59 protein-coding genes (1 of these 59 cut by a window edge) are annotated in these 53,541 nt (G+C 64.1%); 31 read left to right on the forward strand and 28 right to left on the reverse strand.

The window, feature by feature from the left end; genetic code table 11:
* The 7 genes from AC0L2F_RS05520 to AC0L2F_RS05550 all read left to right on the forward strand — a co-directional run.
* Positions 1–514 carry the end of an MFS transporter gene (locus AC0L2F_RS05520; RefSeq protein ID WP_473247760.1) on the forward strand. 698 nt of this gene lie to the left of the window's left edge, so the window shows 514 of its 1,212 coding nt (coding positions 699–1,212); its start codon lies beyond the left edge, outside the window; the stop codon is at positions 512–514.
* 16 nt (positions 515–530) lie between these two features.
* The gene (crcB, locus tag AC0L2F_RS05525) at positions 531–920 is read left to right on the forward strand and encodes a fluoride efflux transporter CrcB (protein ID WP_007607393.1); all 390 of its coding nucleotides are present in this window, start codon (positions 531–533) and stop codon (positions 918–920) included.
* A 6-nt stretch (positions 921–926) separates the two neighbouring features.
* On the forward strand, positions 927–1,355 hold the full coding sequence (gene crcB, locus AC0L2F_RS05530; protein WP_007607392.1) for a fluoride efflux transporter CrcB: 429 nt from the start codon (positions 927–929) through the stop codon (positions 1,353–1,355).
* 4 nt (positions 1,356–1,359) lie between these two features.
* Complete coding sequence (locus AC0L2F_RS05535; protein WP_063993368.1) at positions 1,360–1,701, forward strand: DUF190 domain-containing protein; 342 nt, start codon at positions 1,360–1,362, stop codon at positions 1,699–1,701.
* Positions 1,702–1,744: 43 nt separating this feature from the next.
* Positions 1,745–2,050, forward strand: coding sequence for an ATP-dependent Clp protease adapter ClpS (gene clpS / locus AC0L2F_RS05540; RefSeq protein ID WP_007594672.1), 306 nt, complete (start codon positions 1,745–1,747; stop codon positions 2,048–2,050).
* A 547-nt stretch (positions 2,051–2,597) separates the two neighbouring features.
* Positions 2,598–2,849 (forward strand): hypothetical protein, encoded by a 252-nt coding sequence (locus AC0L2F_RS05545; RefSeq protein ID WP_007607389.1) that lies wholly within the window; start codon positions 2,598–2,600, stop codon positions 2,847–2,849.
* Positions 2,850–2,909: 60 nt separating this feature from the next.
* Complete coding sequence (locus AC0L2F_RS05550; RefSeq protein WP_473247761.1) at positions 2,910–4,079, forward strand: sensor histidine kinase; 1,170 nt, start codon at positions 2,910–2,912, stop codon at positions 4,077–4,079.
* 44 nt (positions 4,080–4,123) lie between these two features.
* Here AC0L2F_RS05550 and AC0L2F_RS05555 read toward each other — a convergent pair whose 3' ends face one another.
* The 4 genes from AC0L2F_RS05555 to fabI all read right to left on the reverse strand — a co-directional run bounded on the left by AC0L2F_RS05555 (position 4,124) and on the right by fabI (position 8,083).
* Complete coding sequence (locus AC0L2F_RS05555) at positions 4,124–5,314, reverse strand: adenylate/guanylate cyclase domain-containing protein (protein ID WP_473247762.1); 1,191 nt, start codon at positions 5,312–5,314, stop codon at positions 4,124–4,126.
* A gap of 80 nt (positions 5,315–5,394) precedes the next feature.
* Positions 5,395–6,483 carry a chorismate synthase gene (gene aroC / locus AC0L2F_RS05560; RefSeq protein ID WP_473247808.1) on the reverse strand — a complete coding sequence of 363 codons (1,089 nt, stop codon included), beginning with the start codon at positions 6,481–6,483 and terminating at the stop codon, positions 5,395–5,397.
* Between the two features lie 170 nt (positions 6,484–6,653).
* Positions 6,654–7,253 (reverse strand): histidine phosphatase family protein, encoded by a 600-nt coding sequence (locus tag AC0L2F_RS05565; protein ID WP_473247763.1) that lies wholly within the window; start codon positions 7,251–7,253, stop codon positions 6,654–6,656.
* Positions 7,254–7,267: 14 nt separating this feature from the next.
* A complete protein-coding gene (gene fabI / locus AC0L2F_RS05570; protein WP_027568710.1) occupies positions 7,268–8,083 on the reverse strand; it encodes an enoyl-ACP reductase FabI in 816 nt (271 codons plus the stop codon).
* A 172-nt stretch (positions 8,084–8,255) separates the two neighbouring features.
* Between fabI and AC0L2F_RS05575 the strand changes: the two genes are divergently transcribed.
* Both AC0L2F_RS05575 and AC0L2F_RS05580 read left to right on the forward strand, forming a co-directional pair.
* Positions 8,256–8,744 carry a sigma-70 family RNA polymerase sigma factor gene (locus AC0L2F_RS05575; RefSeq protein WP_007594679.1) on the forward strand — a complete coding sequence of 163 codons (489 nt, stop codon included), beginning with the start codon at positions 8,256–8,258 and terminating at the stop codon, positions 8,742–8,744.
* Between the two features lie 106 nt (positions 8,745–8,850).
* Positions 8,851–9,621 (forward strand): anti-sigma factor family protein, encoded by a 771-nt coding sequence (locus AC0L2F_RS05580; protein WP_473247764.1) that lies wholly within the window; start codon positions 8,851–8,853, stop codon positions 9,619–9,621.
* 408 nt (positions 9,622–10,029) lie between these two features.
* Here the strand turns inward: AC0L2F_RS05580 and AC0L2F_RS05585 are convergent, their stop codons facing one another.
* Together AC0L2F_RS05585 and AC0L2F_RS05590 are read right to left on the reverse strand one after the other, a co-directional pair.
* A complete protein-coding gene (locus AC0L2F_RS05585) occupies positions 10,030–10,992 on the reverse strand; it encodes a DnaJ C-terminal domain-containing protein (protein WP_007607378.1) in 963 nt (320 codons plus the stop codon).
* Positions 10,993–11,100: 108 nt separating this feature from the next.
* Positions 11,101–11,508: an RT0821/Lpp0805 family surface protein gene (locus tag AC0L2F_RS05590; RefSeq protein ID WP_035974878.1), complete on the reverse strand. Its 408-nt coding sequence runs from the start codon at positions 11,506–11,508 to the stop codon at positions 11,101–11,103.
* A 113-nt stretch (positions 11,509–11,621) separates the two neighbouring features.
* On the opposite strand from AC0L2F_RS05590, the gene pdxH reads away from it, so the two are divergent.
* Positions 11,622–12,263: a pyridoxamine 5'-phosphate oxidase gene (gene pdxH / locus AC0L2F_RS05595; RefSeq protein WP_007607376.1), complete on the forward strand. Its 642-nt coding sequence runs from the start codon at positions 11,622–11,624 to the stop codon at positions 12,261–12,263.
* A gap of 97 nt (positions 12,264–12,360) precedes the next feature.
* Complete coding sequence (locus AC0L2F_RS05600) at positions 12,361–13,113, forward strand: SDR family NAD(P)-dependent oxidoreductase (RefSeq protein WP_007607375.1); 753 nt, start codon at positions 12,361–12,363, stop codon at positions 13,111–13,113.
* A gap of 114 nt (positions 13,114–13,227) precedes the next feature.
* On the opposite strand, the gene AC0L2F_RS05605 is transcribed toward AC0L2F_RS05600, so the two are convergent.
* Both AC0L2F_RS05605 and AC0L2F_RS05610 read right to left on the reverse strand, forming a co-directional pair.
* Positions 13,228–13,446, reverse strand: coding sequence for a hypothetical protein (locus AC0L2F_RS05605; protein ID WP_007607374.1), 219 nt, complete (start codon positions 13,444–13,446; stop codon positions 13,228–13,230).
* A 186-nt stretch (positions 13,447–13,632) separates the two neighbouring features.
* On the reverse strand, positions 13,633–14,610 hold the full coding sequence (locus tag AC0L2F_RS05610) for a magnesium transporter CorA family protein (protein WP_473247765.1): 978 nt from the start codon (positions 14,608–14,610) through the stop codon (positions 13,633–13,635).
* A gap of 334 nt (positions 14,611–14,944) precedes the next feature.
* Here AC0L2F_RS05610 and AC0L2F_RS05615 point away from each other — a divergent pair, with 334 nt between their 5' ends.
* Positions 14,945–15,628, forward strand: a complete 684-nt coding sequence (locus tag AC0L2F_RS05615; protein WP_007607367.1) for a L,D-transpeptidase — start codon at positions 14,945–14,947, stop codon at positions 15,626–15,628.
* A 37-nt stretch (positions 15,629–15,665) separates the two neighbouring features.
* Here AC0L2F_RS05615 and AC0L2F_RS05620 read toward each other — a convergent pair whose 3' ends face one another.
* A complete protein-coding gene (locus tag AC0L2F_RS05620; protein ID WP_473247766.1) occupies positions 15,666–16,787 on the reverse strand; it encodes an extensin family protein in 1,122 nt (373 codons plus the stop codon).
* A gap of 65 nt (positions 16,788–16,852) precedes the next feature.
* On the opposite strand from AC0L2F_RS05620, the gene AC0L2F_RS05625 reads away from it, so the two are divergent.
* On the forward strand, positions 16,853–18,481 hold the full coding sequence (locus tag AC0L2F_RS05625; RefSeq protein WP_473247767.1) for a fatty-acid--CoA ligase: 1,629 nt from the start codon (positions 16,853–16,855) through the stop codon (positions 18,479–18,481).
* A 173-nt stretch (positions 18,482–18,654) separates the two neighbouring features.
* The gene (locus AC0L2F_RS05630; RefSeq protein WP_473247768.1) at positions 18,655–19,509 is read left to right on the forward strand and encodes a DUF1499 domain-containing protein; all 855 of its coding nucleotides are present in this window, start codon (positions 18,655–18,657) and stop codon (positions 19,507–19,509) included.
* A 115-nt stretch (positions 19,510–19,624) separates the two neighbouring features.
* On the opposite strand, the gene AC0L2F_RS05635 is transcribed toward AC0L2F_RS05630, so the two are convergent.
* The 4 genes from AC0L2F_RS05635 to AC0L2F_RS05650 form a co-directional block, all read right to left on the reverse strand.
* Positions 19,625–20,545, reverse strand: coding sequence for an MBL fold metallo-hydrolase (locus AC0L2F_RS05635; protein WP_473247769.1), 921 nt, complete (start codon positions 20,543–20,545; stop codon positions 19,625–19,627).
* A gap of 111 nt (positions 20,546–20,656) precedes the next feature.
* Entirely contained in the window at positions 20,657–21,871 is a 1,215-nt protein-coding gene (locus AC0L2F_RS05640; protein WP_007594720.1) for an acyl-CoA dehydrogenase, read from the reverse strand.
* A gap of 158 nt (positions 21,872–22,029) precedes the next feature.
* Positions 22,030–23,106, reverse strand: a complete 1,077-nt coding sequence (gene ribB, locus AC0L2F_RS05645; RefSeq protein ID WP_007607359.1) for a 3,4-dihydroxy-2-butanone-4-phosphate synthase — start codon at positions 23,104–23,106, stop codon at positions 22,030–22,032.
* A 175-nt stretch (positions 23,107–23,281) separates the two neighbouring features.
* Positions 23,282–25,009, reverse strand: coding sequence for a cation:proton antiporter (locus AC0L2F_RS05650; RefSeq protein ID WP_007607358.1), 1,728 nt, complete (start codon positions 25,007–25,009; stop codon positions 23,282–23,284).
* A 67-nt stretch (positions 25,010–25,076) separates the two neighbouring features.
* Between AC0L2F_RS05650 and AC0L2F_RS05655 the strand changes: the two genes are divergently transcribed.
* Together AC0L2F_RS05655 and AC0L2F_RS05660 are read left to right on the forward strand one after the other, a co-directional pair.
* Complete coding sequence (locus tag AC0L2F_RS05655; protein WP_007607357.1) at positions 25,077–25,604, forward strand: DUF3124 domain-containing protein; 528 nt, start codon at positions 25,077–25,079, stop codon at positions 25,602–25,604.
* 69 nt (positions 25,605–25,673) lie between these two features.
* Positions 25,674–26,909, forward strand: coding sequence for an aminotransferase-like domain-containing protein (locus tag AC0L2F_RS05660; protein ID WP_007607356.1), 1,236 nt, complete (start codon positions 25,674–25,676; stop codon positions 26,907–26,909).
* A 10-nt stretch (positions 26,910–26,919) separates the two neighbouring features.
* On the opposite strand, the gene hpaD is transcribed toward AC0L2F_RS05660, so the two are convergent.
* Positions 26,920–27,774, reverse strand: coding sequence for a 3,4-dihydroxyphenylacetate 2,3-dioxygenase (gene hpaD / locus AC0L2F_RS05665; RefSeq protein ID WP_007607355.1), 855 nt, complete (start codon positions 27,772–27,774; stop codon positions 26,920–26,922).
* Positions 27,775–27,791: 17 nt separating this feature from the next.
* A complete protein-coding gene (locus AC0L2F_RS05670) occupies positions 27,792–28,064 on the reverse strand; it encodes a helix-turn-helix domain-containing protein (protein ID WP_007607351.1) in 273 nt (90 codons plus the stop codon).
* 158 nt (positions 28,065–28,222) lie between these two features.
* Here AC0L2F_RS05670 and AC0L2F_RS05675 point away from each other — a divergent pair, with 158 nt between their 5' ends.
* On the forward strand, positions 28,223–28,675 hold the full coding sequence (locus tag AC0L2F_RS05675; RefSeq protein WP_007607349.1) for a hypothetical protein: 453 nt from the start codon (positions 28,223–28,225) through the stop codon (positions 28,673–28,675).
* A 96-nt stretch (positions 28,676–28,771) separates the two neighbouring features.
* Entirely contained in the window at positions 28,772–28,999 is a 228-nt protein-coding gene (locus AC0L2F_RS05680) for a hypothetical protein (protein ID WP_007607347.1), read from the forward strand.
* 69 nt (positions 29,000–29,068) lie between these two features.
* Here AC0L2F_RS05680 and AC0L2F_RS05685 read toward each other — a convergent pair whose 3' ends face one another.
* The 7 genes from AC0L2F_RS05685 to AC0L2F_RS05715 form a co-directional block, all read right to left on the reverse strand.
* Complete coding sequence (locus tag AC0L2F_RS05685) at positions 29,069–29,887, reverse strand: aldo/keto reductase (RefSeq protein ID WP_007607345.1); 819 nt, start codon at positions 29,885–29,887, stop codon at positions 29,069–29,071.
* 147 nt (positions 29,888–30,034) lie between these two features.
* Positions 30,035–31,600 (reverse strand): alkaline phosphatase D family protein, encoded by a 1,566-nt coding sequence (locus AC0L2F_RS05690; protein WP_473247770.1) that lies wholly within the window; start codon positions 31,598–31,600, stop codon positions 30,035–30,037.
* 118 nt (positions 31,601–31,718) lie between these two features.
* Positions 31,719–32,111, reverse strand: coding sequence for a hypothetical protein (locus AC0L2F_RS05695; RefSeq protein WP_371258311.1), 393 nt, complete (start codon positions 32,109–32,111; stop codon positions 31,719–31,721).
* 134 nt (positions 32,112–32,245) lie between these two features.
* Entirely contained in the window at positions 32,246–33,247 is a 1,002-nt protein-coding gene (locus AC0L2F_RS05700; protein WP_007607341.1) for an NAD(P)H-dependent flavin oxidoreductase, read from the reverse strand.
* 95 nt (positions 33,248–33,342) lie between these two features.
* Positions 33,343–34,962, reverse strand: coding sequence for a DHA2 family efflux MFS transporter permease subunit (locus AC0L2F_RS05705; protein ID WP_473247771.1), 1,620 nt, complete (start codon positions 34,960–34,962; stop codon positions 33,343–33,345).
* The gene (locus AC0L2F_RS05710; RefSeq protein ID WP_473247772.1) at positions 34,959–36,113 is read right to left on the reverse strand and encodes an HlyD family secretion protein; all 1,155 of its coding nucleotides are present in this window, start codon (positions 36,111–36,113) and stop codon (positions 34,959–34,961) included. Before AC0L2F_RS05710 ends, AC0L2F_RS05705 begins: the two co-directional genes overlap by 4 nt.
* A 196-nt stretch (positions 36,114–36,309) precedes the next feature.
* Positions 36,310–36,684: a PRC-barrel domain-containing protein gene (locus AC0L2F_RS05715; RefSeq protein WP_473247773.1), complete on the reverse strand. Its 375-nt coding sequence runs from the start codon at positions 36,682–36,684 to the stop codon at positions 36,310–36,312.
* A 138-nt stretch (positions 36,685–36,822) separates the two neighbouring features.
* On the opposite strand from AC0L2F_RS05715, the gene AC0L2F_RS05720 reads away from it, so the two are divergent.
* The 7 genes from AC0L2F_RS05720 to AC0L2F_RS05750 all read left to right on the forward strand — a co-directional run bounded on the left by AC0L2F_RS05720 (position 36,823) and on the right by AC0L2F_RS05750 (position 42,103).
* Entirely contained in the window at positions 36,823–38,610 is a 1,788-nt protein-coding gene (locus AC0L2F_RS05720; protein ID WP_473247774.1) for a thiamine pyrophosphate-requiring protein, read from the forward strand.
* Between the two features lie 8 nt (positions 38,611–38,618).
* Entirely contained in the window at positions 38,619–38,846 is a 228-nt protein-coding gene (locus AC0L2F_RS05725) for a hypothetical protein (protein ID WP_473247775.1), read from the forward strand.
* Between the two features lie 89 nt (positions 38,847–38,935).
* Complete coding sequence (locus tag AC0L2F_RS05730) at positions 38,936–39,490, forward strand: DUF4142 domain-containing protein (protein WP_473247776.1); 555 nt, start codon at positions 38,936–38,938, stop codon at positions 39,488–39,490.
* 206 nt (positions 39,491–39,696) lie between these two features.
* Positions 39,697–40,587, forward strand: a complete 891-nt coding sequence (locus tag AC0L2F_RS05735; protein ID WP_473247777.1) for an SDR family oxidoreductase — start codon at positions 39,697–39,699, stop codon at positions 40,585–40,587.
* A 99-nt stretch (positions 40,588–40,686) separates the two neighbouring features.
* Positions 40,687–41,271, forward strand: a complete 585-nt coding sequence (locus AC0L2F_RS05740; RefSeq protein WP_007607315.1) for a phosphatase PAP2 family protein — start codon at positions 40,687–40,689, stop codon at positions 41,269–41,271.
* Entirely contained in the window at positions 41,268–41,615 is a 348-nt protein-coding gene (locus AC0L2F_RS05745; protein WP_007607314.1) for a DUF3147 family protein, read from the forward strand. The genes AC0L2F_RS05740 and AC0L2F_RS05745 overlap by 4 nt, the downstream gene beginning before the upstream one ends.
* Complete coding sequence (locus AC0L2F_RS05750; RefSeq protein WP_007607313.1) at positions 41,615–42,103, forward strand: hypothetical protein; 489 nt, start codon at positions 41,615–41,617, stop codon at positions 42,101–42,103. Before AC0L2F_RS05745 ends, AC0L2F_RS05750 begins: the two co-directional genes overlap by 1 nt.
* Here the strand turns inward: AC0L2F_RS05750 and AC0L2F_RS05755 are convergent.
* Positions 42,100–42,267, reverse strand: coding sequence for a hypothetical protein (locus AC0L2F_RS05755; RefSeq protein ID WP_007607312.1), 168 nt, complete (start codon positions 42,265–42,267; stop codon positions 42,100–42,102). The genes AC0L2F_RS05750 and AC0L2F_RS05755 overlap by 4 nt on opposite strands.
* Before the next feature lie 175 nt (positions 42,268–42,442).
* Between AC0L2F_RS05755 and AC0L2F_RS05760 the strand changes: the two genes are divergently transcribed.
* Positions 42,443–42,691, forward strand: coding sequence for a hypothetical protein (locus AC0L2F_RS05760; protein WP_473247778.1), 249 nt, complete (start codon positions 42,443–42,445; stop codon positions 42,689–42,691).
* A 138-nt stretch (positions 42,692–42,829) separates the two neighbouring features.
* On the opposite strand, the gene AC0L2F_RS05765 is transcribed toward AC0L2F_RS05760, so the two are convergent.
* From AC0L2F_RS05765 to AC0L2F_RS05775, 3 genes are all read right to left on the reverse strand, one after another.
* Positions 42,830–43,036, reverse strand: a complete 207-nt coding sequence (locus AC0L2F_RS05765) for a hypothetical protein (protein ID WP_106942847.1) — start codon at positions 43,034–43,036, stop codon at positions 42,830–42,832.
* Positions 43,037–43,114: 78 nt separating this feature from the next.
* Positions 43,115–43,246 (reverse strand): hypothetical protein, encoded by a 132-nt coding sequence (locus AC0L2F_RS05770; RefSeq protein WP_473247779.1) that lies wholly within the window; start codon positions 43,244–43,246, stop codon positions 43,115–43,117.
* 105 nt (positions 43,247–43,351) lie between these two features.
* On the reverse strand, positions 43,352–43,546 hold the full coding sequence (locus tag AC0L2F_RS05775) for a hypothetical protein (RefSeq protein ID WP_035974876.1): 195 nt from the start codon (positions 43,544–43,546) through the stop codon (positions 43,352–43,354).
* 96 nt (positions 43,547–43,642) lie between these two features.
* On the opposite strand from AC0L2F_RS05775, the gene AC0L2F_RS05780 reads away from it, so the two are divergent.
* On the forward strand, positions 43,643–44,155 hold the full coding sequence (locus AC0L2F_RS05780) for a DUF4142 domain-containing protein (RefSeq protein WP_473247781.1): 513 nt from the start codon (positions 43,643–43,645) through the stop codon (positions 44,153–44,155).
* A gap of 17 nt (positions 44,156–44,172) precedes the next feature.
* On the opposite strand, the gene AC0L2F_RS05785 is transcribed toward AC0L2F_RS05780, so the two are convergent.
* Positions 44,173–44,451, reverse strand: a complete 279-nt coding sequence (locus AC0L2F_RS05785) for a hypothetical protein (protein ID WP_007607301.1) — start codon at positions 44,449–44,451, stop codon at positions 44,173–44,175.
* A gap of 278 nt (positions 44,452–44,729) precedes the next feature.
* Here AC0L2F_RS05785 and AC0L2F_RS05790 point away from each other — a divergent pair, with 278 nt between their 5' ends.
* Together AC0L2F_RS05790 and AC0L2F_RS05795 are read left to right on the forward strand one after the other, a co-directional pair.
* Positions 44,730–51,017: a HAMP domain-containing protein gene (locus tag AC0L2F_RS05790; protein ID WP_063993386.1), complete on the forward strand. Its 6,288-nt coding sequence runs from the start codon at positions 44,730–44,732 to the stop codon at positions 51,015–51,017.
* A gap of 13 nt (positions 51,018–51,030) precedes the next feature.
* Positions 51,031–52,521: an HWE histidine kinase domain-containing protein gene (locus AC0L2F_RS05795; RefSeq protein ID WP_473247782.1), complete on the forward strand. Its 1,491-nt coding sequence runs from the start codon at positions 51,031–51,033 to the stop codon at positions 52,519–52,521.
* Here AC0L2F_RS05795 and AC0L2F_RS05800 read toward each other — a convergent pair.
* Positions 52,518–52,739 carry a hypothetical protein gene (locus tag AC0L2F_RS05800; RefSeq protein WP_007607293.1) on the reverse strand — a complete coding sequence of 74 codons (222 nt, stop codon included), beginning with the start codon at positions 52,737–52,739 and terminating at the stop codon, positions 52,518–52,520. The two genes, AC0L2F_RS05795 and AC0L2F_RS05800, sit on opposite strands and share 4 nt — an antisense overlap.
* Positions 52,740–52,877: 138 nt before the next feature.
* On the opposite strand from AC0L2F_RS05800, the gene AC0L2F_RS05805 reads away from it, so the two are divergent.
* Positions 52,878–53,135, forward strand: coding sequence for a hypothetical protein (locus AC0L2F_RS05805; RefSeq protein WP_473247783.1), 258 nt, complete (start codon positions 52,878–52,880; stop codon positions 53,133–53,135).
* Positions 53,136–53,230: 95 nt separating this feature from the next.
* Positions 53,231–53,476, forward strand: coding sequence for a hypothetical protein (locus AC0L2F_RS05810; RefSeq protein ID WP_007607286.1), 246 nt, complete (start codon positions 53,231–53,233; stop codon positions 53,474–53,476).
* The last annotated feature ends 65 nt before the right edge of the window (positions 53,477–53,541 follow it).

Here is a 53,541-nt window from a genome sequence, read left to right on the forward strand (position 1 = left end):
GCTGGCGCGTTTCAGCGAAGCCTTTCTGATCCTGCGCGCGCAGAACATCGGGCTCAATGCGATGTGGGTGCCGGCCGTGCTGGTGCTGATGAACATCGTCTATGCATTATCGGCCTATCCGGCCGGCGCGCTCTCGGACCGCATCAACCGCACCGGCCTGCTCGCGCTCGGCCTCGTCTTCCTTGCCGGCGCCGATCTCGCGCTCGCGCTGCTGCCGAACCTTGGGGGCCTCGCCCTCGGCGTCGCGCTGTGGGGACTGCATATGGGATTGACGCAAGGCCTGCTCTCGGCCCTCGTCGCCGACACAGCGCCACCGAGCCTGCGCGGCACCGCGTTCGGCTATTTCAACCTGTTCACCGGCCTTGCCTTGCTGGCCGCAAGCGTGATCGCCGGCGCACTGTGGGATGCCTATGGTCCGGCCGGCACGTTCCTGGCGGGGCTCGGCTTCGCCCTGGTCGCGCTGATGGGGCTGTTCGCCGTCGGCAACGGGCTGGCAATGGAGGAGAAACGATGACGGGGGGCTGTTCGCCGTGCTGAGCGGAGTGCTTGCGATCATGATCGGCAGCGTGCTCGGCGGCTGCGCGCGCTATTTCATCTCCGGCGCGATCGCCCGGCGGCTGGGCGAGACGTTTCCGTGGGGCACCGTGACCATCAACGTCACCGGCGCCTTTCTGATCGGCATTTTTGGCGCATTGGCGACCCATCCCGGCTCGGCCTTCGCCGCGCCCGATCCATGGCTGTTCGCGGTCACCGGCTTTCTTGGCTGCTACACCACGGTCTCCTCGTTCAGCTTGCAAACGCTGACGCTGGCGCGCAACGGCGAGGCGATGCACGCGCTCGGAAATGTCGCGGTCTCGGTCGTGCTCTGCCTCGCGGCAGTCAGTTGCGGCTTCCTCCTCGCGGACACTCTGGGAGGCTAGAGGCAGATGAAGTCCTCCTCCTCTGCCGATCGCTGGCGCACCGCGACGCTCTATGCCTGGATTGCCGCCGGCAGCATGGTCGGCGGGCTGACGCGCTATCTGGTTGGGCTTGCGCTCGACACCGGCCCCGGCTTCCCCGTCGCGACGCTGTTCATCAACGCCACGGGCTCGCTGATCATCGGCTTCTACGCGACGCTGACCGGCCCCGACGGCCGGGTGCTGGCGCGGCCCGAGCACCGGCAGTTCGTCATGACCGGGTTCTGCGGCGGCTACACGACCTTTTCAACCTTCAGCCTCGAGACCTTCCGCCTGTTCCACGGCGGCATGAAATACACGGCGCTCGCCTATATCGCGGCGTCCGTCATTTGCTGGCTGGTGTCGGTATGGGCAGGCCATATGATGGCCAGCGGCACCAACCGCTTGCGAAGGAGCTGACACCATGCAAATCCCCAATCAGGCAGTTTCGCTCCGGATCTTCATTGGCGAGAGCGACCATTTCGACGGCAAGCCGCTCTATGAAGCGATCGTGTTGACGGCGCGCGAGCGGCATCTGGCCGGCGCCACCGTGCTGCGCGGCCCGATGGGCTTCGGCAAGTCGAGCCGGCTCCACACGTCCAAAATCCTGCGACTCTCGGAAGACCTGCCGCTGCTGGTCGAGATCGTCGACAGCGAGGACAACATCAATGCATTCCTGCCCATCCTGGATGGCATGATGTCGAGCGGCCTGATCACCTTGGAGAAGGTGCAGGTCCTGCAATATGGTGAGAAGGCCGCGCGCTGAGCGCGCCGGCAGGAACCGGAGCCCGCCATATCCGGGAGGCGGAATGAACGATACCGTTGCCAAACCGAAAACCAGGACGAAGACCAAGGTCGAGCGGCCGAAGCTTCATAAGGTCATCCTGATCAACGACGACTTTACGCCCCGCGAGTTCGTCACGATGATCCTCAAGGCCGAGTTTCGGATGACCGAGGATCAGGCCTACAAGGTGATGATCACCGCCCACAAGCTCGGCGCCTGCGTGGTCGCGGTTTTCACCAAGGACGTCGCCGAGACCAAGGCTACCCGCGCAACGGATGCCGGCCGCACCAAGGGCTATCCCCTGCTGTTCACCACGGAGCCGGAGGAATAGTGGCACCGGTCCGGCTTTGCTTTGGCGCCCCCTTCGATTTCGGCGCCTAATCTGTTCTGCCGAATAATGTATCTATTGGCCGTCAACAGGCGCATGGTAACCCATCACCGGCCCGCCACGGCATCCATCGGTGACTGAGAGAGTCTTTGCGCTCCCGCCCAATGCGGAGCGTCCTGTGCAAGACACCACCAAGAGAACCATCCCGCTGAGCAATCGCCTTGCCCAATTGGCAGCTGAGGCTCGCCGTCGCGCAGAGATTACCCCGCCCGGCGTGCAGCGGGAATCGCTGCTTAGAGCGGCGCGATTGAGTGAAACGGCCTCGCACATTCACGACTGGATAAGCCTGCCTGGTCCCAAAACACCGAGGTAGCGGCAAGCCAACCTGGCCGGCGGCCTGTTCACGTCGAGTGACGATCCGGGCCAAGGGCGGCATCCGCCTGCAAATCACACCTCAAATATAAGTTGTATGAAATGAACTATATCTCATTTTGGTTGTTGTAACAACGTCCCAAACGAAACGGGGCGGTCAACAGCCAAAGCAGCCCCCATGATGAAATCTCTTATTGCGTTCGCGATGTTCGCGCTCCTCGGAGTGTCCGTAATGGTGTTGCCCGGTTTTGCTCCGCAAGTAAAAGCGCGCGAAACCGTTGCTTTGGCGAAGGCGGACCGGCTGGCGAGCCATCCGGTGGCCAGCAATTGCCTGGGCCAGGTCTGGCCGGACTTCGAAGCATCATGTCTGCGCCGAGGTGAATCCGATGTCAGGATTCATGAAGCTCGTTTGGTCACCGCGCGCCGTTAGACCACAATCGCAAAGCGCCGGCCGAGCTTGTCGGATGATCCAGGAAAGTGTCGTGCACAGATGTCAATGCCCCCAACCTCCTTGCCGAACGTTCTCGTCGTCGAAGACGAGATGATCCTGCGCATGCGCGCAGTCGATATCGTGGAGGATGCAGGCTTCTGCCCTGTGCAGGCCGTCAACGCCGACGAAGCCATCGCGATCCTCGAGTCGCGGTCGGACATCTCGCTTCTGTTCAGCGACATCCAGATGCCCGGGACCATGGACGGCTTGAAGCTGGCCCACGCGGTGCACGATCGCTGGCCTGCCATCAAGATCGTGCTGGTTTCCGGTCAGGTAAAGCCGTCTGAAAACGAAACGCCGGCGGACAGCCGCTTCTTTCGCAAGCCGCTCGCCGTCGACGAAATGATCTCGCAGTTGCAGACGATGATCGGAGCGGGCGCGCTAAAAATCCTTCCGACCACAACGACTGATCCCGGGGAAAATCTTGAGGTTAGTCGTTCGCCACAGGAATCGGTTCTGGCCGCGGAAAACGACAATTTGCGCCTGTTGCTGGAACAGGCGGACACCGACGCCAAGGTCCTGCTCGCTCAAGCCGGCATCGAAGCCCACGAGCGCGACGCTGCCGACAAATTGCAAAAGCTGATCCTCGGAGAGCTGCATCATCGCATCAAGAATACGCTTGCAACGGTGAGCGCTATTGCGGCCCAGAGCTTCCGGACGGCGATCAGTCTGGAGCACGGGCAAAAGGCCATGGATGGCCGCTTGCTGGCGTTAGGACGTGCCCACGACCTGTTGATACAGGTCAGCTGGTCAAATGCGAGCCTCACTCATACCCTGAGCGGCGCCACCGATCCCTATGACAGTCAGGGGGGCCGACGATTCCATTTCAATGGCCCGGACCTCCGGATCACGTCCGGTGCCGTGATAGCGCTCGCAATGACGTTCAACGAGCTCTGCACCAACACGACGAAGTTCGGCGCGCTGTCCAGTTCCTCCGGGCATGTCGAGATCGCATGGACGGTCGACGAGATCGAGCAAAGGCTGCGCCTGAAGTGGAGCGAAAGCGGCGGCCCTGCGGTGGCGCCGCCAACACGACGGAGCTACGGCACCCGGATGATCGAGTCGCTCGGCCAGCAACTGAACGGGCAGGTGCGGCTGGCCTACGAACCGTCCGGATTTGTCTATCAGCTGGATGTCCCGCTGAGGTCGGTGATGGCGTCGAACGCCTGAATTCTGCTCACCGGGTTGATGGCGGCGGACGTCCGAGGACGACCTCAGGCCATCACCATTGGCGTCTCCTCCGTCAGCCCGTATACGCGCTGCGCCTTTGAAAAGCCCGCGATCGGGAATTCGCCGAGCTCGTGCCAGTCGTGGCGGCAGACATTGGCGAACATTTCCGAGGCGACGACGGTCCGCCCCAGGCGACCCGTGATCTTCTCGAGCCTGGCGGCAAGGTTCACGGCGGGGCCGATGCAGGTGAAGTCGAGGCGGTTGCCGCCACCGATATTGCCGTAAAGGATGTTGCCGACGTGGAGCGCCACGCCGAAGCGGAAGCGCTCGATGACGTCGCCGACCGGATACGCGAGCGCCTCGACGCTGGCGCGGGATTCGCGTGCCGCCTCCAGCACGCGCGTGCAGACATGCGCGGTATCGCCGACATATTCGTCGATGGGGAATACCGCGAGCAGGCCGTCGCCCATGAATTTCAGCACCTCGCCGCCATGGCCGCGGATCGCGGCGACTTGGCAGTCGAAATAATGGTTGAGGATCTCGACCACGGTCTCGGCCGGCAGCCGGTCCGACAGTGCGGTGAAGCCGCGCAGATCGGAGAGCCAGATCGCAGCCTGCATGGTGTCGTTGTGGCCGCGGCGGATCTGACCGCCAAGGATGCGCGCGCCGGCACGATTGCCGACATAGGTGTCGAGCAGCATCTCGGCGGTGCGGCGCAGGCTGATGATCTCGGTGATGCGCGCGAGCGGTTTGAGGATGGCGTGAATCGCCGCGATGTGGTCATCAGTGAAGCCGCCTGGATGGCGCGTGGTCCAGCTCGTCGCGTGGACCGAGCCGTCGAGAAACTGCATTGGCGTCGCGACGTAGTCGGTTACGCCTTCGGCTCGCATATCGTCGAAAAAAGGGAAATGCTTGCTGCCGGGATCGTCCATGCGTCCCCGCACCTCAAGTCCCTGCTCGAACACGACCCGCAGCGGACTTCTGGCGAATTCCGGCGTCTCCAGGATCTCGAAATCGACCGTGCCGATCTCGACCTCCTCGCCCTCCCGCCAGATGAAGTTGCGACCGAAAATTTCGGGATGCAGCGTGCGGATGAAGATGCCGAACCGCCATAGCGGAAGACCGGCTGCGACCATCCGTTCGCAGGCTTCCGCCGTCATCTCGGCCGGGGCCTTCGACGACCAGGCGCCGTCGATCAGCCAGTTGGTGATGCGTTGGAGTTCGGAGCTTTCCATGTCGGCATTTGCGGACGAAGTTGTGGGATCGTCAAGCTGCGCGGTGGGCTAGTGGCGCGATACAAGCGCCTCGCGCAACGCTAGCGCCCGACCTGGCCGCGGTCGCGCAGGAAATGATCCGCCAGCACGCAGGCCATCATGGCTTCGCCGACGGGGACGGCGCGGATGCCGACGCAGGGATCGTGGCGGCCCTTGGTCATGATCTCGGTGTCGGCGCCGTTGCGATCGACGGTGAGACGCGGCTGCAGGATCGACGAGGTCGGCTTCACCGCAAAGCGCACCACCACCGGCTGTCCGGTGGAGATACCGCCCAGCACGCCGCCAGCGTGGTTGGACAGAAAACGCGTGCCGTCATTGCCGGTGCGCATCTCGTCGGCGTTCTCTTCGCCGGTCAGTTCGGCCGCGGCAAAGCCGGCGCCGATCTCGACGCCCTTTACCGCATTGATGCTCATCATTGCGGAGGCGAGCTCGGCGTCGAGCTTGGCGTAGATCGGAGCGCCAAGGCCAGCCGGCACACCTTCGGCGACGACCTCGATCACCGCGCCGATCGAGGAGCCGCTCTTGCGGATGCCGTCGAGATAGGTCTCGAAGAACGCGGCCTTGTCCTTGTCGGGACAGAAGAACGGATTCTTCGCGATCTCGTCCCAGTCCCACTTCGCCCGGTCGATCTTGTGCGGCCCCATCTGCACCAGCGCGCCGCGCACCTTCACATCGGGCAGCACCTTTCGCGCGATCGCGCCGGCGGCAACGCGCGTCGCGGTCTCGCGCGCCGAGGAGCGGCCGCCGCCGCGATAGTCGCGCAGGCCGTACTTCGCTTCATAGGTGAAGTCGGCATGGCCAGGGCGAAACTTGTCCTTGATCTCGGAATAGTCCTTCGAGCGCTGGTCGGTGTTCTCGATCAGCAGCCCGATCGGCGTGCCCGTCGTCACCTGCACGCCGGTCTCCGGATGCGCCATCACGCCGGAAAGAATCTTGACCTGGTCCGCCTCCTGACGCTGGGTCGTGAAGCGCGACTGGCCGGGCCGGCGGCGATCAAGGTCGCCCTGGATGTCGGCCTCGACGAGCGGGATCATGGGCGGGCAGCCGTCGACCACGCAGCCGATCGCCACCCCATGGCTCTCGCCGAAGGTCGTGACGCGGAACATGTGGCCGAAGGTGTTGAAGGACATCGCGAACTGCCGCTTGGCGTTGACGTTTTGCACGGACGTTGGTCAACGTCGTAGCGCCGAGGAGCATTGGGTTCAACCCTAGTTCCGTCATTCCGGGGCGATGCAAAGCATCGAACCCGGAATCTCGAGATTCCGGGTTCGCCCTTCGGGCGCCCCGGAATGACAGTTGCTTAACTAAACTTTTCCAGCCGCCCGTCCCGGAACACGTAGACGGCGCCCTGCTCGATATAGAGTTCGGCCGCGCTCGCCGGCGTCTCAAGGCCGAGTGAAACCATCAGGGCCCGGCAGGTCCCACCATGGGCGACCGCGACGGTGTCGGTACGGAGCTGGTCGTACCAGGCGCGCACGCGGACCTGCACATCGGCGTAAGTCTCCCCGCCCGCGGGGCCCACCGTCCATTTGTCAGCGAGGCGCCGGGCGTAGATCTCGGGATCGGAGGCCTCGCTCTCGGCCAGCGTCAGTCCTTCCCAGGTGCCGTAGCCGATCTCACGCAGGCGATCGTCGAGCGTATAGTCCGCAGTCGGCAGTTCGAGCTTGCTCCGCGCCAGTTCCATGGTCTCTCGCGCGCGGCCAAGCGGACTCGACACGTAGGGTAATGCGGCCTTGTCGCGGCCCTCGCGCTTGAAGAGATCGGCGAGAATGCCGCCGGCCTGCACGGCCTGATCGCGACCGCGCGCGTTCAGCGGAATGTCCTTGATGCCCTGAAGCCTCCCGAGCGCATTCCACTCGGTCTCGCCGTGGCGAAGGTAATAGATCGTGGGCACGGGCATTGCTGGGTGAAAAGTTAGTCCTTCCCGCCGAACGAAATGTCCGGCGCGTCCGGGCGCTTCATGCCGAGCACGTGATAGCCGGAATCGACGTGGTGCACCTCGCCGGTGACGCCGCGCGAGAGGTCGGATAGGAAATACAGCGCGCTGCCGCCGACGTCTTCCGTGGAGACGTTGCGCCGCAGCGGCGCGTTGGCCTCGTTCCACTTCAGGATATATCTGAAATCGCCGATGCCGGACGCCGCGAGCGTCTTGATCGGCCCCGCGGAGATCGCGTTGACGCGGATGTTCTTCTCGCCGAGGTCGGCGGCGAGGTAACGCACGCTCGCTTCGAGCGCCGCTTTCGCAACACCCATGACGTTGTAATGCGGCATCCACTTCTCGGCGCCGTAATAGCTGAGCGTGATGAGCGAGCCGCCGTCGGTCATCAGCTTCTCGGCGCGCTGCGCCACGGCTGTGAACGAATAGCAGGAGATCAGCAGCGACTTCGAAAAATTCTCCTGCGTGGTGTCGACGTAGCGGCCGTCGAGCTGCTCGCCATAGGCGATCGCATGCACCAGGAAGTCGATCTTTCCCCACTTCTCCTTCAGCACCGCGAAGGCGGCATCGATGGTCGCGGCATCGGTGACGTCGCAGTGGCCGAGCACGAGCCCGCCGATCTCGGCGGCGAGCGGCTCGACGCGCTTCTTCAGCGCATCGCCCTGATAGGTGAAGGCGAGCTCGGCGCCGGCCGCGTGGCATGCCTTGGCAATGCCCCAGGCGATCGAGCGGTTGTTGGCAACGCCGAGGACCACGCCCCGCTTGCCTTGCATCAGACCTGAATTCTGCGCCATTTTGCTAACGTCCCGTCGAGCTCCCGGTGAGGTTTGGAGGTACACCAGCCCTCCGTTGCGGTACAGTCCTAATACGCGGCGTTAACGCTGTTTCAAGCGCCGGAATAGCCGTTCCGGTCGGGTGTTATGAACGTTGTGGCGCTCGCGCCGACATCAGGACGTCAAGACCGCAATGAGTGCGTTTCGCCAGAGTGTTGAAGCCATGATCCCGGCGTTGCGCCGCTACGCCCGCGCGCTCACGCGCGAGGCGGATGCGGCCGACGATCTGGTGCAGGATACGCTGGTGCGGGCGCTGCGTTCGGAGCGCCTCTTCCTCGGGGGCGACGTCAGGAGCTGGCTCTATACGATCCTGACCAACCTCAACAAGAACCGGCGGCGCTCGCTGGCACGACGGCCGCAATTTATGCAGCTGACGGAGAACAACCCGGATGCCAGCGGGACCGAAGCCGAAGGGCGCGATATCGAGAGGGCGCTGGCGACGCTCGTCGAGGAGCAACGCTCGGTGCTGCTCCTGGTGATGCTGGAGGGCATGAGCTACCGCGAGGTCGCCGACATCCAGGGCGTGCCGATCGGCACCGTGATGTCGCGCCTGGCACGCGCCCGCGCCCACGTTAAAGCCTCGCTGGAGGGTGAGCGCCCGGCGCTCAGGCGGGTGAAATGATGGCAGGATTGATGCATTGCGCCGGTCGTTTCTCCTGCATGGCATGGGAAGCGGCGCAATTGAACCACGAAGAACATTTTGGGCCGCAGAGCCAGAGACGATCGATATGAACGACCGCAAGATCCCAGTGACCGAGGACGAACTGCACGCCTATGTCGACGGCGAGCTGCCGGCCGAGCGCCGCGCCGACGTCGAGACCTGGCTTGCCGCGCAGCCTGAGGATGGCGAGCGCGTGCAGTCCTGGCGCGCCATGGCCGAGATGCTGCACGCCCGCTACGATTCCGTCGCCCAGGAGCCGGTGCCGGCGCGGCTCGAGCTCGAACGGCTGGAGCGCCGCCCGCGGCACTGGCTCTATGGCGCCGCCGCGGCCGTGCTGGTTGCCTTCGTCGCCGGCGGCACCGCCGGCTGGCTGGCGCATGGTGCCGCCAACGCGCCCTCGACCTTCCAGAGCTTTACGACTGACGCACTCGACGCCCACCGCCTCTATGTCGTCGAGGTTCGCCATCCCGTCGAGGTCGGCGGCAACGAGCGCGACCACCTCCAGGCCTGGCTGACCAGACGCTGCGGCTGGACCGTGTTTGCACCGAACCTGGAGGCGAGTGGACTGAAGCTCGTCGGTGGCCGGCTCTTGCCGGGGCCGAATGGGCCGGCGTCGTTCCTGATGTATGAGGGCGCCTCGGGCGAGCGGTACACGATCTACACCGCCAAGACCGAGAATGGCGCGACGCAGATGCGCTACGCCAGAACGGACAAGGACGAGGCGCTGTTCTGGGCCGAGCGCGGCGTCGGCTACGTCGTCAGCGGTGGCAGCGACCGCGATCGGCTGACCAAAGTGGCGCAGGCGGTCTACGACCAAGCAGAGAAAAACGGCACCTAGACAACCACGCAAACGCGGTGCCTCGATTCCGACATTGAAAATTTGGAATGAAGACATCGGCGCGTCTCATTATCGCACCGGATGATCACGCGAAAATGAGCAGCGTTCGATCCGCCGATCGACGCGGGCGGCCTCGATTGGGGTTTTTGGTACCGCGCTGGTCCCCCTCTCGAGGCCGCACCTTTTTATCGGCTGCCCCGCCGGACAGCCGACACGTCGAGCACGTGAGCCAAGAAGGGCTAGCACGCCTCGGGCATATGATGAGCATCATCTCGATGGACGACGCTCTCAGTCTTTAGGAGAACCCCTTCAGCTGCCGATCTCGCCCAAAGCGCGATCAATCGCGCTTCAGCTCTTGTTTGCACATGACTTTCCGGAAAACCGCTACACGCTTTTCCGGATCATGCGTTAGCCAAGCCCGCTACGTGGATTGTAGGGGTGCTGGTCCCGCCACTTCTCCATCAATGCTTCAAGCTCGGCGTCGTTCCCGTCCGGTAGCATAATCCTGACAGTGACAAAGAGATCCCCGGTTCCGCCAGCTTTCGGCAATCCCTTGCCCTTAAGGCGGAAGGTCCGGCCACTGGAGGTGTTTTGCGGGACCGAAAGCTCCACGGCATTGCCGAGGGTGGGCACGCGGACCTTGCCGCCGAGCACCGCCTCGTAAAGCGTGACCGGCAGGTCGATCCTGAGATCGGCGCCCTCGATCTTGAAGAACGGATGCGGTGCGATGCCGATCGTGATCAGGAGATCCCCCGGCGGATGGCCCTGCGCGCTCTCGCCCTGTCCCCGCAACCGGATCTGCTGACCCTCGGTCACGCCGGCCGGAATCTTGACGTTGAGTTCCTTGCCATTCGGCAGCCGGACGCGCTTCTCGCCGCCCTTGACCGCCTCTTCCAGCGAGACGGTCATGGCGACAGTGACGTCGAGATCGAGCCCGATCCCGCCGGTGTCGAACTCGAATTGGGCACCGCCGCCGGCCCCGGGGCGCGGACGCTGCCCACCGCCGAACATGCTGTTGAGAATGTCCTCGAACGCGCCGCCGCCCGGACCAGGGCCCGCGCCGCCACCGCGGAACGTATAGCTCTCGAACCCACCAGGACCGGCGCGACCGCGCGGCCCGCCGCCGCCCGGAAAGCCCTGGAAGCGCGGCTTGCCGTCGGCGTCGATCTCGCCGCGATCGAATTGCTTGCGTTTGTCCTCGTCGCCGAGGATCTCGTTGGCCGTATTGAGCTCAGCAAAGCGCTCGGCCGCCTTCGGGTCGTTCTTGTTGCTGTCGGGATGGTGCTTCTTGGCAAGCTTGCGATAGGCGCTCTTGATCGCGGCAGCGTTGGCGCTCCGCGGCACCCCCAAGACCTCATAGGGGTCGCGCATCCGTCACGTCTCCTTCAAGAATCGAATTGTTCAAAGGGCTCCCCGCCCCACCTGCGTCTCATGTGGGGGGCGAGTGGTATTTTTGCAACTAGCCTGGTGAAGCGATTCCTAGCTCCGCCACGGCTTTAGCGTATGAATCTCCCAACTGCCACGGCTGCTTTGGCAGCCGGCGCCCTGGAGCCAGCTTTCGGTGCTGCCGTTGACGTAGCTCGCCAGGAAGTCGCGGCACCTGCGGCCGTCCTCGGCGGCATAGGCTTGCGCGATCGGCGTGACCGAACCGCGCGCCCCGGTTTCCGGATTCTCCCAATGCTGGCTGGAATCCTTGTCGTTCTTGCTGAGGACGTCGGAGGCGGCGTTGCGGGCGAAGGCGAGATCGGTCTCGGTCGGTGCCGCCACTCTGGCCGGCATTGCGATCGAGCCGGTGAGATCGCTGTCGTCGGCCTTGGCGTAGGCACTCTTTTCATTGCGGGAAAAGCTGCAACCGCCGGTGCCGAGCCCGATCAGAATGATCGTCATGACGAAGCCGGACGGCCGGATCGCCGATAGGCCAACGCGTCCCCATACCCTATATAGGGCGGTAGCAGACAGCAGCGCGTTTTGGACCGCAGGACGCAACTCGGACCTCAGACATGACCGACACGACCTCGATGAAACACCAGACACCCTTAACATCCGGTGATTTCACCGCCGCCGACGAGCCGTTTGCGCTCTTCGAGGCCTGGCTGAACGAAGCCATCAAGAGCGAGCCGAACGATCCGAACGCCATGGCGCTCGCCACCGTCGACCCCGACGGCCTGCCGGACGTGCGCATGGTGCTGATGAAGGGCTTCGATATCGATGGTTTCGTCTTCTACAGCCACATCGCCAGCCAGAAGGGCCGCGAACTCGCCGCAAATCCTAAGGCGGCGTTACTTTTTCACTGGAAGTCGCTGCGCCGTCAGGTCCGCATCCGCGGCAACGTGACGCCGGTGACCGAGGCCGAGGCCGATGCCTATTTCGCCACTCGCCCGAAGCAGGCGCAGATCGGCGCCTGGGCGAGCAAGCAGTCGCAGGAGCTGGAGAGCCGCTTCGCGTTCGAGCAGGCGATCGCCAAGGTCGCCGCCAAGCACATGATCGGCGAGGTGCCACGGCCGCCGGGCTGGAGCGGCTGGCGTATCACGCCGTCGCGTATCGAGTTCTGGCATGATCGCCCATTCCGTCTGCACGACCGCATCGAATTTCGCCGTGACGCGGCCGGCCAGAAATGGTCCAAGACGCGGATGTATCCCTAGTGTTTTGTTCGAGCATGATCCTTTCGTAAAGCCGCTGCACGTTTTGCGCTAACGCGGCCCTCCGGATCCAGATCATGCTCCAACCTGAAAGACCTTCATGCCGCAGCCTTCCAACGCGCCGCGCCGTACGCTGCTCCTGACCGGGGCGAGCCGCGGCATCGGCCATGCCACCGTGATCCGTTTCTCCTCGGCCGGCTGGCGCGTCATCACCTGCTCGCGACATCCGTTCCCGGAGGATTGTCCCTGGGATGCGGGCCCTGAGGACCATATCCAGGTCGACCTCGCCACCCCCGCCGATACCACCCGCGCGATCTCCGACATCCGCGACCGTCTCGAAGGCGGGATGCTGCATGCGCTGGTCAACAACGCCGCGATCTCACCGAAGGGCGCCGGCGGCTCCAGGCTCGGCTCGATCGACACCGACCTCGACACCTGGACGCATGTGTTCAACGTCAACTTCTTCGCGCCGATCATGATGGCGCGCGGGCTGATCGAGGAACTGAAGACGGCCAAGGGCTCTGTCGTGAACGTCACCTCGATCGCGGGCTCGCGCGTGCATCCCTTCGCAGGCGCCGCCTACGCAACCTCGAAGGCCGCGCTGGCATCCCTGACCCGCGAGATGGCCTCCGATTTCGGCCGCGTCGGCGTGCGCGTCAACGCGATCGCGCCGGGCGAGATCGACACCTCGATCCTGTCGCCGGGTACCGAGAAGATCGTCGACCAGCAGATCCCGATGCACCGGCTCGGCACGCCCGACGAGGTCGCCAAGATCATCTACGTGCTGTGCACGGACACCTCGTCCTACGTCAACGGCGCCGAGATCCACATCAACGGCGGTCAGCACGTGTAGGTCATTGCGAGCGCAAGCGCTCCTCGCAATGAGATGTTGGAAACAACGCCGGGGGAAGCAAGGCGATCCAGACAACGCCGCCGCAAGACCTGGATCGCCCTTAGCTTCCGTTCCTCAATCGAGTCGAATCCGACGTGACCTCTCGCGTGGCTGCGGAGCGGCCGTGCTGATTGCGGTCGAGCAATCGTCGTCGTTCTCACCGTCGAGCAGCGGAGCACCACAGTGCCGGCACATGCGTGCCGACATCGACGACGCCTTGCCGCTCGCCACGACGTGGCGATAGCTCGCCAGATCGATGACGTTGGGGGGCGTCGTTATGTGTTTTTCAACCATGGTTGTTCCTCGCGGCTTACCTGCTCCTTATCGCAGACAAGCTTCGCGTAAACGTTCAGCCCACTGCTCAAATTTTACCGGAGGAATTGGGGCGGCGAGCACACATCGCCGTGCGGCCGCAATCCCGCTCTATTCTGCGACACCAGGCACCAGGTCTCTGCGTCGGGCGTAAGGTCTCGGTAGCTATTACAGCCACTTCTTCCACTTGAAAATCCAGTACGGAACGATCGCCGCGATCAGCATCAAGACCAGCGCGAACGGATAACCGTGCGCCCATTCGAGTTCCGGCATCGACTTGAAGTTCATGCCGTAGATCGAGGCGATCAGCGTCGGCGGCATCAGGACAACCGCCATGACCGAAAACAGCTTGATGATGTTGTTCTGCTCGAGATTGACGACACCGAGCATGGCGTCGAGCACGAAGGTGATCTTGCTGGAGAGGTAGGAGGCGTGATCGGTCAGCGAGACCACGTCGCGCTGCATGGTCTTGAGCTGCTCGCGCATGTCCTTCGACCATTTCACGCCCTCCACCACCGCCGACAGGAAGGCGACGACGCGGCCGATCGAGACCAGGCTCTCGCGAACCTTGGAGGTCAGATCGCCCTTGCGGCCGATCGAGATCAGGATTTGCGAATATTGCTTGGCGTGACCGTGGCGCTCGCTCTCCGGCTCGAAGATGTCATGCGAGACCTGGTCGATCTCGGCGCCGCAGCGCTCCAGGATGTCGGCGCAGCGGTCGATCACGGCATCGAGCAGCTCCATCAGCACCATCTCGCCGGTGATGGCCGGCGCGCAGGACCGGGCCAGCTTGGCCTCGACCAGCGCAAAGGGCTTGGGCTGGTCATAGCGCACCGTCACCAGGCGGTGGTCGCCGAGAATGAACGTCACCGCCGTGGTCCGGGGCATATCGGTATCGGAGTGGCACATCAGCGTCGCGGTCATGTAGCGCGCGCCGTTCTCCATATAGAGGCGGCTCGAGATCTCGATCTCCTGCATGTCCTCCCGGGTCGGGATTGCGATCCCCGAGAGCTTCTCGACGGCTTTGTCCTCGGCCGCGGTCGGGTTGACCAGGTCGATCCAGACCGCATGCTCCGGGACTGCCGCGAGATCCTCGACGACGGCCTTCTTGAGAGAGGACTCGGAGGGAACGAACACAGAAAACATGCACAACTCCAGCAGGGGCCTGCGACAGCTGACAGCCCTTAGCGCGATTCTGACAAGTTGATGATGACAAGCACATTAACGGAGCGTTTGCATTTGTGGCGACGCCGTGGCCCAACTGTGGCACGGAATCGACACATCCCCCGTTTTGCCCAGAAACCGACCCTGACCCGTAAAACTTGCGGCAGAAAAGCCACAGGTAAGGTCTTGCAGCGCGGGAGAAGCTTCGTAAGGCTGGAATTGTGGCAGATTTCAACGATAATGGAGCCAACGGAATCGTGGAATTGGGCTGGTTCAAGCCCCACGAAAGCTTGTTGTTGTCGATTGGAACCAAATCATGTCGTCGCTGAAAGTTACGCTGGGTATTTTGGCCGCTGGCCTGATGCTGTCGGGTTGCATGCAGGCCACGCATTTTGAAGCGACCGACACCAAGGCCTTCAAGCCGAAGGACAAGGAACTCCTTGCCAAGGTTCGGTACGAGAACACCCCGGTCGCAGAGCCGTTCCGCCGCGCCATCGTCGAGTACCACCGCAAGGAATCGCCGGGCTCGATCGTGGTCGATTCCGACAACCATTACCTCTACTACGTCCTGGATGGCGGCAAGGCGATCCGCTACGGCATCACCGTCGGTGAAGAAGCCATGGCATGGTCCGGCATTGCCAAGGTCGGCAGCATGACCGAATGGCCGGCCTGGCACCCGACCCCCGGCGAGATTTCGCGCCTGGGCGTGCCCACCTTCGTCGCCCCCGGTCCGGACAATCCGATGGGCTCGCGCGCGATGTATCTTTATTCGGGCGGCAAGGACACATTGTTCCGCATTCACGGCACCAATCAGCCTGAATATATCGGCGCCTCGATCTCGTCGGGCTGCATCCGCCTGACCAACGAGGACGCGATCGACCTCTATGGCCGCGTCAAGGTCGGCACCATCGTCGTGGTGCTCGAACCGAAGCATGGCGATTCGCCCTACAATTCGCGCCTCGCACTCGGCGGCAGCCAACCCGGCCAGGCGAACTACTGATCAGGTACCTGATCTCAGACATTCAAAAGCGCCGGTTTCACCGGCGCTTTTTTGTTGCCGGCTTGTGCGGCTGGGCTTTGTGGCCGTCGGCCGCCGGCTTGTCCGCAGGCGCAGGCGATTTCTCCGCCGCCTCGTCGTCAACTCCTTGCGTCGTCTCGGGCCTGGTCTCGGGCTTCGCTTCAGGTTTGGCCGCGACCTCACGCGGCGGCGCCTCCTCGGGCCGTTCCGCCGGCAGGAGCGGGGCAACATGCGGCAGGGGATCCCAGACGTTCCACTGGCAGATCCGGTAGTCGTTGCGCCGCTGCGCGAGATCGAGATGGATATGGTCCTCGTGGTACCAATCCGAGCCGGGGCCGAGGACGGTCGAAAAACGCGAGCAGACCGAATGCAGCACGCGCTCGCGCACCTCGCGCGACATGGTGCGGTCGGTGAGGCCGAGCGATTGTCCGTTAGCGAGCTTGATGGCACGCACATCGATCGCGTTGGCCTTGCCGTGCTCGGACAGCAGGGCGCCGACAACGCGGTTGCGGCCGCGGCACTCGAAGCTGTCGAAATTGTCGAGATCGCTGATGGTCGAGCCGAGGCTCGCGGCCAGCGGCACCACGTCCTTGCGCACCCAATCGGCGATTGCGGACGCCATGGTGCAGCGGAGGATCGCCGCCGGCTTGACCGCCACCTTGCGCTTGTCCGGCAGCACGATGGCTTCGAGCCGCACCAGATCCTCGCCGCCGCAGGCGCCAGGGCCGCGGATATCCGGGATCGAGGGCGCGATCGCAATCTCCTCGGTCAGCGCGAGGCGGCACGCCGAGGCCTGCTTCTCGGGCGGCGGCGCCGCCTCGGCGGGCTTGGTGGCGCCAGGTTTGTCCGCGGAAGGCTTGCCGTCGGTCTCCGCAGGAGCCTCGTCCGACGCCTTGGCCGGCGCCTTGGGGGCCTCCTCGGGGCGGGGCCTTGGGAGCGGGATCTTGCCAGACGTATTGGCAGAATGAACCGTCGCGCGCGGCCGTGGTGCAGCAATACCAAAGATATCCAGCGGGGCCCCATATTTGCGCGCCTCTGCCCGATCCGCGAGCCCGAGCGCGACGGTAACCATCGCCGCGCCGACGGACATATAGCCGCGACAAGACCATTTGCGGCGAAAGGCGGGCAGGTTAAAACTCATGACAATTCTTTGGCCCAACGCTGAGAGCGACAATCCGCCCAGCGGCTTCTCGGAGGAACGACGGAATGCTTGGTTTGATGCAAGACTGGCCCCTGCTCTGCCACAGGATCATCGAACACGCTGCCAAGATTCATGGCAAGCAGGAGGTCGTGACGCGCTCGGTCGAGGGACCGATCCATCGCACCACCTACGTCGACATCCACAAGCGCGCGCTCAAGGTCTCGCAGATGCTGGAGCGCGACGGCATCAAGCTCGGCGACCGTGTCGCAACGATCGCCTGGAACACCTGGCGTCATCTCGAGGTCTGGTACGGCATCATGGGGATCGGCGCTATCTGCCATACCGTCAATCCCCGCCTTTTCCCCGAGCAGATCGCCTGGATCATCAACCATGCGCAGGACCGCATCGTGATGACCGACATCACGTTCATTCCGGTCCTGGAGAAGATCGCCGACAAACTGACAAGCGTGGAACGCTACGTCGTGCTCACCGACAAGGCGCACATGCCGCAGACGACGCTGAAGAACGTGGTCGCCTACGAGGACTGGATTGCGGAGGCCGACGGCAGGTTTAAATGGAAGGACTTTGACGAGAACACGGCGGCCGCGATGTGCTACACGTCGGGCACCACCGGCGACCCAAAGGGCGTGCTGTATTCGCATCGTTCCAACGTGCTGCACGCGCTGATGGCCAACAATGTCGACGCGCTCGGGACCAGCGCCTCCGAGACCATGCTTCCCGTGGTGCCGCTCTTCCACGCCAACAGCTGGGGCATCGCCTTCTCCGCGCCCTCGCAGGGCACCAAGCTCGTCATGCCCGGCGCCAAGCTCGACGGCGCCTCGGTCTATGAGCTGCTCTCGACCGAGAGGGTGACGCATACCGCCGGCGTGCCCACGGTCTGGCTGATGCTGCTCCAGCACATGACTGCCAACAATCTCAAGCTGCCGGACCTGAAGATGGTGATCTGCGGCGGCTCGGCGATGCCGCGCTCGATGATCAAGGCCTTCCTCGACATGGGCTCGAATGTCCGCCACGCTTGGGGCATGACCGAGATGAGCCCGATCGGCAGCGTCGCGGCGCTGAAGCCGCCGTTCCAGAATGCAACCGGCGAGGCGCGGCTCGACGTGCTCCAGATGCAGGGCTACGCGCCGTTCGCCGTCGAGATGAAGATCACCGACGATGCCGGCAAGGAACTGCCGTGGGACGGCACGACCTTCGGCCGCCTCAAGGTCGCCGGCCCGGCCGTCGCCAAGGCCTATTACCGGGTCGACACTGACATCCTCGACGAGGACGGCTTCTTCGACACCGGCGACGTCGCGACCATCGACGAAGCCGGCTACATGCGGATCACCGACCGTTCCAAGGACGTGATCAAGTCCGGCGGCGAGTGGATCTCCTCGATCGAGCTGGAGAACCTCGCAGTCGGCCATCCCGCTGTGGCGGAAGCCGCCGTGATCGGCGTGTTTCATCCCAAATGGGACGAGCGTCCGCTGCTGATCGTGCAGCTGAAGCAGGGCCAGCAGGCCAGCCGCGAGGACATCCTGAAGTTCATGGACGGCAAGATCGCCAAATGGTGGATGCCCGACGACATTGCCTTCGTCGACGGCATCCCGCATACGGCGACGGGCAAGATCCTGAAGACCGCGCTGCGCGACCAGTTCAAGGAATACCGCTTCCCGAACGCGGCGGCGTAGGCGGCCAAACCAAACACCGTCATTCCGGGCGATGCCAATGGCATCGAACCCGGAATGACAGGCCGTAACATCCCGGGAACACTTGAATTTGCCTCGGGGCCGTGGTCTCAACGGGCCCCATAGTCGTGCCAGATCGGCCGGCAGCGTCCCCGAGACCCGGCAGAGCTCACCCGATGGCCCGCAGGTTTTCCGCTCCCTATCAGTCGGAGCCCGTGTCCAGCCTCGCGAGCTGGGCGCGCAATCTGGCCGTGTTCGCCGTGGTGGCGGTGGTGGTCTCGACCATCATCGTCCGGTTCGGCTTCCTGGAGATGAAGCCTGCACTCGCGACCTTCTTCGGCGGGCTTGGGATTGCGGCGCTCTCGATCCTGTTCGGGCTCGCCGGCTTCGCCGCGATCTGGCAGAACGGCTCGCGCGGCATGGCGCGCATCCTGCTTGCGTTCCTGATCGACGGCGCGATCCTCGCCTATCCCGCTTATCTCGGCCTGCAATACCGCAAGCTGCCGGCGATCCACGATATCACCACCGACCCGATCGACCCGCCGCGCTTCGACGCACTGGCCCGCTTGCGCACCGGCGATGGTGCCAACACCGCTGTGTATGCCGGCCTCTATTCGGCCGAGCAGCAGCGACATTTCTATCCCGATATCGAGCCGATCGAGCTCGAGATTTCAGTCGACCGCGCCTATGCGATCGCGCTTCAGCTGGTCAACAAGCGCAAATGGTTGATCATCGACGAGCGCGCGCCGCAGCCCCCGCGCCGCATCGGCCGCATCGAGGCGGTCGCGCGCTCGCCGATCATGGGGTTCCGCGAGGACGTCGCGATCCGCGTCGTGCCCGACGGCGAGGATTCCCGCGTCGATATCCGATCTGCCTCGCGCTATTTCGAGAGCGACCTCGGCAGCAACGCCGCGCGCGTGAAGAAATTCATCGACGACCTCAACACCGCCGCCGATGCCGACGCACTCAAGCCGGTGAAGAAGACCCCGGTGGCGCCGCCGAAGGCGCCGGCGAAGACGGTGAAGAAGTAGGGTTCTGTCATTCCGGGGGGACGCGAAGCGGCGAACCCGGAATCCATCGGCCGCAGCATCCGCGGATAAATGGATTCTGGGTTCGCGCTAACGCGCGCCCCGGAATGACGAGAGACTAGCCCGCCATCCGATAGGTCCCGCCAATCACGGGATCGCCGTCCGTCGCCACCATGCCGCGGGCGACCAGGTCTTCCAGATGCGCCAGCACGGAGTAGCCCGCCGCGGTGGTGAGCCTCGGATCGATGCCGATATAGATCGCCCGGACCATGGTCGGAATGTCGGTCTCGCCCTTGGCAAGGCGGTGCAGGATGGAGGCCTCGCGCGCCTTGCGGTGACGGATCAGGAAGCGCACGAAGCGCGGACCGTCCGGAATTTCAGGGCCGTGGCCGGAGAAATACACATCCTCCTCGCGCGCGGCGAGACGATCCAGCGATTCCATATAGTCGATCATCGAGCCGTCGGGTGGCGCCACGATCGAGGTCGACCACCCCATCACGTGATCGCCGACGAAGTTGAATTTCCGCTCGGGCCAGGCAAAGGCGAGGTGATTGGCGGTATGACCGGGTGTCGCCACGGCCTCGAACCGCCAGCCGTCTCCTTCGACCACGTCGCCATGGGCGATCCTGATATCGGGCGCGAAGTCGCGGTCGGCGCCGGATTCCGGGTTGTGCTTCTCGCTCTCGAAGCGCGGGCGCGAGGCGCGGTGCGGGCCTTCGGCGTATACAGGCGCGCCGGTCGCCCGCTTGATCCGCGCGGTGTTCGGCGAATGGTCGCGGTGGGTGTGGGTCACGAAGATATGGCTCACCGTCTCGCCGCTGACGGCATCGAGCAGCGCCGCCGCATGCGCCTCGTCGTCCGGACCGGGATCGATGATCGCGACGTTGCCTCGGCCCACGATGTAGCTGACCGTGCCGGTGAAAGTGAACGGGCTCGGATTGTTACAGAGCACGCGCCGCACGCCCGGGCGGACTTCCTCGACGATGCCGGGCTTCAGCGGAAAGTCGCGGTTGAACGGGACGTCGTCATTGTCGGACATGGCTTGTTCTTTGTTCTTTGACGTCATTCCGGGGCGCCCGAAGGGCGAACCCGGAATCTCGAGATTCCGGGTTCGATGCTTCGCATCGCCCCGGAATGACGGAGAACGTAATCAGAAAAACGCCTGAATGCCCGTGATCGCGCGGCCCAGGATCAGGGCGTGGACGTCGTGGGTGCCCTCGTAGGTGTTGACGGTCTCGAGGTTATGGACGTGGCGCATCACGTGATACTCGATCGAGATGCCGTTGCCGCCGTGCATGTCGCGCGCGACGCGGGCGATGTCGAGCGCCTTGCCGCAATTGTTGCGCTTCATGATCGAGATCATCTCGGGCGCGAACTTGCCCTCGTCCATCAGGCGGCCGACGCGCAGCGAGCCCTGAAGGCCCAGCGCGATCTCGGTCTGCATGTCCGCGAGCTTCTTCTGCACGAGCTGGGTCGCAGCGAGCGGCTTGCCGAACTGCTTGCGGTCGAGCGTGTACTGGCGGGCCCGGTGCATGCAGTCCTCGGCGGCGCCGAGCACACCCCATGAAATGCCGTAGCGGGCGCGGTTGAGGCAGCCGAACGGGCCCTTCAGGCCGGAGACGTTGGGCAGCAGCGCGTCTTCCGGAACCACGACGCCGTCCATCACGACCTCGCCGGTGATGGAGGCGCGAAGCGACAGCTTGCCGCCGATCTTCGGTGCCGACAGGCCCTTCATGCCCTTCTCCAGCACGAAGCCGCGGATCTGGTTGTCGTGCGCGGCCGACTTGGCCCAGACCACGAACACGTCGGCGATCGGCGCGTTCGAGATCCACATCTTGCTGCCGGTCAGGCGATAGCCGTCCGACACCTTCTCGGCGCGGGTTTTCATGCCGGCCGGATCGGAGCCGGCGTCAGGCTCGGTCAACCCGAAGCAGCCGACCCACTCGCCGCTGGCGAGCTTCGGCAGGTACTTCTTGCGCTGGTTTTCGTCGCCATAGGCGTAGATCGGATACATCACCAGCGAGGACTGCACCGAGTTCATCGAGCGGTAGCCGGAATCGACCCGCTCGATTTCGCGCGCGACGAGACCATAGGCGACATAACCTGCATTGGCGCAGCCATATTCCTCCGGCAACGTGATGCCGATCAGGCCGAGCTCGCCCATCTCATTGAAGATCTCGCGATCCGTCTTCTCTTCGAGATAGGCCTTGGCGACGCGCGGCAGCAGCTTGTCCTGGGCGTAGGCGCGCGCGGTGTCGCGCACCATGCGCTCGTCTTCGGTGAGCTGCTCGTCGAGCAGGAACGGATCGTCCCACTGGAAAGAAGCCGAAGCCGGCTTGTCCTTGGCCTGAGGGCGCGCGGTCATGAAACGTCCTTTCGTCTGGTTCCGTCAAAATTTGCCCGACAACGTAAAGCGCCGCGGCAACAAGTGCAATTGCGTTGCAGATGATCGGGTCTGCGTGAATCCCGGGGACCCGCGAGGCGCCTCTGGGGATGCGCTTCGCGCACCCCGAGATGACAGCGCTAACTTTCGAGCAGCTCGTTGGCGACGATCTCGATGCCGAAGCCCGAAAGCCCCTTGTAGTCGTGCACCGAGGAGGTGAGATGCCGGATCGAGGTGACGCCGAGATCGCGCAGGATCTGTGCACCGACGCCGACTTCGCGCCACTGCCGGTTGCGGTCAGCCTCGGTCGCGCTCTCATCGGGCAGCGGCGCCACGGGGACACCGGCCGCACCGTCGCGCAGATAGACCAGAACGCCACGGCCGGATTTCTTGAAGTGCTCGAGCACCGCCGCCATGCGCTTGTGGCCGGTGAAGATGTCCTTGACGATGTTGGGCTTGTGGAAGCGTGTCAGGACGTTCTTGCCGTCGCCGACGCCGTTGTAGACGAAGGCGACGTGGGCGATGGAATCGAACGGCGAGCGGTAGGCATAGCCCTGCAGCGGCCCGATCGGGCTCTCGGTGACGAAGGTCGAGACCCGCTCGATCAGCTTCTCGCGCACCTGGCGATAGGCGATCATGTCGGCGATGGTGACGTGCTTGAGCTTGTGCTGGGCGGCGAAGCGGGCGACCTGCTCGCCTTTCATCACGCTGCCGTCGTCGTTCATCAACTCGCTGATGACGCCGACCGGCGGCAGGCCGGAGAGCTTGCACAGGTCGACCGCGGCCTCGGTATGGCCGGAGCGCAGCAACACGCCGCCGTCCTTGGCGATCAGCGGGAAGATGTGGCCGGGACGGGCGAAGTCGTTGGCGCCGGCGTTGGGATTGGACAGCGCGCGGCAGCACGAGGCGCGCTCCTCGGCCGAGATGCCGGTGCCGCCGTCGGGCTTGTAGTCGATCGAGACCGTGAATGCGGTAGTGTGCGCTGAATCGTTGTGGGCCACCATCGGATCGAGCCGCAGGCGGCGCGCATCTTCGGTCGTGATCGGCGCGCAAACGATGCCGGAGGTGTGGCGGATGATGAACGCCATCTTCTCGGCGGTGCAGAACGAGGCGGCGACGATCAGATCGCCCTCGCCCTCGCGATCATCGTCGTCGGTGACGACCACGAGCTCACCCCGGGCAAAGGCCTGCAAGACTTCCTGGACGTTATCCGGCATTTCCCAATCTCTGACGGTTATGGCCCGGAGGCTTAGCCGGACTTGGGCCGGGGCGCTAGTGTCCCCGGCGCAACCACATATGCCGGACCGCAGCCCTGCCCGACGGGCGGCTTGCACCGGGCATACCAGGGATATGGGCGCGGAGAAGCCCGTTGAGAAGCCGGCCGGGGCGCGGTCAGGGCAGCACTTCGCGCCGCTCGCCGAGCCGCTGATCGAGCTCGGCACGCTTGTCGGCCAACAGGCCGGCTTGAGCGGCCTCGATCACCGTGAACAGCTCATGGGCGTCGCTGAGCCGGGTCACGGTGACATAGCTGGCGCCAGCGGCGTAGAGTTCGCCCACATCCGACAACAGATCGGCCGTGGCAATGATCATGGCGGTCGGGTTGAGGGTGCGGACATGGCGGACCAGCTTCTCGTTGCTGGCCCCCTTCAGAAGCGCATCCGGGACGCTGAGGATGATCATCTCGGACTTGCCCACGCCGGCATGGAGCAGCGTGTCGGCGCTGCTGATATCGCCATAGACCACGTGCAGGCCGCGCGAAAGCAGCGTCTGGTACACATTGGGATTGAAGTCGATTACGGTGATCTGCTCGAGCAGCACCGGTGCCTGCCGTTCGATCTCGGCCAGCAGCGCGCTCGCCGCACGGAAAAAGCCGAGGATGACGATGCGGCGGGCCTCGCCATGGCCTTCGTGCCCTTCCTCGCCATGACCGTTGCCGTGGTCGAGATCGCGCAGGCCAATCCGCTTCAGGGGGCCGATCGCCCAGCGGGTGATTTCGTCGCTGCGGGTCATCACAAAGGTCGAGAGCACCGCCAGCACCACGAAGGCGAAGGAGGCCGCATTCGCCGTCTCGGCTGCGATGTGGTGGTCGGCGACGCCGGTCTGGATCACCACCAGCGAGAACTCGGAGATCTGCGCGAGATTCAGGGCCGGCAACAGGCTGGCGCGCAGGCCCTGTTTCATCAGATAGAGCGGGGCGAAGGTGGTGACGAGGCGGCTCACCACCGTGAACGCCGCGATCATCAGGGCAAGCCCGATCACGGAGAGGCCGGGCACCGGAATGGTCATGCCGAGCGCGACGAAGAACAGCGTGATGAAGAAATCGCGAAGCGTGGTGACCTTGGCCGTGACGTCGAGCGCGTAGGGAAAGGTCGAGAGCGAGACGCCGGCGATCAGGGCGCCCATCTCGCGCGACAGCGACAGCCGCTCGGCGGTCTCGGCGACCAGGAAGCACCAGGCGAGCGCGCCGAGCAGGATCAGCTCGGGGCGGCGGGCGATCTGGTGAAACAGGCGCGGCAGCACGTAGCGGCTCACCAGCAGTGCGGCGGCGACCAGCACCGCGACGCGGCCGATCGAGAGCAGGATGACGCTGATTTCCAGATTGGCAAGGCTCGGCTGCACCGCCAGAAACAGGATGGCGAAGATGTCCTGGAGCACCAGCACGCCGAGGGTGATGCGGCCCGGCAGCGTGTCGAGCTCGCGCTTCTCGTAGAGCACCTTGACGATGATGACGGTGCTCGACAGCGCGCAGGCGACACAGAGGTAAACCGCGTCGAACTGTCCGCCCCCGAGCGATAGGCCGATGCCGGCGAAGAACAGCACCCCGAGCACGCAGCCGCCGAGGAGCTGGCCGCCCGCCGCGAACAGGATGACCTTTCCGGCCCGCACGATCTTCTTCAGGTCGATCTCCAGGCCGATCATGAACAGCATGAAGATCAGGCCGAGCTCGGAGATGACGCTGATCGATTCCTGCGACTTGACCCAGCCGGCGCCAAATGGACCTATGCAGAACCCGGCGATAAGATAGGCCAGGATCAACGGTTGCCTGGAAAAGTGGGCAAGCAGGCCCAGCATCCAGGCAAACAGGATACAGAGAGTGATGTCGCGAATGAGCTCGTGCATGCCAGATTGGTCCGTTTTGCCGCACCCTAGTGATCGAGTGCGGCGCGGCAAGCGAGCAATTCGTCACATGCGGATGGGGCTCGCCATTGCAATGCTGCTATGCCCCCTCGCCTCCTCCGTACCGGCAGCCGCTCAATCCAAGGTCAATATCGAACAAAGCTTTGCCGATTCCCTCACCGCACTGCCGAAGGAAGAACTTGCCGTCTCCGGCGGCTTCTACGTGCCCGCCTATTCCAGCGTCGCGATGAGCCAGGGCAAACTGCGCGTCGACTTCTCGGTGACCTTGAGCGTGCACAACGCCTCCGAGACGCAAGCCCTGGTGGTCAAACGCATCGGCTATTTCGACACCGCAGGCAAGCAGGTCGAGAGCTATCTGAAGGCGCCCGTCGCGTTGAAGCCCCTCGCCACCGTCTCGATCTTCATTCCGACCGACGACGTACGCGGCGGGACCGGAGCCAACTTTCTCGTCGATTGGGCTGCAACAAGCGAGATCGCCGAGCCTGCTGTCGAGGCCTTGATGGTTGGCGGCGTCGCCAATGCGCATTACGCTTTCATCAGCCAGGGCCGTCCGACCCGAACGGTCGGCAAGAAGTAAGCAAGAAGCACGACTGACCGGCGCAAGGCGGGCAGCCTGACAAGAAAGAATAGAACGAGGAACGCCCCCATGACGTCCAGCTTCGATTTTGCGCCCCTGTTTCCCGCAGGGCTGCCGGCCCCCTCTGCGCGCTGGACGGGCCTCGCCAAATACAGTTTTGTCGGCGGCAACAACGACTCCGAGCAACTGCCGCTCGATCATCTGATCGAGGCGGCTAACCTCGCTCTGCAACGCGAAGGCCGCTCGCTTGCCACTTACGGGCTGGCACATGGTCCCCAAGGCTATCTGCCCTTGCGCGAATTCCTGGTGACGAAACTCAAGCGCGATGCCGGCATCAACTGCACGGTCGACGATCTCCTGATCGTCTCCGGCTCGCTGCAGGCGCTCGACCTCGTCAACGCCACGCTGCTGACGCGCGGCGATACCGTGATTTTCGAGCAGGATAGCTATCAGGGCTCGCTGACCCGTTTGGCCCGACTCGGAGTCAACGTGGTTGGCATTCCCCTCGACAAGGACGGCATGCGCATGGACGTGCTTGCCACGACGCTGGCCGACCTCAAGGGCCGTGGCATCCGGCCGAAATACATCTACACCATTCCGACGGTGCAGAACCCGACCGGCAGCATCATGCCGGAGGGCCGCCGCACCGAGCTGTTGCGGCTGTCGGCAGACTATGGCGTGCCCATCTTCGAGGACGATTGCTATGCCGATCTGGTCTGGTCAGGACAGCGGCCGCCGGCGATCCATGCGATGAGCCCGAACGGCGGCGTGATCCATATCGGCTCGTTCTCGAAGTCGATCGCGCCCGCGCTGCGCGTCGGCTTCATCGTCGCGCCCTGGGATGTAATGTCGCGAATGCTGGCGCTGAAGACGGACGCCGGCTCCGGCGCACTGGAGCAGATGGTGCTTGCTGCCTATTGCAAGCCGCATTTCTCGACCCACGTGCCGGCGCTGACGAAGGCGCTGCGCACCAAGCTCGACACGCTGATGGAAGCCGTCAACGAGCAGTTCGGGACGGCAGCCGAGTTCGAGGAGCCGAAGGGCGGCATCTTCCTGTGGGTCAAGCTGCCCGATCAGGTGGATACGCTGAAGCTGTATCAGGCCGCGCTTGCCGCCGGCGTCTCGATCAATCCGGGGCCGGAATGGTCGACCGACAAGAACCATTCCAGATCGCGACTGCGGCTGTGCTTCGCGAGCCCCTCGCATCAGCAGATCCGCGAGGGCGTCGCCGTGCTGGCCGAGATCTGCCGCAACGAGTTCGGCGTGCCGGCCCGCAGCGCCAATGTGGAGAAGGCGTCAGTGTGAGGGCGACGCCTTATGCCGCGACGTGAAACTCCACGTTGACCTGGCCGCTGCCGGATGACGGAAAGTACTCGCAGAGCTGCTCGGCCCTGTCATGGTATTCGTACCAGCCAAGCGCGGCGAACAGCATGATGGTGTCGGCCATACCGCCCTCGCCGTTGCACTTGGTTGCGTAATCCGGAAGCATGTCGAGGAATTCGCGGTAGCGACGGCTCTGCCAGAGCTCGAGCACGCGGAGGTCGACCTGGCGATTGAACTCGCTGGCAACGCTCGTCCACGCCTCAGAGCCCAGCTTCTTGTTGGGCCAGAGCCGATGTGAGAGTGAGCCGCTGGCCAGGATCGCAACCCGTTCGCCGGATTTGTCGACGGCACGGCGCGTCGCCTCGCCGAGGGTGCGGCTTTCCTCGAACGACGTGAACAGCGGCGAGGCAACCGAAACCACCCTCGCGAAGCCGTCCGGGTTCATGTAGTGCATCGGCACGATCGTGCCGTATTCAAGCCCGAGGCTCGGTACCTGATGCGCGTTGACATCGAGACCTGCAACGCCGGCTTCGGCGGCGATTGCTTCGGCGAGTCTCGTGTCGCCCGGCAGATCATAGCTCAGATCCTGAATCATGTGCGGCGCCTCGTGACTGGTGAACGAGGCGCGATGCCGCGCGTTGGCGTTGATGTGATAGCCAAAATTGGAGAGCCAGTGGGTGTCGAACACCACGAAAGTGGTGACGCCGCGCGATCTCGCCCGCCGCCCGAGCTCGCGCAAGGAGTCCACGGCCGCCTCGCGCGCCGAGCGCAAGTGACTGCCGGGCTTTTCCGAGAGCATCAGCGATGGGACATGCGTGACCTTGGCTGCCAATACGAGTTGCCCCATCGCGCTCACCTCAAGCGTCAGGCCACTTGCGGCTGGCTGCCGTGGATCGCAGAGGCCAGCCGCAGCAGCAGCACGATCGAGACGTTGCCCTTGCCGGCCTCGATCTGGGCGATGTAGCGCTCGGAAATCCCGGAGCGGCGGGCCAGCTCCCGCCGCGACAGGTCGCAGCGCATGCGCGAGGACCTCAGGCGGTCGCCCAACTCGGCCAGAAACGCGGTCTCGGAATAAGGCGGCACGGCACAGCTCCCCGGCAGCACCTCGCCCGCGAAATCCCTGACTTGATTCAGCATCGGTCTATCCAATCTCGCCTTCGGGAGCGCCATCCTACGGGTGAAACGGGCGGCCTCATTGACGCGGATCAAATTCGCGCGCGAATGGCGGTCAGCGTGGACGATCGCGCGCGGGATGCTACACTTCGGAATTGTTTGCAGATGGGGCCTTTCAGGACATGGGACGTTGTTTGAGCCGCTCGATCGCGGCAGCAGTGCTGTGGGTTGCGTTCACGCCCGCGGCCGGTGCCGAGTCGCTTGCGGCGACCGTCGAGCAATGGGGCTTGCTCGGCTCATGGGCGATCGACTGCGCGGTCCGGCCCGACCGTGACAAGGGCGCGCTCTTGACCTACGAGATCCGGAAGGACGGAAGGGTGATGTACCGGCGCAATTTCGGCGAGGCCAAGGACGAAAACGAAGTGGTATCGGCGATGGTCAACGCCGACGGTCTGCTCAATGTGATGGTGTACTTCCCCTTGCTGCAGCAGACCCGCGAGTTCGGTCTGCTACTCTCGAAGCAAGGCAGCTTGCGCGCAATCTACAATCGCAGTGAGCGCGGCGAGTACACGATCAGGGACGGCAAATACGTCGCGACAGGCGCGCCAACACCCGCACAACAGCGCTGCGATTAACCCACCTGAACAGGCGTTCAGAATTCTCCTGCGATTCCTCCGGAACGTTCACGCGAATGCGCCGTTTAGATTTGCATTCCATTGGAGGAGGACATCATGAAGAAGTTTGGTTATGTGCTTGCCGCTGTCGGCGCGCTCGCGGTTGCACTGCCGACGCTCGCCAGCGCGGAGACGGTGGTGATCAAGCGCGGAGGTCATCATCACGGCATGTATGGCGCCCGCGCCGAATACGGCATGCATCGCGATCACGGCTGGCATCGCGGCTGGCACCATCGCGACCGGGTCGTCGTGATCAAGCGTGGTCACCGCCATCATTGGGACTAATGCGCAACGCAATATGGAGATGGCCCCTCACGGGGCCATCTCTTTGCGTGTACGAAACGTTCGGCGAGGTCAGTCCCATGCCGGCGCAAAGCCGGGATTGACGCAGCGCCTGTCCTTCGGCAGCGCGGCGATTTTGTTGCGGTCGGCGTCGTCGAGCGTGATCTTCAGCGCGTCGAGATTGGCCTGCTGGCTCTCTCGGCGCGAGGCCTTCGGGATCGCGGCGACACCGTTTTGGTCGAGCAGCCATTTCAGCGCGACCTGCGCGGCGGTTGCATTGTGCCTGGCGCCGATCTCGGCCAGTACCGGATCGGAGGCAACGCGCCCCTGTGCCAGCGGGCAATAGGCGACCAGCGGGATCGATTTGGCATTGAGATAAGCCAGCACCTTCGATTGATCGAGCATGGCGTGATATTCGATCTGATTGCAGGCGATCGGCGCCTTGATGTCCTCGACCGCGATCTTGAGCAGCGCCGTGGTGAAGTTGGCGACGCCGATCGCCCGTGTGCGCCCTTCCTCCTTCAGCTGCATCAACGTTTCGAACACCGCACCCCAGTTCGCAGTCTTGGACGGCCAGTGCACGAGATAGAGATCGACATGATCGAGCCGCAGCTTGTTCAGGCTGGTGTCGAAGGCGCGGCGGATGGCGTCGGGGCTGAGGTTCTCGTGCCAGACCTTGGTCGTGACGTGCAGCTCGCCCCGCGGCAGCCGGGCCGCGGCGAGCGCCGCGCCGATCGATTCTTCGTTGCCGTACATCTCGGCGGTATCGATATGGCGATAGCCGATCGACAGGGCGCTCTCGACCGCCGCGCGGCAGGCATCGCCCTGCATGCGGAAGGTCCCGAGGCCGAGCTTGGGCATGCTGATGCCCTGTGTCTTGAGATTGTCCATGAAAAAGCTCCTGACATCGTTCAGCCCGCCGGAGGCCAGCAGCGATGCTGCGTGAGCAGACTCTTCGGGGATGGAAAAGAGGTGGCGGGAACGGACAGCATAGCGCGGCAGGCGCAAGGCGGCCAATCAAGATCGGGTTAGCGTCCCTCAGGAATGCTGCGCCACCACGGCTGGACGCGCCTGCGGCTGCGGCTCGATATCGACCGACCAGAGGTCCCGATTGTCGACGTCCTTCAGCGTCACGGTCATCACGCCGGTCCGGCCATCGATGTCGACCTTGCCGAAGAACTGCAGTCCGAAACAAGGCGCGAGGTCTTCGCCCTGCGTTTCACTGCACCCGTTCTGGTACATCGCGACCGGACCAAAGGTGTCGTCGAGCTCGCCCGGGCCCCAGGTGCCGGCATGCAAGGGCCCCGAGACGAACTCCCAGAACGGTTCGAAGTCGCTAAATTGCGCCCTGTTCGGATCGTAATGGTGCGCGGCGGTGTAGTGCATGTCGGCGGTGAGCCAGACGATGTTGCGGATTCCGGCGCGCTTGATGGACGCGAGAAGGTCGGCGATCTCGTGCTCGCGCCGGTCGGGCGGCCCATTGCCGAGCGCAACCGCATCGAGGCTGACCAGGCCGATCGGCAGGTCGGCCGCGATCACCTTCCAGGTCGCGCGCGAGGCCGCGAGCTCACGCTTCAGCCAGGCGAGCTGTTCGGCGCCCAGGATCCAGCCGCGGTGATCGTCGCCCTTGTTCCAGCTCTCGTCGCGATAGCTGCGCATGTCGATCATGAAGACGTCGAGCAAAGGACCATAGGCGATCTTGCGATAGACCCGCCCCTTACGCGCTCCGATCTCGCGGATCGGCATGAAGTCGAAGAAGGCGCGGCGGGCGCGCGCGACCAGGCGGGGCGTGCCGTCATCCTCATGGCCGGCGGCGTCATAGCTGCCGGTCGGCGACCAGTCGTTGGTGACCTCGTGGTCGTCCCATTGCGCGAACATCGGCACCTCGGCGTGGAAGGCGCGGAAGTGCTGGTCGAGATGGTTGTATTTGTAATTGCCGCGGAACTGCGCCAGCGTGTGCGCGACCTCGGATTTCTCCTCGGTCACGATGTTGCGCCAGATCTCGCCGTTCGGCAGCTTCTGCTCGGAGGGGATCGTGCAGTCGGCGTAGATGTGATCGCCGGAGTGGATGAAGAAGTCCGGGCGATTGTCGAGCATGGTGCGATAGCTTCGGTAGCCGCCGCGGGATGTGTCGATGCCCCAGCCCTGCCCCGCGGTATCGCCGGACCATAGGAACGAGATCGACCGGCCGGCACCCGGCGCAGTGCGGAAATGGCCGATGCGGCTTTCGCCAGCGATGCCGGTCGCGATGTCGTCGAAGCGCACGCGATAGAAGATGTCCTGCCCGGGAGGCAGATCATTCAGCAGCAGCTTTGAGGCGAAGTCGGCTTCGGGCAACGCATCGCGCGAAGCCGACGCGATGACGGTCTTGAAGCTTTCCACGGTCGAATAGTCCACCTGCATCCGCGCCGGCCGGTCGGCGCGCGCCCAGATCACGGCGGAGCCATCCGAGACGTCGCCGGACTGGATGCCGCCTGCGATCTGCGGACGATCAGCGGCGCGGCTGAGATGTGGCGTTGCGAGCGCGGCAACGGCGAGGCTCGAGGTGGAACGGACCAGGAATTGCCGCCGGGTCCAGGCGCGCGAGGCGCGGAGCGCTACCATTCAGGAAACCTTCGTCGACTAGCGACGGAAGGTGCCTGCGTCGTTTGACCCCCGGCTTACGGTTTCTTGACCGCGGGTCTACGGTTTTGCGACGTGCGGATGACGGCTCGGAACTAAGCTAATGCTTCCAGTTGCAGATGCCCCCGCTGCGACACGGCCAGGTCTGGATGCGGGTGTCCATCGCCTGCGCGTCGAGCGGATTGCCGTGGCGATGCGCGAGCTTGGTGCGTGCCGCGCCGCGCGGCTGCGCGGGCTTGGCGTGCGCAACCTTCGGCTCCGACACGCGCACGCGTTCGGCGGCGACTTTCTTCGGCACGTCGACCGGCACGGCGCGCGCCTGCGCCTCGTTGCCGCCGCGCGCCTCCAGAGCGACCGGCGCGAATTGGGTTTCGGGCCCGAGCCGCTTCGGCGACAACACTGCCTTCGAAAGGTCGAGGCCGAGATATTCGCTGGGCTTGTAGTCGTCAGCGCGCGCGACGCCGCCCCATGCGAGCATGAGGGCAACGGCCATTGCAAAAGGAGCGCTCTTTGGAATCACGGACGCCTCCTGAAATTGATTGTTAAGAGGTAATTTACCTCTATTTAGGAGGCGTCGCGCGCAATTCCAGCGGTCAACTGGCGCCGTGGTTAAGAAGTTTGGCGGTGTCAGGCGACCTTTCGCGGTGCACCCGTCCCTTCAAGAAACCCCATCAGACGGGTACGGATGATGGTTTCCGCCTCAGTCATGATCCTGTCGACGAGTTCCTTGCAGGTGGGGATGTCGTGGATGAGGCCTGCGACCATGCCGCAGCTCCACGCGCCCGCGTCCATCTGCCCGTCCAGCATGATCCTGGGATAGACGCCCGCGACCTGGTCGTGGATGTCGTCGATCTTCAGTCTGTCGCCCTTCTCGCGTTCGATCTCGAGCAGGCGGTCGACATTGGCGTTCTTCAGCACGCGCTCGGTATTGCGCAGGCTCCGCATGATCAGGCGGGTGTCGAGCTCGGTCGCGGCGACCAGCGCGTTCTTGACGTTCTGATGCACCGGGGCTTCCTTGGTCGCGATGAAGCGCGTGCCCATGTTCATGCCGGCCGCCCCCAGCGACAGCGCCGCGACGAGGCTGCGCCCGTCGGCCATGCCGCCGGACGCGACGAACGGGATCTTCAATTCCTCCGCCGCGCGCGGCAGCAGAATCATGTTGGGAATGTCGTCCTCGCCCGGATGGCCGCCGCACTCAAAGCCGTCAACGCTGACGGCGTCGCATCCGATGCGCTCGGCCTTCAGGGAGTGGCGCACCGAGGTGCATTTGTGGATGACCTTGATCCCGGCAGCCTTCAGCGCGGGCATGTAGGCTTCCGGGCTGCGGCCCGCGGTCTCCACGGACTTGATGCCGCCTTCGACGATGGCCGCGATGTATTCCGGATAAGGCGGCGTGGCGAAGGTCGGCAGGAAAGTGAGGTTCACGCCGAACGGCTTGTCGGTCATGTCGCGGCAGCGCGCGATCTCTTTTGCCAGCAGCTCCGGCGTCTTCTGCGTGAGACCGGTGATGATGCCGAGCCCGCCGGCATTGGAGACGGCAGCCGCCAGCTCGGCAAAGCCGACGAAATGCATGCCGCCCTGGATGATGGGGTGCTCGATGCCGAACAGTTCGGTGATCGCGGTCTTCACTTAAATTACCTCCCGGGCTTTTGCTTGGTGTGTTCGGACCAGTCTAGCCGGACTTTTGCGCCGCGGTCACCCTTTCTCTCCGAACGGCCGTTGGCTCAATGCCCCCGCGCGGGAGCGCCCAGCTTGATCGGGCGCAGCACCGCGGCGGTCGGGATCATCAGCACCGCGATGATCGCGAGCGTCCAGAACACGTCGATATAGGCGAGCAAATCGACCTGATGCTGCAAGGTGCGCCCGACCCAGGCGACCGCCTGCGAGGCCGCATCGCTCGCATTCGAGCCCTGAGCCTGGAAGAAGCGGGTCATCGTCTCGATGGTCTGCTGGTAGCCGAGGTCCGATGGCGCGGCGTGTTCGATCAGGCGGCTCTGGTGGAATTGCTGGCGCTGCGCCAGGATTGTCTGCGCCAGTGCAACGCCCATGGAGCCGCCGATATTGCGGGCGACGTTGATCAGTGCCGAGGCCTGGTTGGTCTTGTCGGGCGGCACGCCGTCATAGGACGCGGTCGTGACCGGCAGGAACAGGAAAGGCAGACCGAGCGCGAGGAAGATGCGCGACATCGCGGCATAGCCATAGGTGATATCGCCGGTGAGGCCCGTGAGATGCCACATCGAGAACGCGACGATGGTGGCGCCAAACATGATGAGGTATTTCGGCTGCACGCTGCTGACGAGACGGCCCACCACCGGCATCAGCACCAGGGTCGCGATTCCGCCAGGTGACAGCGCAAGACCCGCCAGCATGGCGGTGTAGTTCAAATCGCTCTGGAGCAGTTGCGGTAAAAGCTGCGTCGTCGAAATCAGCACCGCGCCGGTCGCAAGCATGACCAGGAAGCAGGCGGCGAACTGGCGACGGCCCAGCAGGCGGAGATCGACGATGGGATCCTCGCGCGTCAGCTCCCAAGGGATCAGCGCAAGCAGTGACACGGCCGAAAGTACCGCGAAGAACACGATCACGTTCGAGCCGAACCAGTCGCTGCGCTGGCCTTCGTCGAGCACGTATTCGAGCGAGCCGAGCCCGATCGCGACCAGCAGGAAGCCGACATAGTCGACCCGCAGGCCCTTGCTCAGCAGCTTCTCCCGCTCCTCCTCCGCCCCCGATGGCTCCTTGACCAGCGTGCCGACCAGGAACAGCGACAGCAGTCCCATGGGGACGTTGATCAGGAACACCCAGTGCCAGGTGTAGGTGTCGGTGATCCAGCCGCCGAGTGTCGGACCGACTACGGGCGCGACCACGACGGCGACGCCATAGATTGCGAACGCTTGGCCGCGCTTGTGCGGCGGGAAGGAGTCGGCGAGGATCGCCTGCTCGCTGGTCGCCATGCCGCCACCGCCGAGGCCCTGAAGGATGCGGAACAGCACCAGCGACTGCAAATTCCAGGCGAAGCCGCACAAAAGCGAGGAGACCGTGAAGATCGCAACGCAGATCATGTAGAAGCGCTTGCGGCCGATCACGGTCGACAGCCAGCCCGAGATCGACAGCACGATGGCGTTGGCGACGAGATAGCTGGTGATGACGTAGGTGCTCTCGTCGATTCCGACGGCAAGCCCACCGGCGATGTGGCGCAAGGCGACATTGGCAATGGTGGTGTCGAGTACCTCCATGAAGGTCGCGATCGAGACGACGAACGCGATGAGATAGGGGTTATGACCGCCCGCCGCCGAGCGCTCCGGCGACCAGCCGCCCGCTGACGCGCCCCCTTGCGCCGTATCCGTCATCGCACCTTGGTCCAGGGCACGACCGACATGCCCGGGCCAACGGGCAAATCCGCCGGCCAGCTGTCGACCGCGATCTTCACCGGCACGCGCTGCACCACCTTGACGTAATTGCCGGTGGCGTTCTCCGCCGGCAACAGGCTGAACGCGGTGCCGGAGCCCGGCTGCACGGACTCGACATGGCCGGTGAGCTTGCGGCCGGGATAGGCGTCGATGCGGATCTCAACCGGCTGGCCCGGCCGCATGTCGTTGAGCTGCGTCTCCTTGTAGTTGGCGACGATCCAGACTTCGTCGGGCACGAACATCATCAGGCTCTGGCCCGGGTTGACGAAGGTGCCCTTGGCGCCGCTGAGTTTGACGACGCGGCCGGACTGCGCCGCAACCACGTTGGTATATTGCAGGTTCAGCTTGGCCTGATCGAGCTGCGCCTGCGACTGCTCGAGCTGCGCCCGGGCGCCTTCGAGCTGGGCCTGCAGCGTCTTGATGCCGACTTGCGCGGCCGTCACCGCGGTCTTCGCGCGCTCAGTATTGGCCTGCTGCGCCTGAAGATCGGAGCGGGTCTGCTGCTGGCGCTGCACGGTGCCTGCGCCCTTCTCGACCAGATCCTGAGCGCGCGCGAATTCTTCCTGCGAGAACTTGAGCTGGGCCTGGGCCTGATCGAGCTGCGCCTCCGCCTGCTTGATCTGCTCCTGCTGCGAAACGATCTGCGCCTCGACATTGGCGATGTTCGCCCTGGCGACCGCGACCTGAGCATTGGCCTGATCGATGGCGATGCGATAGTCGCGCTCGTCGATCTTGGCGAGAAGGTCCCCGGCTTTGACATGCTGGTTGTCCGTGACCGGGATCTCGGTCACGTACCCGCCGACCTTGGAGGCCACCGAAAAGCTGCGCGCGGCGACGAAAGCATCGTCGGTGGATTCATAGTGGCGTACCTGAAGCCAGTAGAGCAATCCGCCGATCAGGGCCGCGAGCAAGACAATGGTGCCAACGGTTGCCACCAACCAATGCTCGCGAATCCGGTCCCGCAGCGACGGCGCCTTCGCCGGCTTCGAGTCCTTGGCTTCGCGGACCTGATCAGGAGAGGTCTTCGGAGCTTCCTTCGCCCTCTGCGGCTGCTCCGCGGATGGATCACGCTCCCGGGTTTGAGCATCCACGGTGAACACCTTTCTCAGGGATCAAACTGGCGGCAGAGCCGCCAAAGCCGGCTCACGCGACGCGAGCCCAACTGCAACTCCTGATCATGGTTCCGCCCGTTGCGAGCACCATCGCGTTCGTGAACGCCCTGCCTAAAAAGCGAGCGCGGCGCACCGGGCGCCGCGCTCGCGTCGAGCTTCCTTTCAGCGGAAATGTCTAAGCGGCGGGGACGCCGTAATAGGAATCGATGCCGCGAACCGCGGCGTCGTCACCCCAGTTCCACTCGCTCCGTTCGCCGTATTTCGGCGCGCCTTCCAGCTCCTTGGTGGTGATGCCGGTGACATAGCCGCCGAGCTCCGTGTCGTATTTCAGCGACTGCCACGGCAGCGGATAATGGTCGTTGCCGAGGCCCAGAAATCCGCCGAAGCCGAGCACGGCGTAGGATACCTTGCCGCTGATCTTGTCGATCATCACGCGTTCGATCGAGCCGATTTTGTTGCGATCGGCGCCGTAGACCGATGTTCCCTCGACCTTGTCGCTACCGATCAACCGACCCATTTCGTCTCGGTCCAGTTCACCCTGATTCAACATCTCAATTCTCCACTCAGCCAGTGTGGAGACAACCCGATGAGGTGCGCGATCGTTCCGGCATGTTCCGCGAGAGTTGAGGAACATCGCCGGAAACGGGCGGTTCTCTCAACTTGAATCCCGGAACCGAGAGCCGCCTCGATGTCCCAGACCGTCTCCGACTTCATCGTTCAACGTCTGCATCAATGGGGCGTGCGCCACCTCTTTGGCTATCCCGGCGACGGCATCAACGGCGTATTCGGCGCCCTTCAGCGCGCTGAGGGCAAGATCGGCTTCGTCCAGACGCGGCATGAGGAGATGGCCGCCTTCATGGCCACCGCCTATGCGAAGTTCTCCGGCCAGCTCGGGGTGTGTATCGCAACTTCGGGTCCCGGCGCCTCGCACCTGATCACCGGGCTCTACGATGCCCTGCTCGATCACCAGCCCGTGCTCGCGATCGTCGGCCAGCAGGCACGCAATGCGCTGGGCGGACATTATCAGCAGGAACTCGACCTCGTCTCGATGTTCAAGGATGTGGCTGGCGCGTATGTCATGCAGGCATCCTCGCCGGCGCAGATCCGGCATCTGATCGATCGATCGATCCGGATCGCGTTGGCCCGGCGGACGCCCACTGTGGTCATCCTGCCCAACGATATCCAGGAGGAGCCCTACGAGGATCCGCCGCGCGCACACGGCACCCTGCACTCCGGCGTCGGCTATAGCGCGCCAAGCATCAAGCCTCGTGATGCTGACCTCGATCGTGCCGCCGAGGTGCTCAACGCCGGCAAGAAGGTCGCGATGCTCATCGGCGCCGGCGCGCTCCATGCCACCGAAGAGGTGATCGCCGTCGCCGACCGCTTGTCCGCCGGCTGCGCCAAGGCACTGCTCGGCAAGGCGGCGCTCCCGGACGATCTGCCCTGGGTCACCGGCTCGATCGGCCTGCTCGGCACCGAGCCCAGCTACAACATGATGATGGAATGCGACACGCTGCTGATGGTCGGCTCCGGGTTTCCGTATTCCGAGTTCCTGCCGAAGGAAGGCGCGGCGCGCGGCGTGCAGATCGACATCGACGCCAGCATGATGTCGATTCGTTTTCCCATGGAGGTCGGCCTGGTCGGTGATGCCGCCGAGACGCTACGCGCCCTGCTGCCGCGGCTCGCACCCAAGACCGACGGCGCCTGGCGCCAGGGGATTCAAGAGGATGTCGCGAAATGGTGGAAGACGCTCGATGATCGGGCACATCAGCCCGCGGCACCGGTCAATCCGCAGCTCGTCACCTGGGAGCTGTCGCCGCGCCTGCCTGACCGTGCCATCATCACCAGCGATTCCGGCTCCTGCGCCAACTGGTTCGCGCGCGACCTGAAGATGCGTCGCGGCATGACGGCCTCGCTCTCGGGCGGCCTCGCCTCGATGGGTGCCGCGGTGCCCTATGCGCTCGCCGCGAAATACGCCCATTCCGACCGCCCGGTGATTGCCCTCGTCGGCGACGGCGCCATGCAGATGAACAACATGGCCGAGCTGATCACCGCCGCGAAATATTGGCGCGACTGGAAGGATCCGCGCTTCGTCGTCTGCGTCTTCAACAACGAAGATCTCAACCAGGTGACCTGGGAGCAGCGTATCATCAACGGGGATCCGAAATTCGAGGCATCGCAGCGCATCCCAAACGTGTCCTATTCGCGGTTTGCCGAGCTGATCGGCCTCTCCGGCATCTATGTCGACAGCCCGCAGATGCTGGGCTCGGCGTGGGAGCAGGCGCTGGCGAGCCGGATGCCGGTGGTGCTGGAGGTGAAGACCGACCCCGAAGTGCCGCCTTTGCCGCCGCACATCACCCTGCAGCAGGCCAAGAACTTCGCGCTTGCGCTGATGAAGGGCGATCCCAACGAGAGCGGAGTGATCAAGGGGGCGGCGCGGCAAGTGCTGGAAAAGATCCTGCCTGGAAGTGAATGAGGTGAAGCATGAGCGATTTCCGCGATATCCAGCACGGCGTCAACGATCCCGTGGATGGCCTCGACGTGAAGCGGCAGATCAACGACAACCGGACGCCGCACGAGCGGGCACAACGCCATGCAGACGTGCGTGCCGAGGCCACTGCCAGGCTGAGTGAGCCGTTTCTGCCCGAACGGCTTCGGCGCAAGCCGACGGATCCGATCAATCCGCGCACCGGGCGGCGTCCAACGGATTAGCCATTAGGAACTCCGGCCCCTGCAGCGTGTTGGTGGCCGCAACGTCGCGCGCGGCGAGAGGCCGCGCGCCCATTCGAAGGGATCGGACCATGAAACGAATGATTATCGCAGCTGCCTGCGTGCTTCTCGCAGGTCCCGCGCTCGCCCAGTCGCTCGGCGAGAAAACCGGCGTCAACTCGGCGCTCGGCGTCGCGCCTGCCACCGCCGACTTCGTCAAGGAAGCCGCCATCAGCGACATGTTCGAGATCGAGTCGAGCAAGCTCGCCGAGCAGAAAGGCAACGCGCAGGAGAAGACCTTTGCGCAGCAGATGGTGACCGACCACACCAAGACCAGCAGCGAACTCAAGGGCCTCGTCAGCGGCGGCAAGGTGAAGGCGACCCTGCCGACAGCGCTCGACAGTTCGCACCAGAGCAAGCTCGACAAGCTCAAGAGTGCGAATGGGAAGGACTTCAGCTCGGATTACAATTCGTACCAGGTCAGTGCTCATGAGGACGCGGTCTCGCTGTTCGAGCGTTACGCCAAGGGCGGCGACAATTCCGACCTGAAGGATTGGGCCGGCAAGACGCTGCCGGCGCTCAAGCACCATCTCGACATGGCCAAGGAGCTCGGCAAGGCGCCGAGCGTCGGCCAATCGTCCAAGTAATGGTTGCCGAGGACGCCGGCCTGCAGTCGGCGTCCTCTCGTTTTGCAACGATGCCTGTCTCCGCGCATTGAGATCGCGAGATCGCGGAGAGCCTCATGACACATCAAGACAAGACTTCATTATCCCGCCGGCACGTCGTCCAAGCGGCGAGCGCAACGCTCGCTGCTGCTTCGCTGGCCTCTTCGACAGCGAAAGGAGACACATCCATGGCTGAGCAGAAACTCGTCGATCCCGTCAGTCGTTTTCCAAAGCCGCCGTTCAAAAAACAGTCGCAGCCCTGGCCTGGCCTTGCCGGCAAGATGGAGCCGCCGCCGGATCACGGCGAGAGCAGCTACAAGGGCTCTGGCCGGCTCGCGGGCCGCAAGGCGCTGATCACCGGCGGCGATTCCGGTATGGGCCGCGCCGCTGCGATAGCCTATGCACGCGAAGGCGCCGACGTCGCCATCAACTATCTCCCGGCCGAAGAGCCGGATGCGCAGGACGTCATCGCGCTGATCAAGAAGGAAGGGCGCACCGGGCGCGCGATTCCCGGCGACCTCAAGGATGAGGCTTTCTGCAAGCAGCTGGTGGAGCAGGCCGTCCAAGGTCTCGGCGGACTCGACATCGTCGTCTGCAACGCGGCGCGGCAGCAGACACGTGCGTCCATACTCGACGTCTCCTCGGAAGACTTCGATGCGACCATGAAGACCAACATCTATGCGCCGTTCTGGATCATCAGGGCGGCGCTTCCGCATTTGAAGCCCGGCTCGTGCATCATCGGCACGACATCGGAGCAGGCTTACGATCCCTCTCCCGATCTCTACGATTATGCGCAGACCAAAGCGGCGACGATGAATTACGTCAAGTCGCTGGCGAAGCAGCTCGCCTCGAAGGGCATTCGCGTCAATGGCGTCGCCCCGGGACCGATCTGGACGCCGCTCCAGGTCTCCGGCGGCGCTACAATGGAGAAGCTCGAAAAATTCGGCGGCATGACGCCGCTCGGCCGTCCCGGCCAGCCCGCCGAACTGGCCTCGATTTACGTGCAGCTTGCCGCGGCCGACGCGAGCTATGCGACCGGCCAGGTGTATGGGTCCGCTGGCGGATCGGGACAGCCGTAGCCCGGCGCTGCAGGCTGATGTCACGCGGCAGAGCCCAGGAACCTTCTTTGTCTCCGGGCTTTACAAAACTGTCACAAAGGACATTACGCTTGCAGACAGATGGCATTGGTAGAGGTCAAACCCAGCCGGATCGATACCGCGATCGCGGATACGATTGCTGATCACACCAATTCAGGCGTCGAGCACACGGCGCAGACATTGACCTGGGCCGCCGACGAGCACGTGCTGCTCGCGCTGGCCGCAATAGGGTGGCTCTACACTCACATTCGGCAGCCGCAACAGCGGCCCGTGGCAAATCACATCTTGGCCGTGTCGCTGGCAACGGCCGTCCTGCCGCATCTCCTGAAATCCGTGTTCGATCAGACCAGGCCAGACCGGCTGACCATACGCGGGCACGGGCATGGAGTACCCGTCTCAGGACGGGCGCGCGACGCCTTCCCCTCCGGTCACGCGGTCCATATGGGCGCCCTTGCCTCGGCGGCGGGCTTGCTGCCGAAGACGCCGCGCCGATTGCTGCGCACAGCCGCAATCGCACTATCGCTGACCCGGATCGCGGTACTCGCGCACTGGGCAAGCGACGTGGTCGAAGGCTTTGCGCTTGGCGCGGCCGTCGAGAGACTCTTGCGGCCATGGACACTGACGCAATCGTTCCGCAAGCAAGTCAATCGGCGGGAAAAGCCGTGACCGAATACATCGTGCGCTTCATCGCCGGTGGCATCATCGTCTCCGCTTTTGCGATCTTGGGCGACATGCTCAAACCCAAAAGCTTTGCGGGGTTGCTCGGCGCAGCACCGTCGGTCGCACTGGCGACGCTCGGCATCGCCGTCGTCCAGCACGGCCCGCAATATGCCGCGGCCGAAAGCTGGACGATGATCTATGGCGCGGTCGCGCTCGGCTGCTACAGCGTCGTGGTCTGCCATCTGCTGATCAGATATCGTCTGTCCGCGCTGCCCGCGACCGTCCTCGCTGTCATCGTCTGGCTTGCGGTCGCCTTCGGCCTGCTCGCCGGCTTCGGAGGTGCGGCCTGATGCCGGTCAAGCTGTCGCTCTCCGCGCTCAAGCAGACACGCTGGTACGAATACGGCATTCGTTTCCTGCTCGGTGGCCTGGCGACCGTGCTCACGGGGGTTCTGGGAGCGCGCTTCGGTGTGTCCGTCGGCGGACTTTTCCTTGCGCTTCCCGCCATCTTCTGCGCGAGCGCCACGCTGGTCGAAAGCCATGAACGCCGCACCAAGGAGAAGGCCGGCCTCAGCGGCACGCGCCGCGGGCAAGAGGCCGCCGGGCTCGACGCAGCTGGTGCCGCCTGGGGAAGCATCGGTCTCCTGGCATTCGCCGCCGTCTTTCATTTCACCGTGGCTGCAAGCGTTCCGGGCGCTTTCGCTGCCGCGTTGATAGTCTGGGCCTTCGTTTCGGTCTTGGCCTGGTGGCTCAGGCGCAAGCTGCGCATCGTTTCCCGCAAACCGCACCGATCAGCGCATTCACTATCGGCCAAGGGCTCTCCCCTTGCGAAGCGCTAGCCCGCTTTGGCATGCGTTGCCGGCTGCAGTCTCGGCGGTTGAAGGCCCGGGCTGTTGGCCCAGCGCTCGACCTGCTCGATGACCTTCTGGTGGCTTGGGCGCACCGGCTTGGGTGCGTCGCTCACTTCGAGATGTATGCGGGGCAATCTGACTTCGTTCGTCATGATGTCTCTCCCATTTGCCGGGAGCATACACCTGCCCAAGAACATTTGCACCACATAACTTATTGAAATTGCTATTCTTTTTACTCACTTGGCGCCGTAGTCGCATCTTGTGGAACCGCGGCCGAATGAGTTCGTTGAGTAAACTACTCAACTTGCTCATTTTGGATGATTGATCATGAACGACCTTCGCGCCGAGCGGCTCCAGGTCATGCTGTCACCGGAAGAACTGGCCGCGGTGGACGACTTCCGGTTCAAACATCGCATGCCGACGCGGGCCGCGGCCGTGCGCGAGCTCCTCAAGCTTGGATTGGCCGCTGCCGCGGTCGATGCAGGGAGCAATGTCAAATCGAGCAGCTTCGGGGTTTTCGGGCGCGGCCCGGACGGCCATACGCAACCGCATCCGCAGCGCGACGCCGAGGATTAGTGCAGCCTGATGCTCAAGCAAACGGCCCCGGCACGGGAGTGCCAGGGCCGTCCTTGGAGATTGCTTCCGGATCACCGGGGGCATGACAACCGGAAGCAATCCCTCGACTCTTTGCGCGGGGATTCGTTCCTGATGGAATTAGCCGCTCGGGGCGTCGCCGGAATCATCCGGCGTCATGCCGGAGCCGGGCGTCTTGCTGTTGTCGTTCAATTTGGGATCACGCGTGGCCTCACGAGAGGGCGAGCCCTTTGGCTCCGACTTGTGCACGGTCTGCGCACGCTGCTTGTCCCGCGGCTGCTGTTCACCGCGTTGATCTCTGATGATGCCTTGGTCGGAATGGGCCATGATAGCTCTCGCCTCTTTGCTGTCTCGAAGCGCTTACGCGCCGGAGCGTCGAAGGTTCCGACCCGCGAGATCAGACTGCTAACTGTGCGCCGAGTGCACCGGGGCCGATGCATTTTCGTGATGCACCTGCCGCACCGTCATCACGGTGGCGAACGCGACCGACACGCCAAAGGCGAGGACGAGCGAAAGAAGAGCCAGACGTGGAGCCATTGCAAAAACCTCCTGGAATAGGAAATCAACGCGATCGACTGTTACGAATGATCCTGCTGGCTGTCCGTGAGCAGTCTCACACGCAGATCCACGAAAACGACAGCATTACGCATCCTGCTTTTGAGGCCTGCGCGCTGGAACGGGCGGCACCTCGCCGTCGAGCCAATCCTGCTCGTCGGCAAGTGCCGTCCACGCATTCGCCATGCGCAGAAAACGATTGTGTGACGGCTGTCCTTCGGCGCGCTCGGCGAGCTGGAGGCAGTTGTCGGCGTTATCCCTGAAGATCTCGGACTGTTTCATCAACATGAATTGGGGACGGAACCGCCGCGTCGCAACCGCCCTTACCGGATCATAACATCTGCGGAACTTTCGACCGCTGTCTGCCATTGAATATCCATGCGGATTCTCCTCGCGATGGTTTTGGCGTTCATCAGCACGGCAGCGCTTGCCGACAGCACCGGGGAGCGAAGGCCGGCCGGCCGCACGCCGACCGCAACCGAGACCATCAGCGATCTCTACACTTTCAGCCGCTTCCAGCAGGGTCTGCTGGAGAGCACCGACCTCAAGGGCAATGCCGAGGTCAAGAACCTCGCTGCCCTGCGCGCCGAAGAAGCGACCCGGCGCGACAAGGCTCTGAAGTTGATTCAGGAGGCGATCGGCACCGAACCGCGCATCACCAAGACGACCCCGGCGAGCGCGAGCCTGGTCGAGCCCGAAACTTCGGACGGGCCGACTTTCGTCAGAAGCTTCTATGCCGCGCAGATTCCCGAGTATGAAGCGGTGATCGACCTGCTCGAACGCTATCTGAAGGCGCCCGACAATGCCGCGCTTGCAGCGTTCGCGCGCGAGCAGCTCCCGCTGTTGCGCTCACAGGTCAAGGACGCCGAGCGCACCATGGCGGACAAATAGGACGGTCAAGCAACCCCTTACTTTTGCCGGTTCTCCGGCCGCGCGCTGCGGTTGCCCTCCAGCATCTTGTCCCTGCCGGCATCCCCATTATCATCCTTGCCGCCCGAACTCGACGTGCCGCTACCGCTGGGATTGGACCGGGTCGACGTACCCGTGGTTGGTGTGTCCGCGCGTGGCGTGGCGGAGCTTGCGGCGGGATCACCGGTGACGGCCCCGCGGCCGCTGGGGGCCCCACCTTGCGCGAACGCCGATCCGGCCAACAACATCACCGTGCCGATGACGGCAAATCCTTTCATGTGGGCTCTCCCTGTATTTGCGGGCTAACGGCAGGCCCGGGGCTCCGTTCCCAAAGGGATCAAGTCCGTAAAAACAAGTTGCTGAAAACAGGCCAGAAAAACATTGGAACCCGATGGAACCATTCTGAATGGACGCACTTATGCTAATCGGGCTGAGCAAAGCAGGTTCCACTTCCGGGCGCCGTGACGTTGGCGCTTGATTTCGAATTTGGCTGACGCTCTATTTTGATAAACCGCGTCTCGCCTTGGAATCGGCCGACGCCTGCGGGGGAATCAGTATGAGCGACCTCGATCCCGGATCTGCATCACGCTCCGGTCGTCGCGTTCCAAAGCCAAAGACCAACGGCATGTCGGAGCCGGATTCCCGGGCAGAATTGCTGCTCGCCCTGCAGGCCATGCGCAACGGCGATTTCTCCGTGCGCATGAGCGGCGACTATCTCGGCATCGACGGCAAGCTCGCCGACACTTTCAACGACATCATCGCCGCCAATCAGCGCATGGCGCAGCAGCTCGAGCTGGTCGGCCAGGTCGTGGGCCGCGAGGGCAAGACGCGGCAGCGCGTGAAGTTCGGCCTGGCCTCCGGCTCCTGGGCCGACATGGAAGGCTCGGTCAACACGCTGATCGACGATTTGCTGTGGCCGACGCGCGAGGTGACGCGCGCGGTCGCGGCCGTGGCACAGGGCGACCTGCTCCAGACCGTCAAGCTCGACGTCGATGGACGTCCCCTGCGCGGCGAATTCCTGCAGTCGGCGACCATCGTCAACACCATGATCAAGCAGCTCGGCGTGTTCACCTCCGAGGTGACGCGCGTGGCGCGCGAGGTCGGCACCGAAGGCAAGCTCGGCGGCCAAGCCCAGGTGCCTGAGGTGACCGGCGTCTGGAAGGATCTGACCGAGAGCGTCAACTCGATGGCGAACAACCTGACCAACCAGGTTCGCAACATCGCCGAGGTGACGATCGCGGTTGCGAACGGCGACCTCTCGAAGAAGATCACGGTCGACGTCCGCGGCGAGATCCTTCAGCTCAAGGAAGCCATCAACACGATGGTGGACCAGCTCCGCTCCTTTGCCTCGGAAGTGACGCGCGTGGCGCGCGAGGTCGGCACCGACGGCAAGCTTGGCGGCCAGGCCATCGTGCCCGGCGTCGCCGGAACCTGGAAGGATCTCACCGACAGCGTCAACGCGATGTGCGGCAATCTCACCGCACAGGTGCGCAACATCGCCAACGTCACCACCGCCGTGGCGCGCGGCGACCTGTCGCGCAAGATCACGGTGGACGTGCGCGGCGAAATCCTGGAGCTGAAGGACACCATCAACACCATGGTGGACCAGCTCAACTCGTTCGCCTCGGAAGTGACGCGCGTGGCGCGCGAGGTCGGCACCGAAGGCAAGCTCGGCGGCCAGGCCCAGGTGCCGGGCGTCGCCGGTACCTGGAAGGACCTCACCGACAACGTCAACTTCATGGCGTCGAACCTCACCGCGCAGGTCCGCAACATCGCCGATGTTGCCACCGCCATCGCGAGCGGCGACCTCTCGAAGAAGATCACCGTCAACGTGTCAGGCGAAATCCTTCAATTGAAGGAAACGCTCAACACCATGGTCGATCAGCTCAACGCCTTTGCCGGCGAGGTCACGCGCGTCGCGCGCGAGGTCGGCACCGAGGGCCGGCTCGGCGGCCAGGCCAACGTGCTCGGCGTCGCCGGCACCTGGAAGGACTTGACCGAGAGCGTCAACTCGATGGCCTCGAACCTCACCGCGCAGGTCCGTAACATCGCGGAGGTGACGACCGCGGTCGCCGGCGGCGATCTGTCGAAAAAGATCACCGTCGATGTCCGCGGCGAAATCCTGGAGCTGAAAGACACCATCAACACCATGGTGGACCAGCTCAACGCCTTTGCCGGCGAAGTCACGCGCGTCGCCCGCGAGGTCGGCACCGAAGGCAAGCTCGGCGGCCAGGCCCAGGTGCGCGGCGTCGCCGGCACCTGGAAGGATCTCACCGACAGCGTCAACTCGATGGCCTCGAACCTGACCGGCCAGGTCCGCAACATCGCCGAGGTCGCGACCGCGGTCGCCAAGGGCGATTTGTCGAAGAAGATCACCGTCAACGTGTCAGGCGAAATCCTTCAGCTGAAGGAAACGCTCAACACCATGGTGGACCAGCTCAACGCCTTCGCCGGCGAAGTCACGCGCGTTGCGCGCGAAGTCGGCACCGAAGGCAAGCTCGGCGGCCAGGCCGAGGTGCCCGGCGTCGCCGGCACGTGGAAAGACCTCACCGACAGCGTCAACTCGATGGCGGGCAACCTCACCGCCCAGGTCCGCAACATCGCCGAAGTCGCGACCGCGATCGCCGGTGGCGATCTGTCCCGCAAGATTACCGTCGACGTGCGCGGCGAGATCCTTCAGCTCAAGGACACGCTGAACACGATGGTCGACCAGCTCAACCGCTTCGCGGGCGAGGTGACGCGCGTGGCGCGCGAGGTCGGCACCGAAGGCCGCCTCGGCGGCCAGGCCAACGTGCCCGGCGTGGCCGGCACCTGGAAGGACCTCACCGACAGCGTCAACTCGATGGCGGGCAACCTCACCGCCCAGGTCCGCAACATCGCCGAAGTCACCACCGCCGTGGCGCGCGGCGACCTCTCGCGCAAGATCACCGTCGACGTCCGTGGCGAGATTTTGGAGCTGAAGAATACCATCAACACCATGGTGGACCAGCTCAACGGCTTCGCCGGTGAAGTGACGCGCGTCGCGCGCGAGGTCGGCACCGAAGGCAAGCTCGGCGGCCAGGCCGAGGTCCCCGGCGTGGCCGGCACCTGGAAGGATCTCACCGACAACGTCAACTTCATGGCCTCGAACCTGACGGCGCAGGTCCGCAACATCGCCGAGGTCGCGACCGCGATCGCCGGCGGCGACCTGTCGAAGAAGATCACGGTGGACGTGCGTGGCGAAATTCTGCTGCTCAAGGACACCTTGAACACCATGGTCGAGCAGCTCCGATCCTTCGCCGCGGAAGTGACGCGCGTCGCACGCGAGGTCGGCACCGAGGGCCGGCTCGGCGGCCAGGCCGTCGTGCCCGGCGTCGGCGGCACCTGGAAGGACCTCACCGACAACGTCAACCTGCTTGCCGCGAACCTCACCACCCAGGTCCGCAACATCGCCGAAGTCACCACCGCCGTCGCGCGCGGCGACCTGTCGCGCAAGATCACCGTCGACGTGAAGGGCGAAATCCTCGAGCTCAAAAACACCATCAACACCATGGTGGACCAGCTCAATGCGTTCGCCGGCGAAGTCACGCGCGTCGCGCGCGAGGTCGGCACCGAAGGCGAACTCGGCGGCCAGGCCCAGGTGCCCGGCGTCGCCGGCACCTGGAAGGATCTCACCGACACCGTCAACTTCATGGCGGCGAACCTGACCGAGCAGGTCCGCGGCATCGTCAAGGTTGTGACCGCGGTCGCCAACGGCGACCTCAAGCAGAACCTCACCGTGAAATCAAAGGGCGAGGTCGCGGCGCTCGCCGACACCATCAACAACATGACCGAGACGCTCGCGACCTTCGCCGACCAGGTGACGTCGGTGGCGCGCGAGGTCGGCGTCGAGGGCCGGCTCGGCGGTCAGGCCGACGTGCCCGGCGCCGCCGGCACCTGGAAAGATCTCACCGGCAACGTCAATCTCCTGGCGGCCAACCTCACCTCGCAGGTGCGCGCGATCGCGGAAGTGGCGACCGCCGTGACCAAGGGCGACCTGACGCGGTCGATCCAGGTCGACGCCCGCGGCGAGGTCGCGGAGCTGAAAGACAACATCAACACGATGATCACGAACCTCCGTCTTACGACGGACGTGAACACCGAACAGGACTGGCTGAAGACCAATCTGGCAAAATTCACCAACATGCTTCAGGGCCAGCGCGACCTCACCACCGTTGGTCGCCTGCTGTTGACCGAATTGTCGCCGCTGGTGAACGCCCATACCGGCGTGATCTATCAGGTCGAGAACGAAGACAGTCCGCGGCTCCTGCTGCTTGCCTCCTATGCCGGTGACGGAGTCTATCCGTATCCGCGCGTGCTGCCATTCGGCGACGGCCTGATTGGCCAATGCGCGCTCGACCGGCGCCCACGCGTGATTGCGGACATTCCGGCCGACGTGGTGCCGATCAATTCGGCGCTGCTTCGCGTCGCGCCGAAGAACCTCGTGGTGCTGCCGGTGCTGTTCGAAGGACAGGTCAAAGCGGTCATCGAGCTTGCCTCGCTCACCTCCTTCACGACCTCGCAGATGACCTTCCTGGAGCAGCTCACGGACTCGATCGGCATCGTGCTCAACTCGATCGAGGCGACGATGCAGACCGAAGGCCTGCTCAAGCAGTCGCAGCAGCTCGCCGGCGAGCTCCAGACCCAGCAGCGCGAACTGCAGCAGACCAACGACCAGCTCGAACAGAAGGCGCAGCAGCTCGCCGAGCGCAACGTCGAAGTCGAGCGCAAGAACCAGGAGATCGAGCAGGCCCGCCGCGCACTGGAGGAAAAGGCAACCGAGCTCGCGCTGACCTCGAAGTACAAGTCCGAATTCCTGGCCAATATGAGCCACGAGCTGCGCACGCCGCTGAACTCGATCCTGATCCTCGGCCAGCAGCTCACCGACAACCCGGACGGCAATCTTACCGGCAAGCAGGTCGAATTCGCCCGCACCATCCATGGCGCCGGCACCGACCTGCTCAATCTCATCAGCGACATTCTCGATCTCTCCAAGATCGAGTCCGGTACGGTGACGGTCGACGCCGAGGAAATCCTGACCGCGAACCTGCTCGAGACGGTCGGGCGGCCGTTCCGTCACGAGGCGGAGAACCGCAATTTGTCGTTCAAGATCGACGTCGATCCGAATCTCGCGCGCAGCCTCGTCACCGACTCCAAGCGCCTGCAGCAGGTTTTGAAGAACCTGCTCTCCAACGCCTTCAAGTTCACCGCCGAGGGCGAAGTGCGCCTTAAGGTGGCCGCCGCAGTCGGCGGCTGGGGCACGGATCATCCCGTGCTGAACTCGGCGCCGGCCGTGATCGCATTCGAAGTGTCCGACACCGGCATCGGCATTCCCCTGGAGAAGCAGAAGCTGATCTTCGAGGCGTTCCAGCAAGCGGATGCCGGCACCAGCCGCAAATATGGCGGCACCGGCCTCGGCCTTGCGATCAGCCGTGAGCTCGCAAGCCTGCTCGGCGGCGAGATCCACCTGCGCAGCTTGCCGGGCAAGGGGTCGTGCTTCACGCTTTACCTGCCGCTGAAATATTCCGGCCCGACGCTCGCGCCCCGCGCGGCGCCCCAACAGAGCCAGCCGCCGGCGCTGCAGCCCGCTACAGCCGAACCGCAGCGCGTCATCGAGCAGCTTCCCGACGACCGGCTCAACCTCGAACCCGGCGACAGCATCCTCCTGATCGTCGAGGACGACCCGCACTATGCGCGCGTGCTGGTCGACCTCGCGCGCGACAAGGGATTCAAGGTGCTGGTCGCCGCCCGCGGCGCAGAGGCGCTGGAACTTGCAAAGCAGTACCAGCCGAGGGCCGTCTCGCTCGACGTATTCCTGCCGGATATGCTCGGCTGGACTGTGCTGAGCCAGCTCAAGCACAATCCGCTGACCCGCCACATCCCCGTGCAGATCATCACGCTCGACGAGGACCGCCAGCATGCGCTGGCGCGCGGCGCCTTCTCCTTCGTCAACAAGCCGACGACGACCGAGGGTGTCTCGGCCGCGCTGACGCAGATCAAGGAATATGCGCGGCCACGGCGCAAGCGGCTGCTGATCGTCGAGGACAACGAGGCCGAGCAACTCTCGATCCGTGAGCTCCTGCACCACGACGACATCGAGATCGTGGCGACCGGCACCGGTGCCGACGCGCTCTCGATGCTGCGTGAGAACCCCTGTGATTGCGTCGTGCTCGACCTGCGCCTGCCCGACATGACCGGCTTCGAGGTGCTGGACCAGATCCGGAACGATGACGCGCTATCGAATGTTCCGGTCGTCGTCTTCACCGGCCGCGAGCTGTCGGCCGAGGAAGATGCGGAACTCCACACCATGGCGCGGAGCATCGTGGTCAAGGGCGTGGAATCGCCGGAGCGCCTGCTTGACGAGACCGCGCTGTTCCTGCACCGCGTGATCACGGAATTGCCGGTCGAGAAACAGCGCATGCTCGAGAAGCTGAACAGTTCCGACGAGGACCTGATCGGCAAGACCGCCCTGCTCGTCGACGACGACGCCCGCAACATCTTCGCGCTGTCGAGCGTGCTGGAGCGGCGCGGCATGAAGGTGCTGACGGCCACGACCGGGAACGAGGCGGTGACCCTGGTCGAATCCAACCCGGAGATCGCCATCGTGCTGATGGACATTATGATGCCGCAGATGGATGGGTATCAGACGATCGGCGTCATTCGTGAAAATCCGACCTTCGCCCGTCTCCCGATCATCGCGTTGACGGCCAAGGCCATGAAGGGCGACCGCGAGAAATGCCTCGAGGCCGGCGCGTCGGACTACCTCGCCAAACCCGTCAACACCGATCAATTGCTGCTTGCAATCCGCATGTGGCTGCACCGCTGAGTTGGATGCCCGTATGGACCACGAAAAGGTCAACATCCTCCTCGTCGACGACCAGCCGGCCAAGCTGCTCGCCTATGAGGTGATCCTGAAGGATCTCGGCCAGAACCTCGTGATCGCCTCGTCCGGTCGCGAGGCCCTGGAGGTGCTGCTCAAGACCGAGATCGCGGTGATCCTGGTCGACGTCTGCATGCCCGAGCTCGACGGCTTCGAGCTCGCCGCGATGATCCGCGAGCACCCGCGCTTCCAGAAGACCGCGATGATCTTCATCTCGGCCATTCAAGTCAGCGACATCGACCGCCTGCGCGGCTACGAGATGGGCGCCGTCGACTACGTCCCCGTACCGGTCGTGCCGGAGGTGCTGCGCGCCAAGGTCAAGGTGTTTGCAGAACTCTATCGCAAGACGCGCGAATTCGAACGGCTGAACCAGGATCTCGAGGACCGTGTGCGTGCACGCACCGCCGAGCTGGAGAATTCCACCGCAAAGCTCCGCGAGAGCGAAGAGCGGCGCAGCATGGCGATCGCCGCCGGCAAGATGGGCTCCTGGGACTGGGACTGGATCACGGGCGACTGGATGTGGGACGAGGGGCAATACCGCATCTTCGGCGTTGGCCCGGAGAGCTTCGAGGTGAACCCGGCCAACGTTCAGGCGCTGTTGCATCCGGATGACGTCGATCAGTTGCGCAAGGCGATCGCCGAATTCAACAAGGGCACACGCTCCTATGAAACGGAGTTCCGCATCGTGCGGCCCGACGGCGATGTGCGCTGGTGTGTCGGCACGGCCGCCGCCACGGTCGACGATAGCGGTCGGGTCATGCGCGTCAGCGGCGTGACGGTGGACATCACCGAACGCAAGCGCGCCGAGGAACGGCAGACTCTCCTGGCGCGGGAAGTCGATCATCGGGCCAAGAATGCCCTGGCGCTGGCGCAATCGATCGTGCGCCTCACCCGCGCCGACGAGGTGAAAGCCTATGTCAGCGCCGTCGAGGGACGCATCAATGCACTGGCGCGCGTGCATACGATCCTGTCGCTATCGAGCTGGCAGGGCGCCGAACTCTCGAAGCTGATCGACGAGGAGCTTGCGCCCTATTCCCTCGGCGGCCAGATCAAATTGGCGGGGTCCGAAGTTCAGTTGCTGCCGGCGACCGCCCAGACGCTGGCGCTGGCGCTGCATGAACTTTTCACCAACTCGGCGAAGTATGGCGCGCTCTCGACGCGGACGGGACGGCTCGCAATCGGCTGGCAGGTCGAGGACGAACTGCTCACCCTGACGTGGGAGGAATCCGGCGGACCGCTTGTCAAGACGCCGAAATCCCGCGGCTTTGGTACGCGGAGCCTGCTTGCGAGCGTCGAGTCCCAGCTCGGCGGCCAGGCGCGATTCGATTGGCGCGCCGAGGGCCTGTTGTGCCGGCTCGAGGTGCCGTTGGTCGGCAAGAGTGCCGCGACAACCGCGCCCGGCAACTTCGAAGCCGCCGGCTCCGCCGAATTGCAGCGCGCGTCCGGTTAACCGGAGGCCGCACTCTTCCTGCGCTCGATCGTTTGCGGTTCGCGCGCGACCCGTCCCTCGAGCCAGGCTTCCGTTTGGGCGAGATCACGCAGCGCCTTGGCATAGCGCCGCGCCGCGCTTCGCTCCGCGCCGCGGGGCAGCTTGCGCGCCTTGCGGAGGATGTCCGCCGCGGCGTTACGATAAGCCAGAGAGCGATAGAGAAAGACCACCTTACCCATATCGAATGTTCCCGTGTTGCGTGGTCATTCTTGCAGGCTTGGCATGAACGTCGGATGAAGCGGGCGATAACGATTCCTTCATGCGGATGGAACCGGCGCGTATCGCAGGCGTTGCTTGCGAAATCGGAATAAAGTTCCATGCGCGCGAAAAAGTCGGACCTGATCTCTCCGAGCGGGCTCATCAAGCTGATGACGCACGCGATGATGGGCGCAGCCCTCGGGCTCGCTTTCAGCCTCTTGCTCGTGCTGTCCAATCCAGGCGTCGCCAATTTGCTGAGTCACGGCGGAAGGCAGGCCGTGGTCGTTTTCGCCCTCACATTGGTGACGACGTTCGCGATCGGCGCGACACTCACCGGCGTCGTATTCATCCTCGCAGAGAACGACCAGCAATCTTGAAGTATTGGTGATTTGCCGGAACTCCCTTGTTCGGAACTCCCGCGACGAATGACGGTTGGCTGCCTGCGTCAATTCAACTCAGGGAGTTCCCGCACATGAAGACCACCAAGCTCGCTCTTGCGGTGATGTTGGCAACCGGCCTCGCCGCCGCGCCGTTCGCCGTGCAGGCCAAGTCGCACAAGGCAAAACACGGATCCTCGATGTCATCGTCGCAGACTACGGGCGCCAACACCAAGTCCTCCAAGGGGCCTGATCCCTCCGGTCAGGGCGGCTCCGGTCCCGGCTCCGACCAGGGCGGCACCATGACGAACAACAAAGGCGGCATGAGCAACACCAAGTAATCTACGCCGACATGGCAGACAAAAGCCCCGCGAACAACGCGGGGCTTTTCCGTCCGGGAGTCGCT

The sequence above is a fragment of the Bradyrhizobium sp. Ken64 genome (assembly GCF_055807555.1).

Excerpts from the sequence above, each read along its gene's own strand:
- AC0L2F_RS05600 (WP_007607375.1), top strand. The coding sequence starts at position 12,361 with ATGCCGCAGCCTTCCAACGCGCCGCGCCGTACGCTGCTCCTGACCGGG.
- AC0L2F_RS05755 (WP_007607312.1), bottom strand. The coding sequence starts at position 42,267 with ATGACGAACGAAGTCAGATTGCCCCGCATACATCTCGAAGTGAGCGAC.
- AC0L2F_RS05750 (WP_007607313.1), top strand. The coding sequence starts at position 41,615 with ATGCCGGTCAAGCTGTCGCTCTCCGCGCTCAAGCAGACACGCTGGTAC.
- AC0L2F_RS05785 (WP_007607301.1), bottom strand. The coding sequence starts at position 44,451 with ATGAAAGGATTTGCCGTCATCGGCACGGTGATGTTGTTGGCCGGATCG.
- hpaD (WP_007607355.1), bottom strand. The coding sequence starts at position 27,774 with ATGGGGCAACTCGTATTGGCAGCCAAGGTCACGCATGTCCCATCGCTG.
- AC0L2F_RS05675 (WP_007607349.1), top strand. The coding sequence starts at position 28,223 with ATGGGACGTTGTTTGAGCCGCTCGATCGCGGCAGCAGTGCTGTGGGTT.
- AC0L2F_RS05550 (WP_473247761.1), top strand. The coding sequence starts at position 2,910 with ATGTCAATGCCCCCAACCTCCTTGCCGAACGTTCTCGTCGTCGAAGAC.
- AC0L2F_RS05765 (WP_106942847.1), bottom strand. The coding sequence starts at position 43,036 with ATGGCCCATTCCGACCAAGGCATCATCAGAGATCAACGCGGTGAACAG.
- AC0L2F_RS05580 (WP_473247764.1), top strand. The coding sequence starts at position 8,851 with ATGAACGACCGCAAGATCCCAGTGACCGAGGACGAACTGCACGCCTAT.
- AC0L2F_RS05720 (WP_473247774.1), top strand. The coding sequence starts at position 36,823 with ATGTCCCAGACCGTCTCCGACTTCATCGTTCAACGTCTGCATCAATGG.
- AC0L2F_RS05735 (WP_473247777.1), top strand. The coding sequence starts at position 39,697 with ATGGCTGAGCAGAAACTCGTCGATCCCGTCAGTCGTTTTCCAAAGCCG.
- AC0L2F_RS05630 (WP_473247768.1), top strand. The coding sequence starts at position 18,655 with ATGGCCCGCAGGTTTTCCGCTCCCTATCAGTCGGAGCCCGTGTCCAGC.
- clpS (WP_007594672.1), top strand. The coding sequence starts at position 1,745 with ATGAACGATACCGTTGCCAAACCGAAAACCAGGACGAAGACCAAGGTC.
- ribB (WP_007607359.1), bottom strand. The coding sequence starts at position 23,106 with ATGCCGGATAACGTCCAGGAAGTCTTGCAGGCCTTTGCCCGGGGTGAG.
- AC0L2F_RS05620 (WP_473247766.1), bottom strand. The coding sequence starts at position 16,787 with ATGAGTTTTAACCTGCCCGCCTTTCGCCGCAAATGGTCTTGTCGCGGC.
- AC0L2F_RS05810 (WP_007607286.1), top strand. The coding sequence starts at position 53,231 with ATGAAGACCACCAAGCTCGCTCTTGCGGTGATGTTGGCAACCGGCCTC.
- AC0L2F_RS05555 (WP_473247762.1), bottom strand. The coding sequence starts at position 5,314 with ATGGAAAGCTCCGAACTCCAACGCATCACCAACTGGCTGATCGACGGC.
- AC0L2F_RS05575 (WP_007594679.1), top strand. The coding sequence starts at position 8,256 with ATGAGTGCGTTTCGCCAGAGTGTTGAAGCCATGATCCCGGCGTTGCGC.
- AC0L2F_RS05615 (WP_007607367.1), top strand. The coding sequence starts at position 14,945 with ATGTCGTCGCTGAAAGTTACGCTGGGTATTTTGGCCGCTGGCCTGATG.
- AC0L2F_RS05760 (WP_473247778.1), top strand. The coding sequence starts at position 42,443 with ATGAACGACCTTCGCGCCGAGCGGCTCCAGGTCATGCTGTCACCGGAA.
- AC0L2F_RS05660 (WP_007607356.1), top strand. The coding sequence starts at position 25,674 with ATGACGTCCAGCTTCGATTTTGCGCCCCTGTTTCCCGCAGGGCTGCCG.
- AC0L2F_RS05640 (WP_007594720.1), bottom strand. The coding sequence starts at position 21,871 with ATGACCGCGCGCCCTCAGGCCAAGGACAAGCCGGCTTCGGCTTCTTTC.
- AC0L2F_RS05585 (WP_007607378.1), bottom strand. The coding sequence starts at position 10,992 with ATGCGCGACCCCTATGAGGTCTTGGGGGTGCCGCGGAGCGCCAACGCT.
- AC0L2F_RS05805 (WP_473247783.1), top strand. The coding sequence starts at position 52,878 with ATGCGCGCGAAAAAGTCGGACCTGATCTCTCCGAGCGGGCTCATCAAG.
- AC0L2F_RS05545 (WP_007607389.1), top strand. The coding sequence starts at position 2,598 with ATGATGAAATCTCTTATTGCGTTCGCGATGTTCGCGCTCCTCGGAGTG.
- AC0L2F_RS05605 (WP_007607374.1), bottom strand. The coding sequence starts at position 13,446 with ATGGTTGAAAAACACATAACGACGCCCCCCAACGTCATCGATCTGGCG.
- AC0L2F_RS05565 (WP_473247763.1), bottom strand. The coding sequence starts at position 7,253 with ATGCCCGTGCCCACGATCTATTACCTTCGCCACGGCGAGACCGAGTGG.
- AC0L2F_RS05705 (WP_473247771.1), bottom strand. The coding sequence starts at position 34,962 with ATGACGGATACGGCGCAAGGGGGCGCGTCAGCGGGCGGCTGGTCGCCG.
- AC0L2F_RS05780 (WP_473247781.1), top strand. The coding sequence starts at position 43,643 with ATGCGGATTCTCCTCGCGATGGTTTTGGCGTTCATCAGCACGGCAGCG.
- AC0L2F_RS05695 (WP_371258311.1), bottom strand. The coding sequence starts at position 32,111 with ATGGCCGTTGCCCTCATGCTCGCATGGGGCGGCGTCGCGCGCGCTGAC.
- AC0L2F_RS05795 (WP_473247782.1), top strand. The coding sequence starts at position 51,031 with ATGGACCACGAAAAGGTCAACATCCTCCTCGTCGACGACCAGCCGGCC.
- crcB (WP_007607392.1), top strand. The coding sequence starts at position 927 with ATGAAGTCCTCCTCCTCTGCCGATCGCTGGCGCACCGCGACGCTCTAT.
- AC0L2F_RS05800 (WP_007607293.1), bottom strand. The coding sequence starts at position 52,739 with ATGGGTAAGGTGGTCTTTCTCTATCGCTCTCTGGCTTATCGTAACGCC.
- AC0L2F_RS05790 (WP_063993386.1), top strand. The coding sequence starts at position 44,730 with ATGAGCGACCTCGATCCCGGATCTGCATCACGCTCCGGTCGTCGCGTT.
- AC0L2F_RS05680 (WP_007607347.1), top strand. The coding sequence starts at position 28,772 with ATGAAGAAGTTTGGTTATGTGCTTGCCGCTGTCGGCGCGCTCGCGGTT.
- AC0L2F_RS05650 (WP_007607358.1), bottom strand. The coding sequence starts at position 25,009 with ATGCACGAGCTCATTCGCGACATCACTCTCTGTATCCTGTTTGCCTGG.
- AC0L2F_RS05685 (WP_007607345.1), bottom strand. The coding sequence starts at position 29,887 with ATGGACAATCTCAAGACACAGGGCATCAGCATGCCCAAGCTCGGCCTC.
- AC0L2F_RS05770 (WP_473247779.1), bottom strand. The coding sequence starts at position 43,246 with ATGGCTCCACGTCTGGCTCTTCTTTCGCTCGTCCTCGCCTTTGGCGTG.
- AC0L2F_RS05690 (WP_473247770.1), bottom strand. The coding sequence starts at position 31,600 with ATGGTAGCGCTCCGCGCCTCGCGCGCCTGGACCCGGCGGCAATTCCTG.
- AC0L2F_RS05740 (WP_007607315.1), top strand. The coding sequence starts at position 40,687 with ATGGCATTGGTAGAGGTCAAACCCAGCCGGATCGATACCGCGATCGCG.
- AC0L2F_RS05535 (WP_063993368.1), top strand. The coding sequence starts at position 1,360 with ATGCAAATCCCCAATCAGGCAGTTTCGCTCCGGATCTTCATTGGCGAG.
- fabI (WP_027568710.1), bottom strand. The coding sequence starts at position 8,083 with ATGGCGCAGAATTCAGGTCTGATGCAAGGCAAGCGGGGCGTGGTCCTC.
- AC0L2F_RS05625 (WP_473247767.1), top strand. The coding sequence starts at position 16,853 with ATGCTTGGTTTGATGCAAGACTGGCCCCTGCTCTGCCACAGGATCATC.
- AC0L2F_RS05655 (WP_007607357.1), top strand. The coding sequence starts at position 25,077 with ATGCGGATGGGGCTCGCCATTGCAATGCTGCTATGCCCCCTCGCCTCC.
- AC0L2F_RS05725 (WP_473247775.1), top strand. The coding sequence starts at position 38,619 with ATGAGCGATTTCCGCGATATCCAGCACGGCGTCAACGATCCCGTGGAT.
- AC0L2F_RS05670 (WP_007607351.1), bottom strand. The coding sequence starts at position 28,064 with ATGCTGAATCAAGTCAGGGATTTCGCGGGCGAGGTGCTGCCGGGGAGC.
- AC0L2F_RS05590 (WP_035974878.1), bottom strand. The coding sequence starts at position 11,508 with ATGACGATCATTCTGATCGGGCTCGGCACCGGCGGTTGCAGCTTTTCC.
- AC0L2F_RS05610 (WP_473247765.1), bottom strand. The coding sequence starts at position 14,610 with ATGTTTTCTGTGTTCGTTCCCTCCGAGTCCTCTCTCAAGAAGGCCGTC.
- AC0L2F_RS05730 (WP_473247776.1), top strand. The coding sequence starts at position 38,936 with ATGAAACGAATGATTATCGCAGCTGCCTGCGTGCTTCTCGCAGGTCCC.
- pdxH (WP_007607376.1), top strand. The coding sequence starts at position 11,622 with ATGACCGACACGACCTCGATGAAACACCAGACACCCTTAACATCCGGT.
- aroC (WP_473247808.1), bottom strand. The coding sequence starts at position 6,483 with ATGTCCTTCAACACCTTCGGCCACATGTTCCGCGTCACGACCTTCGGC.
- AC0L2F_RS05635 (WP_473247769.1), bottom strand. The coding sequence starts at position 20,545 with ATGTCCGACAATGACGACGTCCCGTTCAACCGCGACTTTCCGCTGAAG.
- AC0L2F_RS05715 (WP_473247773.1), bottom strand. The coding sequence starts at position 36,684 with ATGTTGAATCAGGGTGAACTGGACCGAGACGAAATGGGTCGGTTGATC.
- AC0L2F_RS05775 (WP_035974876.1), bottom strand. The coding sequence starts at position 43,546 with ATGAAACAGTCCGAGATCTTCAGGGATAACGCCGACAACTGCCTCCAG.